At 37.9% G+C, this 42,763-nt stretch carries 39 protein-coding genes; 23 read left to right on the top strand and 16 right to left on the bottom strand.

Translation table 11 applies throughout. The features are described from left to right. The 12 genes from ACO1O5_RS08635 to ACO1O5_RS08580 all read right to left on the bottom strand — a co-directional run. Positions 1-234 (bottom strand): hypothetical protein (locus tag ACO1O5_RS08635; RefSeq protein ID WP_486269442.1); only part of this gene is annotated, 234 nt, incomplete at its 3' end. Next, positions 231-1,709, bottom strand: coding sequence for an iron-sulfur cluster repair di-iron protein (ric, locus tag ACO1O5_RS08630; protein WP_486269441.1), 1,479 nt, complete (start codon positions 1,707-1,709; stop codon positions 231-233). The genes ric and ACO1O5_RS08635, both read right to left, overlap by 4 nt. Positions 1,710-1,919: 210 nt before the next feature. Next, positions 1,920-4,502, bottom strand: coding sequence for a family 20 glycosylhydrolase (locus tag ACO1O5_RS08625; protein ID WP_486269440.1), 2,583 nt, complete (start codon positions 4,500-4,502; stop codon positions 1,920-1,922). A gap of 15 nt (positions 4,503-4,517) precedes the next feature. Continuing rightward, positions 4,518-5,927 (bottom strand): sialate O-acetylesterase, encoded by a 1,410-nt coding sequence (locus tag ACO1O5_RS08620; protein ID WP_486269439.1) that lies wholly within the window; start codon positions 5,925-5,927, stop codon positions 4,518-4,520. A gap of 64 nt (positions 5,928-5,991) precedes the next feature. Further along, complete coding sequence (locus ACO1O5_RS08615; protein ID WP_486269438.1) at positions 5,992-6,897, bottom strand: DMT family transporter; 906 nt, start codon at positions 6,895-6,897, stop codon at positions 5,992-5,994. Between the two features lie 14 nt (positions 6,898-6,911). Then, positions 6,912-8,096, bottom strand: coding sequence for an AGE family epimerase/isomerase (locus ACO1O5_RS08610; protein ID WP_486269437.1), 1,185 nt, complete (start codon positions 8,094-8,096; stop codon positions 6,912-6,914). Positions 8,097-8,122: 26 nt separating this feature from the next. Continuing rightward, complete coding sequence (locus ACO1O5_RS08605) at positions 8,123-9,286, bottom strand: sialidase family protein (protein WP_486269436.1); 1,164 nt, start codon at positions 9,284-9,286, stop codon at positions 8,123-8,125. Between the two features lie 74 nt (positions 9,287-9,360). Further along, on the bottom strand, positions 9,361-10,593 hold the full coding sequence (locus tag ACO1O5_RS08600) for an MFS transporter (protein ID WP_486269435.1): 1,233 nt from the start codon (positions 10,591-10,593) through the stop codon (positions 9,361-9,363). A gap of 96 nt (positions 10,594-10,689) precedes the next feature. Next, positions 10,690-11,856: a hypothetical protein gene (locus ACO1O5_RS08595; RefSeq protein WP_486269434.1), complete on the bottom strand. Its 1,167-nt coding sequence runs from the start codon at positions 11,854-11,856 to the stop codon at positions 10,690-10,692. Positions 11,857-11,862: 6 nt separating this feature from the next. Further along, positions 11,863-12,804: a dihydrodipicolinate synthase family protein gene (locus tag ACO1O5_RS08590; protein WP_486269433.1), complete on the bottom strand. Its 942-nt coding sequence runs from the start codon at positions 12,802-12,804 to the stop codon at positions 11,863-11,865. A gap of 87 nt (positions 12,805-12,891) precedes the next feature. Further along, positions 12,892-14,442 carry a RagB/SusD family nutrient uptake outer membrane protein gene (locus ACO1O5_RS08585; RefSeq protein ID WP_486269432.1) on the bottom strand — a complete coding sequence of 517 codons (1,551 nt, stop codon included), beginning with the start codon at positions 14,440-14,442 and terminating at the stop codon, positions 12,892-12,894. Between the two features lie 39 nt (positions 14,443-14,481). Then, positions 14,482-17,838, bottom strand: coding sequence for a SusC/RagA family TonB-linked outer membrane protein (locus ACO1O5_RS08580; RefSeq protein WP_486269431.1), 3,357 nt, complete (start codon positions 17,836-17,838; stop codon positions 14,482-14,484). 104 nt (positions 17,839-17,942) lie between these two features. Between ACO1O5_RS08580 and ACO1O5_RS08575 the strand changes: the two genes are divergently transcribed. Beyond that, entirely contained in the window at positions 17,943-18,713 is a 771-nt protein-coding gene (locus ACO1O5_RS08575; RefSeq protein ID WP_486269430.1) for a FadR/GntR family transcriptional regulator, read from the top strand. A gap of 25 nt (positions 18,714-18,738) precedes the next feature. Here ACO1O5_RS08575 and ACO1O5_RS08570 read toward each other — a convergent pair whose 3' ends face one another. The 4 genes from ACO1O5_RS08570 to ACO1O5_RS08555 form a co-directional block, all read right to left on the bottom strand. Then, positions 18,739-20,082 (bottom strand): glutamate synthase-related protein, encoded by a 1,344-nt coding sequence (locus tag ACO1O5_RS08570; RefSeq protein WP_486269429.1) that lies wholly within the window; start codon positions 20,080-20,082, stop codon positions 18,739-18,741. Between the two features lie 35 nt (positions 20,083-20,117). Continuing rightward, positions 20,118-20,420: an HPF/RaiA family ribosome-associated protein gene (locus tag ACO1O5_RS08565; RefSeq protein WP_486269428.1), complete on the bottom strand. Its 303-nt coding sequence runs from the start codon at positions 20,418-20,420 to the stop codon at positions 20,118-20,120. 123 nt (positions 20,421-20,543) lie between these two features. Continuing rightward, positions 20,544-21,935 (bottom strand): ATP-binding protein, encoded by a 1,392-nt coding sequence (locus ACO1O5_RS08560; protein ID WP_486269427.1) that lies wholly within the window; start codon positions 21,933-21,935, stop codon positions 20,544-20,546. Next, positions 21,935-22,621 carry a response regulator transcription factor gene (locus tag ACO1O5_RS08555; protein WP_486269426.1) on the bottom strand — a complete coding sequence of 229 codons (687 nt, stop codon included), beginning with the start codon at positions 22,619-22,621 and terminating at the stop codon, positions 21,935-21,937. The genes ACO1O5_RS08560 and ACO1O5_RS08555 overlap by 1 nt, the downstream gene beginning before the upstream one ends. Before the next feature lie 180 nt (positions 22,622-22,801). Between ACO1O5_RS08555 and ACO1O5_RS08550 the strand changes: the two genes are divergently transcribed. From ACO1O5_RS08550 to ACO1O5_RS08445, 22 genes are all read left to right on the top strand, one after another. Then, on the top strand, positions 22,802-23,323 hold the full coding sequence (locus ACO1O5_RS08550) for a hypothetical protein (RefSeq protein ID WP_486269425.1): 522 nt from the start codon (positions 22,802-22,804) through the stop codon (positions 23,321-23,323). Between the two features lie 569 nt (positions 23,324-23,892). Next, positions 23,893-24,597, top strand: coding sequence for a hemerythrin domain-containing protein (locus tag ACO1O5_RS08545; protein ID WP_486269424.1), 705 nt, complete (start codon positions 23,893-23,895; stop codon positions 24,595-24,597). Positions 24,598-24,626: 29 nt separating this feature from the next. Then, positions 24,627-25,727: a transaldolase gene (gene tal, locus ACO1O5_RS08540; protein ID WP_486269423.1), complete on the top strand. Its 1,101-nt coding sequence runs from the start codon at positions 24,627-24,629 to the stop codon at positions 25,725-25,727. Continuing rightward, positions 25,721-26,158, top strand: coding sequence for a hypothetical protein (locus ACO1O5_RS08535; protein ID WP_486269422.1), 438 nt, complete (start codon positions 25,721-25,723; stop codon positions 26,156-26,158). The genes tal and ACO1O5_RS08535 overlap by 7 nt, the downstream gene beginning before the upstream one ends. 148 nt (positions 26,159-26,306) lie before the next feature. Next, entirely contained in the window at positions 26,307-28,706 is a 2,400-nt protein-coding gene (locus tag ACO1O5_RS08530) for a glycoside hydrolase family 15 protein (RefSeq protein WP_486269421.1), read from the top strand. A 133-nt stretch (positions 28,707-28,839) separates the two neighbouring features. After that, on the top strand, positions 28,840-30,849 hold the full coding sequence (gene tkt / locus ACO1O5_RS08525) for a transketolase (RefSeq protein WP_486269420.1): 2,010 nt from the start codon (positions 28,840-28,842) through the stop codon (positions 30,847-30,849). 221 nt (positions 30,850-31,070) lie between these two features. After that, positions 31,071-32,744: a molybdopterin-dependent oxidoreductase gene (locus tag ACO1O5_RS08520; protein WP_486269419.1), complete on the top strand. Its 1,674-nt coding sequence runs from the start codon at positions 31,071-31,073 to the stop codon at positions 32,742-32,744. A gap of 194 nt (positions 32,745-32,938) precedes the next feature. Continuing rightward, on the top strand, positions 32,939-33,478 hold the full coding sequence (locus ACO1O5_RS08515; RefSeq protein ID WP_486269418.1) for a DUF4142 domain-containing protein: 540 nt from the start codon (positions 32,939-32,941) through the stop codon (positions 33,476-33,478). Further along, entirely contained in the window at positions 33,475-33,822 is a 348-nt protein-coding gene (locus ACO1O5_RS08510) for a cupredoxin domain-containing protein (RefSeq protein WP_486269417.1), read from the top strand. Before ACO1O5_RS08515 ends, ACO1O5_RS08510 begins: the two co-directional genes overlap by 4 nt. Positions 33,823-33,903: 81 nt before the next feature. Beyond that, positions 33,904-34,893, top strand: coding sequence for a type I glyceraldehyde-3-phosphate dehydrogenase (gap, locus tag ACO1O5_RS08505; protein WP_486269416.1), 990 nt, complete (start codon positions 33,904-33,906; stop codon positions 34,891-34,893). A gap of 15 nt (positions 34,894-34,908) precedes the next feature. After that, positions 34,909-35,289: a DUF488 domain-containing protein gene (locus ACO1O5_RS08500; RefSeq protein ID WP_486269415.1), complete on the top strand. Its 381-nt coding sequence runs from the start codon at positions 34,909-34,911 to the stop codon at positions 35,287-35,289. Further along, a complete protein-coding gene (locus ACO1O5_RS08495) occupies positions 35,264-35,740 on the top strand; it encodes a universal stress protein (RefSeq protein ID WP_486269414.1) in 477 nt (158 codons plus the stop codon). The genes ACO1O5_RS08500 and ACO1O5_RS08495 overlap by 26 nt, the downstream gene beginning before the upstream one ends. Before the next feature lie 98 nt (positions 35,741-35,838). Beyond that, positions 35,839-36,111, top strand: coding sequence for a ferredoxin reductase domain-containing protein (locus tag ACO1O5_RS08490; RefSeq protein ID WP_486269413.1), 273 nt, complete (start codon positions 35,839-35,841; stop codon positions 36,109-36,111). Between the two features lie 15 nt (positions 36,112-36,126). After that, positions 36,127-36,525 carry a ferredoxin reductase domain-containing protein gene (locus ACO1O5_RS08485; RefSeq protein WP_486269412.1) on the top strand — a complete coding sequence of 133 codons (399 nt, stop codon included), beginning with the start codon at positions 36,127-36,129 and terminating at the stop codon, positions 36,523-36,525. A 50-nt stretch (positions 36,526-36,575) separates the two neighbouring features. After that, the gene (gene acnA / locus ACO1O5_RS08480) at positions 36,576-39,353 is read left to right on the top strand and encodes an aconitate hydratase AcnA (RefSeq protein WP_486269411.1); all 2,778 of its coding nucleotides are present in this window, start codon (positions 36,576-36,578) and stop codon (positions 39,351-39,353) included. Between the two features lie 22 nt (positions 39,354-39,375). Beyond that, on the top strand, positions 39,376-39,708 hold the full coding sequence (locus ACO1O5_RS08475; RefSeq protein WP_486269410.1) for a carboxymuconolactone decarboxylase family protein: 333 nt from the start codon (positions 39,376-39,378) through the stop codon (positions 39,706-39,708). A gap of 31 nt (positions 39,709-39,739) precedes the next feature. Continuing rightward, a complete protein-coding gene (locus tag ACO1O5_RS08470) occupies positions 39,740-40,192 on the top strand; it encodes a carboxymuconolactone decarboxylase family protein (RefSeq protein ID WP_486269409.1) in 453 nt (150 codons plus the stop codon). A 28-nt stretch (positions 40,193-40,220) separates the two neighbouring features. Next, positions 40,221-40,934 carry an SDR family oxidoreductase gene (locus ACO1O5_RS08465; RefSeq protein WP_486269408.1) on the top strand — a complete coding sequence of 238 codons (714 nt, stop codon included), beginning with the start codon at positions 40,221-40,223 and terminating at the stop codon, positions 40,932-40,934. A 110-nt stretch (positions 40,935-41,044) separates the two neighbouring features. After that, positions 41,045-41,491 (top strand): nucleoside deaminase, encoded by a 447-nt coding sequence (locus ACO1O5_RS08460; RefSeq protein ID WP_486269407.1) that lies wholly within the window; start codon positions 41,045-41,047, stop codon positions 41,489-41,491. Next, positions 41,488-42,024 carry a DUF488 domain-containing protein gene (locus tag ACO1O5_RS08455; protein WP_486269406.1) on the top strand — a complete coding sequence of 179 codons (537 nt, stop codon included), beginning with the start codon at positions 41,488-41,490 and terminating at the stop codon, positions 42,022-42,024. Before ACO1O5_RS08460 ends, ACO1O5_RS08455 begins: the two co-directional genes overlap by 4 nt. A 26-nt stretch (positions 42,025-42,050) precedes the next feature. Beyond that, a complete protein-coding gene (locus ACO1O5_RS08450; protein ID WP_486269405.1) occupies positions 42,051-42,626 on the top strand; it encodes a uracil-DNA glycosylase family protein in 576 nt (191 codons plus the stop codon). A gap of 37 nt (positions 42,627-42,663) precedes the next feature. Further along, positions 42,664-42,763 (top strand): HVA1 family protein (locus tag ACO1O5_RS08445; protein WP_486269443.1); only part of this gene is annotated, 100 nt, incomplete at its 3' end.

Raw genomic sequence — 42,763 nt, 5'->3', positions numbered from 1 at the left:
TTTTCTTAAGCTATCACTTTCCGGTAGTTTACAAAAAAGTAATTGTTCTTCATCTTTAAAATGCTTTTCAAGATCTGCCTTAAAAAAGTAAACTACATATTTACTGATTCGTTCTGCATTGACGGCTTTTTCCAGGCCTTGCCTTACCTTCCATACCAGTAACAAACCAAAATGATGATCTTTGGAAAATGAAACAATGGCCTGGTGCCTTTTTATGGGTGTCTGGTCTTTCATTTCTGTAATTGTTTTTCTATCTCCAATGCTTTTGGAAATAGAATATTGTTTTCAAGATGAACATGTATGTGTAAATCATTTTCAAATTCATCCAATGTTTTAAATAAGTAAGAATAGCTGGCGCAGGCATCCTCGGGCAGCGAGTAATTTTTACTCAGTGTCCTTATCTGGTCCAGTTTATTCCCCACTATCTCATGCTCATGCTCCATCATATTGATTGGATTTTGAACGGTACCAAAATGCGCAGCATGCAACGGCTGAGCAGCATTCTTTGCAGTAACCAATTCTTTGATATAAGGGAATAAGACTTTTTCTTCTTTTATCATGTGTGATAACAATTCCTCGCACACTTCATCTGTTAATTGACTGATTGCAAATAATTCAGGATGACGATTTCCATGCACACTTGCCACCTTCGATGAATAAGACCTTAGATCAGGAATTGTTTTCTTTACATAACTATGATGGGTATTCGCAATGTAGTCTGCCAGGAAATCAAGACTCCATTCATTGTATAGCAATGGCCGGGATCCGGTTACATTATTGTCGGCGGTTTGCAATTCCTGCTCTACTATTGTAACATCCAATCCTTTTTCCGCACAGGCTTCTTTCACTGTTTTCTTACCTCCGCAACAAAAATCCAACCCATATTTTTTAAATACTTCAGCTTTGCGTAAATCCTTTGCAGCAATCTCTCCCAGGGTTTCATCGGCTTCTCCCGCTATTTTTTTACTGATCTTTACCCTCCACAATTGTGGCCCCTGTTCAAGATATTCCCAGTTGAAAATATTTCCTCTTTCACCCAATAGCTGGTAATACAATGGTTTGGGATCATGATCATTGTGTATGGTCAAACTCTCTCCAGGCTTTAATTCATCAAACCGAACAAAAATGGTGGGATGTTTTAGTCTAGGTTCTATTTCGGTTACAATAAGAATGTTTTCTTTTTCCGTAGATTCCACTATTTTCTCGCCGGCTGCAGCAATTTTATTTCTTGAGATCTTTATTCTAAACAAATCGGGGCCTTGCTCAAGATAGTCCCACGTGAAAATATTTCCCCTGGTATTCTCTAGTTGAAAACGGAGCGGAATAGGATCATGATCATTGTGCAAAATCAGGAATTCACCCGGTTGCATGGCGTCAAACCGTGAAAAAATGGTGGCATGCTTTACCCCTGGATTCAATAAAGTAGCATCTAAAATATTTACATCGTCTTTTTCCAGAGATGCCTTATTCTTTTTAGTAATTTTCACTTTCCATAATTCCGGCCCCTGTTCAAGATATTCCCAGGTAAAAATCTCTCCTCTTTCTGCCGCCAATTCATAATAAAGAGGCTTTGGGTCATGGTCATTGAGTAAGGTTAAACTTTCGCCGGGAATCAATTCATCAAACCGCACAAAAATGGTTGGATGTTTTAGCTTTGGTTCCAGTAAGGTTACATTAAGAATATTGTCTTGGTCTAATAAAGTTTCCATAAATAAAATGATTTATAAGTTAATTGAACACGAAGATAGCTATTTTTACTTAATAAAAGTATAAAAGTACTTTTATTCTTATATTTATTTTACCCTCTTTTTCCCCAGGATATTGAAAACATAAAAGTTTAGGAAGAGATACTTTATTTCAGCGCCATAAAAAGATACCTCGGTTTAATGCGGCTATCTTAACAAACAAAAAATGTGCACTTAGTAACTGCACACCGGCGCAAAAGTATATTCCCATTTTACCGGGTTTTGCCAATCCTTGCCTTTAAAGCTTCCCATTGGCGCCTTTATTAAAACTATATTCCATCCTTTATGAAGTAAAATTTTGGTTGGTTCCCTGTATTCGTAACCTTCATCGACTAAAGGAATTTCAGCATTTCCTTTTTGGCCTGGGTGTTTCCAATCAGGCGCAGGTATCTCATTCCCATTCACCCAGATTTTGCTTTGTAAATTATTCCAGGTTCCTGGGCCGGGTGAATCTGTTGCCGGCGAACGGGATAAATTATTAAAGCCAATCCAAAAGTCTCGCAACCCTTCATCATTACTCCATATTTTCGTGTATGCATACCAGGTAGTGTTTTCTTTTGGATTATTCAGAACACCTTTAACAAGCGGAGCCCACCAGTGTCTTAGTACGATAGTTCCGCCGGCGACAATTTTTGAGGGCTTTGAATCTGGATCATTTAATTTGCCTTTTTCCGGTTCAAATTGTTTTGAAAGCTCTCCATTATTTTCATAAGGGCCATACAGTTTCCAAACCAGCTGGCTTTGCTTTACATATGGAAATGGAACATCCTTAAAATATAATCTCTTATGATCTAACAAACGATTTTCAAACAATGCAAATTTATTGGCTTCGGAAGAACCCGGGGCGCCAATAGTTGCTGTCCACCCCTTTCGTCCTCCACCGCGCCAACATCTTTCTGCAAAGGTCAGGATACCAGGATAAACCGGGTTCATTCTTAAAATATCATTTTCATTTCCTACTTTCCTGTCGGGCCAAACGCAAAGCGTACCCCCTTTTATATTGTCATCTTCGTGCGTGGTATCGCCTATTTGCCGGTTAAAAATAGTAACCACTGCTTCCAAAGGATCCATGTGATTAATGTATAAATGTCTTGAATCAATAAATTTCAATGTTGAAATATTTCTTTCACCATTATCACTCATCCAAAGCTGGCGGATAGTTTTATTATCAAGTGGTGCACCAGGGCTCCAGGAAATAGTTTTCTTTCCAAAGCTTTCCACGTATCTCAATATTTGAGGCATAAAATTTTTATTGGAAATATGCACTTCATCACCGCCAACATGAAAATAAGGAAGGCCTTTGAACATGGTAAAAAACTCTTTTAAAATATTTTTCAAAATTACAATACCTGAATCTGATTGCATATCAACACCCATCGCCCGCTTAAATGCTGCGCTGTGGCCTGGCATATCAATTTCAGGAACAAGGGTGATGTATCTCTCCTTGCAATAAAGAATTAATTCTTTCAGGTCGTTTGCTGTATAATACATGCCTTTGTTTCGAAGCATATTTTCCGGGGCTGTAAGTTGTGGATACATTTTACTTTGCAAACGCCAGGCAATATCTTCCGTAAAATGAAAATGAAAAATATTGAGCTTGTATTTGCTCATTACATCAATCTGTTGTTTCAATAAGAGCATTGATTGAAAGTTCCTGCCAACATCCACCATATAACCACGCCATGAAAACGCAGGCCAGTCAACGATTTCGCAGGTAGTAGCCAGCGAACCATCACGCATTAGTTGCCGCAATGTCTGTATACCATTAAAAATTCCATGGGAAGTATTTGCGGTTATGCGTATTCTATTTGGTGTAACACTGAGACGATAAGCTTCCTCTTCCAACATCGGGGCATTTACTTTGCCAATGTCTAATACAATGACCGGCTCGCCTTTATCCGAGTCTGTATCTATGTTTATGATTAGACCCTTCTCTTTCAATTGTTGTTTGAAATTTTCAGCTTCCTTCAATAAAACGGGATTTTCAGCAACAATTTTTTTACAGGCAAAAAGGGGGAAGTAATCAGTTGTAAAACTTACTTGCTGCGGCAACGGAATAAGTGAAGGATATCTTTCCAGGTTATATACATAAGGATATAAAATGTGCTTCCATATAAGGTAAGCTTCGCCTTTTAAATGCAAACCGTCGTTGGAAAGGTTAGCCTTTAGTTTTCCATTTTCATCAGCAAATGAGGAATATAAATCAATATACGTATAAGCGTGGCTGTTAGCACTGTCTTTTAATAGCGCATTTATAATTTTTATCTGTTGCCCTTTATTGGTGTGTGTATTGAATTTGCCATACACATTATTTACGGGCAATATGCTTTGTACGTATAATTTTGTTGATGGCGATTCCTGGTGAATATAATCTGCTATTAACAAAATATTTTTTACAATGCTGTCTGTGCCGGTATTTCCCGCAAGGTCATTTATACCTATCAATAAAAAAACCTTTGTCGGTTTGCGGTTTGTTACTTCATCCAGCCGATGAATAATACCAGCGGTTATATCTCCGCTGATGCCACGGTTTTTAACATGAAGATCATTGAATAATTCAGTCCATTCAGCATCATCCGTAATGCTGTTGCCCAGAAATATTATATCACCGGTTGTTTGAGGTAATGTTTGAAAATGTGAAACCCGCTGCTGATAGTAAGTTGAAAATATAGAGTCAGGATAAGAAGGCAGAACAACCTGTGAAAAGATCGAATGTTGTAATAAAAAACAAATTATAGCGAGTAAAGCTTTTTTCATTTTTTCAAAAGTCTTTTAGTCAACTTTTATTTTAAATGTCGATGCCGGTAAGTTTTCACTGTTTACAAGATTTGCGTCAGTAAATGGCTTCCATGCATAATAAACGTAACGCGGCTTTTGCTTTGACATGACATTTACTTCATTGTCTTTAATCATAGCATCTACATCGGTAGTTGCATCAACAGAGAATCCCCTTAATATTTTTCCATCTGATGTTTTTAAACCTACGCCTGTGTATTGGAATGTGATGATTACCTTTCCATTTTTATATTTTGCATATATAGGTAGTGGTCCGGATGGAATAATATTTTCGCCATAAGTTTTATTTAAAGCCCACCTTGCCAATCTTTCACCAACCGTTTTTTTATCGGTGGGGTGCACAATATTTTTAAATCCTATATCGCTGCAGACAGCCATGCCCCCGTATTGTATCATATTCAAAAGTTTCCTTTGCTCATTCCTGAATTCCGGCCACAATTCGGATTTATAATGAACAGTATCAATTGATGATAATTGTACCCAGTAAAAAGGCATTTGTGGCTGATGCCATTCAGAACGGTAATCTGTTATCATTATTTTTTGTAAAGCATCATATTCGTTTACCCTTTCAATTTCCTGTGCATTACTTTCGCCCTGGTACCAGATAATGCCTTTTATGGGCAAATCAGTCATTGGCTTTATTCCCGTCTCAAAAGCAAACCCTGGTTTGTATCCATGATTGGGACCTGAGTCACCTGGTTCAATATTTCCAACATTTTGCATTCCTCTTTCTCTTACCCAAACAGGCAATGTATTGTTCGTCAGCCAGTTTCCATTTACTTTATCTGAAAATTTTTTGCTTTGTTTTAGAACATCCCTACTAATAAAGGTTTCAATGGGGCAGCCTCCAATCGCCATGTTAATTAAGCCGACTGGCACCTGTGCATTCTTTGCGATTTCTTTTCCAAAATAATAAGCAACAGCAGACATTTCTTTTACAGAATTGCTATCGCAGAACTCCCAGGTTACTTTGCTATAAAAATTGCCCGACGCTAATTGCTGATTCATCGAATCGGTAAATGCAGTCGCAAAAATATTTTTACCAATGTATGAAGGATTGTATAAACGAATTAAAGGCTGATTACTTTGTTTGATTTCATCTGCAAAATGCATTTCACTTTTCATTGGAAATTCCATGTTTGACTGGCCAATGCACAACCAGATATCGCCTATAAGTATATTTTTAAATTCAACAGTCTGCTTACCGCTTTTTACAATAATAGATTGTGGTTTCGTATTTACTATTTGTTTTTTAAGATAAATGCTCCACAATGAATCGGCATTTGCAATAACATTTTTTTGTGCGGCGGAAAATATTACTGAAACGTTGCTTCCCGGAATAGCTTTGCCCCAAATATGAATTGCTTTATCTCTTTGCAAAACCATATTGTCTGAAAAAATTTTAGCAACCTTTAACTGTGAAATACACGTCAATGGCAAAAGCAACAGGCTAATCAAAAACAACTTCATTTTTTGTAATATTGATTTTGGATAAAAATAATCCGGTAATTACAAGAAGCACCCCGGTAATGGTGTATAAGCTAATTTTATCCCCCATCCACCAATTAGCAAATACAAATCCAAATAAAGGACATAAGAACAACCAAAGACCTGCACGAACAGGGTTGACGCTCAATAGCCATAACCATAATTGAACAGCAATGATCGAGACAGGTATAACAAGCCATACGACAGGCAGCCAGAATGATTTAGTATAATGATTTTGCTCTCCTTTGTAAAAGAATAATGTCACGGGCAACAGGAATAACCCCCCAAAAAAAGTTTGCCAGCCATTGATGGTAAATAAAGAAAGACCATTCCATTTTTTTAACGAAAAATAAATTGCGGCCGCCGAATAACTAAGCATACTAACGAACAAGATGAGCAAACCTGTCGTTGTTACTGAAGCATCGCTAAACAAAGGCCATGCTGCACAAACAACTCCAAGCGTACAAATAATCAATGAAAGAATGACGGACATTGTTAGTTTCTTTTTCAAAAAGAAAACCGAAAGAAAACTAATGAACACAGGGTTAGTAGCTACGGATAAGGCCCCAATACCGGCCGTGATGGTTTGCATCGCAACTACATAACAACCTAAATAAATTGTAATATTCAACAACCCATATACTGCTATTTGTTTCCATTCTTTGCCGGCGGGGAAGCGATGGCGTTTTATTACGTGTGCAATGAATAACATTATGGCTGCGGCAAATGCAAATCTCACTACAGCAATAACCAATGGTTGAGCAACTGTCAGCGCGATTTTTGTTGCAGTAGAAGCAGAGGGCCAAATTGCGGCGAAAACCGATCCCGCTATCAGCCATTGATATTGTTTATTTAATTTAAAAGGCATATTTATGAGATAACTTATTGGTTCAAGTATTGATCCAATAATTGCATGCAATACCATTCCTGTCTTGGCAAATGAAAGGGACCTTTAAAAAGATTGCCTTTTGCGGTTTGCGCTATTGTTCCATCCCGATGAAGGTAACCAAACCATTCGCCCCTTTCCTTATCACGGAAATGACTATACGAATAATCATGTACCTGTTTGTGCCAATTGGCATATTTCTCGTTGCCGGTTAATGTATATGCCAATAAAGTAGCGATAATTGTTTCATTGTGTGGCCACCAAAATTTCATATCCTGCCAATATTCCTGCACGGGTTTGTTGTAAACATCCCGGAAATAAAACATTCCGCCAAATTCTTTATCCCAGCCGCGCTCCCACATGTAGTCGAGCATTCGGCAACCCAAATCAATCAGATGTTTATCATTGTTACGATGCGTTGCTTCATGTAAAATAAACCAGGCGCCTTCAATCGCATGGCCGGGCGTGAGTGTTCTTCCGTCAATATGATCTATAATACTGCCATCTGGAGATACTTGTTCCATTACACATTTAATATCATCTTTCACAAAATAGGTCTCTATCTCGTGGATCCATTTTGTTATCCACTCATCACACCGGTTGTCATCAATATTTTCTCTTAATTGCTGCCCGGTGTTCATCATAATCATTGGTACACCAATTCCCTTTGATGGGCGTGTACTTTCAAACTTTTCATTCAATTTTTTATTACCATTTGCATACGCGATGCAATCACCAAATACTCTTCCCGCATTTATGGCTGCTTCTTCATTGCCGCTTGCTTTTGCGTAAGCAGCTGCAGCAATAACATAAAAAGTTTCCGAGAAAAAATATCTTCTTTTACGAATTGGCTTTCCTTCACGTGTTACATGAAAAAACATTTTTCCATCGGTGTCAAAACAATATTTGTTTAAAAAATCGTATCCAAGTTTAGCTCCATTCAGCCACTCTTCTTTTTTTTCAACAGTATTATATAAAGTTGCCAAAAGCCACGTAGCCCTGCCTTGTATCCAGATGGCTTTATCATCGTCAATCAAGCTACCATCAGCATCACGCATCAATAAAAAGCCCCCATTCGCTAGATCATAAGATCGCGGAAACCAAAATGGAATGGTATCAGTTATGAGTTGATTTTTATAGAAATCCTTTAACTGAATTAAATCTTGTTTTGAATACGACACTATTGAATAATTAAATTTTTTTTAAATCACTTCCAGGTTAGCGTGGTAAATACGATTTCTTTATAGTTATCCTTTTCATACAACACACCAATTTTTTTCTTACTTAATTTTACCAGGTCAGAGTAAGCTGTGTAATCTTTTTGTGATCCGCTTTCACTTCTATCAATTTTGTATGTTCTTTTCCAGGTTTTCCCATCATCGTAACTAATCCGTATTGTAAGATTATTCCTGCTTCTCACATCTGCTGCATTGCAAAATGCAATGATATTTTTTCCACGTTTAGAACCAAGAGTTAATAAACTTCCCTCGTTAACGGGATCAATTAAAGTTTTATCAAAATAAGTAGTATCCCATGTTGCGCCACCATCGCTGCTTATTGAAACTATTCTTGCCCTTATATCTCCCCGTTGATTGCGGCTGTTCATCATTAAATTATTATGGCTCAATTCTGCGGCCGTTGATTCGTTACTTCCGGGTATACTAACGTTATCGGACAATCGAAATGTCTTACCACGGTCATCAGTATAGTAGCCGTTCGCGACATAGTCAGTAAAATCCTTTTTAGGGTCACCTTTTAAATGATTAGCAGCAATAAAAATTCTTCCCTTATACTTTCCATTTTGAAACTGCATAGCATGTCCAGGAGTATTCGCGAAACTTCTCCAGTCTTGCGTGAAATTGTAATCCGGGTTTATTTGTGGTTGCTTTGGGCGATGAACCTGGGTAGTTATATTAATTCCCGCGCTCCAGGTTAGACCGTTGTCAATTGACGATTTATACCATACTTGACGTAAACCATTTCCTTTTCTAACCTGCCCCTCATTATTGTTCCCGGTGTTATAAAACAGAAAAACCCTTCCCTGCGGATAGGCGGGATCGTTGGTATCAACTACAGGTGCGCAATTGCCTGCCTGCAAAGAATTTGCGTCCACAATAATTTGAAGCGCACTCCATGTTTTCCCATTATCGGTGCTCTTCTTCATTACTATATCAACGTTGCCAAAATCCGACGCTCCGTTAACTCTTCCCTCACAAAAAGCTAACAGATCTTTATTTGGCAAACCAATAATTGCAGGTATGCGATAGCTTTTATAACCTTCGGTTCCGGAAATAAAAACCGGGATGTTATCCTGGCAAAATGAATTAAAAAGTAATGAAAGAAAAAGTAAGGTCACGGTAATTTTTTTCATTTATTATTTGATTTTTTAGAAAGATTACTCATGTTTTTTATTATGAATTTTTTTTCTGAAATTTTCTATGCATGTCATGTAACCTGAACATTTGGTCGGAGAAAATACAATTGAACAGCAAGGGCCACCAAAACGACAGCCGACATCATAGCAAAACTTTTTCCCAGGTTTCCCGCATCTGATGACTCGCCCAGGAGGTCCGTAATTAGAGCACCCGCGAACACGCCCACCATGTTCATAATTCCATAAGCGGTGGCTCTTAATTTTTGCGAAACAAATTGGCAAAGTATGGGCATGTTATTGGCATCGAACATACCATAGCCTACACCAAAACAAAGCGCAGCGCCGACCACGTTAAAAAGCGAATGCCCGAACCCTAACAATAGCAGAGAGGGTATTGTCAAAGCGAGTCCAATAGCACTCGTATAAATTCTGCCACGAATATTTTTTTGCACCCATCTATCAGACAAAATTCCGCCAAATATTACACCTATAAATGAAGAGGCTGCAATAGTGATCGTTGATAAAGGCCCGGCCTGCGACATAGGAATATTAAGATTTTGCGCAAAGAGAGTAGGCAACCAATTTTTGGTCGCCCATCCTGGCAAGGATGGTATTGCAAAATAAAAAAGTATGATCCAAAAAGAAATGTTGGAAAATAATAAAGCCAATCCTTTTAGAACGGATGTTTTATCTGGGACAAGCATTTTGTTGTCCAAATTGATTTTTCCACGATCGTTTTTTTCTCTTAAAAAAACAATTAAGACCAAAGAATAAGCAATGCCTATCAGACCGAAAGAATGAAAAGTAAAGTGCCATGTATAAGCCGCAGCCATAGTGGCTCCAAAGCCGCCCAGCGCTTGCCCAAAGTACAACCCGGTCATGTGAATACCGATAGCAAGCGATCTTGTTTTATCATTGTGATAATCGGCAATCAATGATAATCCGGCTGGAATGTATAACGCTTCACTGATACCCATTACCGCTCTCAACCAATATACCTGGTGGAAACTATTGGCTAAGCCCATTCCATAAGTTACACCGGACCACACAAACAAACTCCCGACTATCAGCCATTTCCTGTTTACCTTGTCCGCGATAATACCTGATAAAGGACTCATAAAACCGTATATCCACAAAAATATGCCCATCAGGTAACCAAAGCTGGTAGCGGATTGCAGTTCGTGGATATCAATCTGCATAGAAGGGCGCATTGTCGAGAGCATTTGCCTGTCCATATAGTTGAGCAATGCCACTACCCATAGCAAGGCGACTACTATCCATTTATAATTTTTGCTTTCCTTCATGATGCATATTTTCCCATTAGAAACTGAGTTTCACAAAGAAAATTATTTGTGTTCTTCATATCTTTTCTGGTGATCATATAAAATTGGTGACAACTTTTATCTTACTACTCTTCCAATCATCACATTTGGAGTTCTTACGCCGGGTTTTATTTCTCCGTTTGAAATTATAATCTCATTTCCCCACATTACTGCAGTTGTCGTTACCTGTGCCGGAAACGGCAGATCGCCAATCTTCGTCCATACGTCACTGTTAGTATTATATAATAAAATGCTTTTATCAAATCCTTTATGGTGAATGCTTAAGTTATTTTTTTCTGCTGTAAGCTTTGCTTTTTCCTGGAGAGTTGTCGCTTTTTTTATTTGGGCAATATAGGTTTCTATCCGGTGGAAAACTTTTCCATTGTCGCCGCCGGTAATTATAATTTTATCTTTACCTAGAGCCACGCCGCAAGCGGCAGACAGGTTCGTAATATTTTTACCGTCAGAAATATCAGCGCACTCTCTCCATGTTTGTGTTTCAATATTAAAAGCATAAACAGTATGATGTAAATCACTGATACCGGAAGCCGTTTTTGATCTTCCTCCAATAATGAAAATGTTCTTTTCTTTTTTTACATACTGGGTGACGGCAATTGCATTTGCTAACCCAACGGGAAGATCAGGAAGCCTCTTCCATTGTTGCCGCACACTATCAAGATCAAGACTAAAAAAACCGCTTGATGAACTTTTTTCGTTATCCCCTCCCGCCGCATACAAAGTATTCCCGATATGAGTAAGTGCTATGCAAGTTAATGGGACAGGCAAATTGGGTAACGATTCTATATCGACTTCATTTGAATCATTATTCCATTTTAATAAATAGCACCTCTTTGAAATACCGTTTGCATTTTCGCCACCAACATATGCAATCCCTTTGTCCGTTGAAGTAGTGCCGCAATAGGCAATTGGTTCCGGCAGACGGCCCTTTGCTTTTTTGTTCCAGAAAAGACTTTTCCCCTCTTTTTGCAACACATGAACTTCACCCGAATAATATTTTGTCCCTCCGTCCCATGGCAAACCATTAGGGAAATTAGCTCCGCCTGCAACTATCAAAACATTATTGCTAACGCCATTAATAGCACCGGCAAACCCTAACGATTTTGACTCACCATTTGATGCCGGTAACAAAGCAGCCAGTTGCCACTTAAAAGAAGGCTTCGGTTTTTGGGCGGGAGCAGCCAATGTAGATAACATAATTATTAAAAAAGTTATTTGCCTGGTCATTATGCGTTAGGCTTTTACGCCGGATGGTTTTTGAGAACAAAAGCTATTAAAATTAATTTGTTCCACATCTTTTTTAAATAGCTCAAATTGCTGGCTATTCATATTTTTTACAGGCAGGCGAAATTCACCACAGTCCATACCTATCATTTTCATGTAGGCTTTACCGGTAGAGATGCCGCCATATTTTCCCAACAAAAAAATCATATCAATAGATTTTTGTTGCAAAGCCTGTGCCTTTTGCAAATCGTCATTATTAAATGCATTTATGAGGCCGTAGTACAAAGGTGCTGCATAGTTGAATGTGCTCCCCACGGCTCCTTTGGCGCCAACAGCTAATGCAGAAAGCATGCTTTCATCCCTGCCCCAAAGTAAATCATACTTTCCGTTTTGAAAATGCAGGCAAGACAGAAAATCCATAAAATCTTCGTGAGTATATTTAATGCCGGCAAAATTTGGAATCTTTCCTTCAATGCTTTTTAAAAGTTGTATCATTGGAAAATCAACGCCGTTTAAAACCGGAATGTGATAATAATAAAAGGGCATGCCCGGCACTTCATCTGCGATAGCTTTACAACATGCTGCAAGCGTTTCCACATCTGCAGGCTTAAAATAAAACGGGGCAGTAAATGAAACTGCGTATAAGCCTTCCTGTTGGGCATACTTTGATAATGCAATAGAGTCAGCAATGCATGTGCCCCCAACAAGCGCCATCACTTTAAAGCCGGGATCACCTTTTGTACAATCGGCCCAGGCTTTTATCACTTCTTTCTTTTCTTGTATACTAAGAGATACCCCCTCCCCCGTAGAGCCGCAAATAAATGCGCCGGTAACATCATTCGCTGCAAGCATTTTATAATACGACGGGATCAATGATGTATTGAGTGTACCATCATTTTTCATAGGTGTAAATGGTGCGGCAATTAAGCCTTGCAAATGTTGAATATTCATTTTTTAAAATATAAGTAACGTTGAGTAAAAGCCGGGGACAAGAATATCCCCGACGCAATTTATGTTTGCTTATGAGAAAAACTTTATTTAATAACCCTTCGTTTGTGTATATAAAGGATCGAGGTTTAACATCGAAACAGAAATTGGCAACTCCAGGGTGGGTCCTTTACCGGAATTAACGGTGGCCTCTGAAAGATAAGCCGGGTTTACATAATTATATACCCATTGATCACCACATCGTCTTAATGCCCACCAACGCTTACCTTCACCAATTTCTTCCCGCAATTGTTCTTCTAATGTTGCCTTAATATTATCATCTATACTCCCGTTTACATACGGCGTATACGTTGGACCGTATGCCCTTGAACGTAGACTGTCAATTTCCGGCGAAGGGTCTTGTCCTAGTTTGGACTTGGCTTCTGCCATTAGCAACAAAACATCAGCATAACGATAAATTGGAAAATCATTGGTAAAAACCTGGCTGGTGCCGGATGCGGTACCAACCCATTTGTTCAGTAGAACACCTCTTACCGCGTATGGAGCAGAGGTACTGTACATCACTTTAAAAGTACCTGCTATTCTTTGATCGGGAGGCCCACTGGTTAGCTTAGTGATCATGTCCTGGTTCATCCCCACTCTGTTTGATCCATTAACGTACGGATAAACATAAGATACTACTTTGGTAGGATCACCTGATTGCTCAAAAGTTAACGTATTCGCCTGTATGGAATTTACGGTAAACTCAGAGAACACAGCATTTTGCGCCTGGCTTAATTCATAGTTGAGCGCAAAAATAATTTCAGGATTATTTGATTTTTTAGTGGCATCAAAAATGTCGGAATATTTTGGATCCAACCCTAATGTTCCACCCTGCAAGCCTTCTACCTGCTGCAAAACCGTTTCCGCAGTAGTTAAATCAGCATTGCCTCCTCCTAATAAAGTTCCCGTCCATAAATTTACATCGGCCTTTAAAACCAACGATGCCACTGCATTCCAATAAACACGTTTACCGGCAGGGAAAGTATAATTATTATTAAATAAAGTGAGAGACTGTTCTATATCACTTTTTATTTGCATAAAAACAGAGTCAACAGGCGTACGTGCCGAATAAGTTTGAGCGGTACTGCTGATCGTTGACAAAGTTTTAGTAATTAAAGGAACGCTGCCCCATGTTTTCGCCATTGTATAATAAATGTAAGCCCGGATACCATACATCTCGGCTAAGTATTGGCTTTTTGTAGCGTCAGGCAAAACGTTGGTAGCGGTAAAATATTGAATGGCATTATTCACCTGGTACAGAAGGCTATAAAAATTACCCCAGTTGCCGTAAGGTACATTTAGCGCACTTATATTTTGATCATAAAGCTGTTGATATCCTCCGTCAACTGATTCTGTAAAAAGTCCATCTGTCCAAATTTCGGAACGCATCTCTCCAAGGCCAAAAAGCGTGCTATTGTAATTTCTGAGTTGGGCGTACACGCCGGTATATAACGTAACCAAAGCATTGGGGTTAGAAAGATCTGCCGCCGATAACACATCTTGCGGAACTGCCTTTTCCAATTGTTTTTTGCACGAGCCAATACTCATGATTAGTATCAAAACGGGCAGTAACTTAATCAATGATTTATATGTTTTCATTCTAAATTATTTTATGTTTTATTTTTTTGATTTAACAGATTACAGCGTAACGTTAACGCCTAAGGTGAGACGTCGTGGCAGCGGGAATTTTCCATTATCAACACCGCCTATTTCCGGGAAATTGCCGCTGTACTTCATGAAGTAAGCCAGGTTATTTCCTGTTATAAACAAACGGGCTCCTTTTATTCTGTTATGAAAGGATTGCTCCAATAAACTTCTTGTTACATCGTAACTTAAGGTTACTTCTCTTGCCATTAAATAATCTCCTTTCTCCCAGAAGTTGGCCGGAGGATTATTTCCCGAGGCATCTGTAGCATAATTTCTTCCCTGGTTGGCCCAATAAAATCTGGGCAACGTACCGGTTGTATTATCCGGCGACCATGTTTTTAAAACATCAACAGTTGAATTTTGCGAACCCTGTACCTGGCTTAAGCCCCTCAGTCTTTCATTGTTAAGAATTACAAAGCCTAAAGCAAAATCAAATTGAGCATATACACTAAATCCTTTATAACTTATTGCTCCCGAAAATCCACCTGATAATTGAGGAGTTGTTCTGCCCACATAAACAAACTGTCTGGAATCAATAGTATCATTTGGATTTACCTGGTGCCAGCGGGCATCACCTAGCTGTTTTAATGTTTTATGTGTATACGGCAAATAAGAATTATAAACGCTAGCATCTTTATCAATGGCCCCCTGAGATGTATAAATGCCATCATATCTGGGCGCATAAACTGCGTCCAACCCTACGCGTTTACTTTCCTGTAACCCGCCAACCTGTATAAGCTGAGTTGGATTTTTAGGATCCCAAACCTGTATGGTTCCCTGCCTGTTTCCGGGAAGTCCGTTGAATGGCAGTTTCACCACATAACTCTTAACCTTGAAAAGATTTGCGCTAACATCAACGCTTAAGCCGTCAACTTTTACGGGCTGAATAACCCGTGCTCTTACATCTAACTCAAAACCTTTGTTTTGCAATTGCCCGTTGTTGTAGTATTGAATGCTTGAGAAACCGGATGTAACATCTAAAGGCAAGCCGGATATTTTGTTGAATATATTTTTAATGAAGTAATCACCGATAATAGTTACCCTGCTGTTAAACAAACCTATGTCAGCGCCAAGGTTGGTAGTGGTGGAAGTTTCCCACTTTAGATTTGTATTGATGTAATTAGGATAGTAGGTGCCTCCAAGGCCATTATAAACCGATGTAGAAGGATAGGTTTGATCCGCAGCATAATAATTTTGTGAACCATCAGAATTGGTTAGCGATGCAAGGTTACCTACCTGCCCCCAACTGACACGCGGCTTAAATACACTTACATATTTACTTACAGGACTGTTTTTGAAGAACTTCTCATTTTGCATATTCCAGCCACCGGAAATACCAGAAAATAGTCCATATTGATTGTTGGCAAGCCTTGAAGTACCATCGTAGCGGATATTGCCTGTTATGAAATATTTGCTTTTATAACTGTAGTTTATCCTGCCAATAACAGACGCCAGTCTCTCCCATGCATTGAAACTTGAATAAGCTCTCTGCGGGTTTGTAATAGTTCCATTTACCACTGCGGGTGGCACTGAGGCAGATAACCATGGGAACAAATCTGTTGGCGCTCCGGATGCAGATCCTGTAAAAGTATGTTCTTTAAAATCATAAAATTCACCGCCACCCAAAACAGTAATGTTATGTACTTTATTAATTGTTTTATCAAACTGTAAAAATGCATTATAGGTATAAGACACATCGTTATAATTATTAAATGAAGCAGCTCTCGTTGTATTAATAGCGCCGTTGTTACCTTGCTGGTACGATGTATTGAAATTATTTGCATTTTGATAGAGCAGGTAGCCGGAACCGGTAGCTAAGAATTTAAGCCACGGTAGTATTGTATAATCAACATGCAGGCTTCCCATTAAACGTTGCTGGCCGGTATTGTTTTGAGGTATCTTGCTCCAATAAAGCGGGTTTCCTAATGTATTGTCATTTGGCCCCGGCAATATAGCGCCGGAGGTATCATTATAATATCTAACGGTGGGGGCTACCCCAACAAATCTTTGCATCAAGCCACCGGCCGCGCCGCCAGCGGGGTCAACATAAGGAAGCTTTTGATTTAATGTGTAACCGGATATTGTAGTGGTTACTTTTAAATTTTTACCTACATTCAAACCTCCATTAAAATTCAGGCTCAGTCTTTTAAGCTGAGATCCTATTACCATCCCATTGTCATTGAGAACACCGAGGCCCAAAGCAAACCCACCCTGGTCATTTGCGCCCGAAAAGTTCAGATAATGTTCCTGGGTAGTATTTTGTTGTAAGATCATATTCTCGCGGGTTCTTACATCTATTTCATGATATAGAATTGTGTCCATTTGTCCTGATATAAATGGATTAGGATCTATAAACGTATTCCATCCGGATTTGCCGATAAAGCGTCTGTTGGCGTCACTTAATATTTGGGTAGTATATAAACCCGTTGGTGAAGTAAATCCATTGTTTAACCCCCAACCCCATGAACCAACATTCTGACCTTTATCCGTGTTGGCGGCATTTGTGTTTCCATCGGCAACATCAGCCTGCCAGCGGCTCTGAATGCCGATCCTGTTCCAATGTATATACTGTGCAGCGGTTAGGTATTGTGCAGAATTGTAACGGATGTAGTTGGTCGTATTTCTATAACTATAATTAATTTGTGTCCTCCCCTTTTTGCCTTTTTTAGTAGTGATCAATAATACTCCGTTAGCCGCTCTTGCCCCGTAGATAGCCAGTGAACCGGCATCTTTTAAGAGATCAACACTCGCTACATCATCCATGTTAATACCATACAAAGTTGACAACACTATGCCATCTACAATAATCAATGGTGAACCCGTGCCATTGAAATTAGAGCCTCCCCGGAAGGAAATGCTGGGAGTGGTACCGGGTTGGCCGGTGGATTGCTGAACCCTGAGCCCGGGCAATGTGCCCTGTAGCGCAGTACCAAGATTCGAGTTGGGAGAAGACTTTAATACATTCTGATCCAAACTTGCGACCGAACCAGTCAAGGTTCTTCTTGTCTGCGTTCCATATCCTACCACCACCACTTCATCCAGCTTGCCATTGGCAACTTTCAAAGCCACATCAATAGTGGAAGAATTTCCCACCTTCACAATTTTTGATGAAAAGCCAATCGAAGAAAAATTCAACGCATCACCAGGTGATGCATCAAGAGTATAGTTTCCGTCAGCGTCTGTTTGCGTGCCTTCTGTTTTTCCAGTTACTACAATACTCACACCCGAAAGCGGATTATTGCTTTCATCGGTAACTTTTCCGGAAATTTTTTTTACCTGCGCCCAGCCCGATGCAGCAATAAAAATTAATGTTGTTGAGAGCAGCAGTTTTAAACCAGTAAATTTCATAATTATCTATTTAAAAAGTATATTTGTATTATGTATGACATAATAAAATTAGAATCATTTTTTCAATTCACCAAAAAAATATAAAAAATATATAAAAATATTCTTTGTCATACATTTACCGGAGTGATAAATTACCTGTTGGTTCTGAACAATTGAATAAGATTAATATGAATATAGAAGCAATAAAAAATAATTTAAGGACGGTGGATACCAGTTCCCTCGTTGATAAAGTAGAAGCCAAACTTGTAGAATTGCTGCAAAAAAGAAAGTTGAAGGTAGGTGATACCATTCCTAAAGAACTTGAGCTGGCCGAAACATTAGGCGTAAGCCGCACCGTTATACGCGAAGCTTTATTACGTCTTCGTATGATGGGTTTAATAGAATCAAAGAAGAAAAAAGGTTCAGTGATCACCAGCCCCGATTTGTTTGGTATGATGAGCAAAAGCATGAACCCGCATGTACTTGACCAGGAAACACTAAAGGAGATTTTTGAAATAAGACTTGTATTGGAGATAGGAATGGCTGATCTTCTTTTTAAAAGAGTAACCAAAGAAGATATTGCAGAACTCAAAGAAATAGTAAGAAATGAACCGCCGGCTGCCCAATATCATTTATTTAACATAGATCATGAGATCGCCTTTCATGGAAAACTTTACGAAATAACAGGAAATGAAACTTTGAAGAAGTTTCAAAAAATGCTGCTCCCGGTATTTGATTACGTGCACAAAAGTGGTTTATTAAAAAAGCAGCCCTTACTCAAAACTTTTACCTCTCATAAAACGCTTGTAAATATTCTTGAAACCGGCACTCCTGAGGAATTTAGAAATGGAATGAGAAATCATTTAGAAAATCATTTCGTAAGGATCTTCCAATAACAAATCAACTATCAATGCCGCTTTTTTAATTAAATGAAATTGCTGAATTTTTATTATGCTCAGTGTAGGTATTTTTTATGATTCGAAATGATTTTTCCTGATCGGCATTTTTGAAATGCTGGTTATCTATATCAATATTCGCCGGTTGAAAATTATTTAGCTTGTGTAAAAGAGAAGACAATGTTATTTCTTTAAGATGTATATATCCGAAAGAATTCATCAAGTCAATAGTGCTTCTCAATATTTCATTCCGCAGTTGATAATAATGACCCGAAAAGGCTGTTGCCTGAATATTAGTAATTTTTTTATTTTTTTTATCAGTTAAAAAATTATTCTGCATCATAATGGCATCTGCCCCTAAGGCAACGAGCTTTAGTACATCTAACGGGGCGCCAATTTTAGTGGCAGCAATAATTTTAACTCCCTTTGTCAATCCGTATATTTCCAAAGTTTTTGATGCAAATAATAAAGCATCATAAAATGGCATGCACAAATTATTTTCAACAGAACAATCTTCAATAACAATATAATCAGGTATTATTTCCGTTTTACGAAAGGCATAACAGATTTCATGAAATTCCTTCTTATTAGTAATGCAAAGCCTTATGCCAACCGGCTTTTTACCGGACAGTTGCCGTAATGTATCTAAAAATATTGCCATGCTTTCAGCATTGCTGAATGCAGTATGTTTAGTAATTGGTTTTAAAATTATGCCTGGATATTTGGTGTTGGTGACAGCTTCCGTGTACCTATTTCTTTGTTTCGAAATAGTATGTCTTCTCACAGGCCCGGATAATTTCAATTCAATCATTTTTACACCCGGGTCACTTGCATTCAATCTAAATAATTCAGGATTAAAATTAAGATTATGATCCCTGCAACCAGCATAGCCAGGGCAAATTTTCAGTATTACTTCTTTCCTGGATTCATCAGTCCCGTCAATATCTTCATGGAAATGCTTCGAAAGATTATTACCATTGAGGGAAGTAGTATCATTGTGACTAAAAGCAGCGGCCTGATTTGTGCTGAACGTATCAATGCAAATCAGGCTGGAAAGATATGGCTGAGCGCAATGGCTGTTGCCAAATAATACGTTTAATTCATTGCCTTTGGCCTTGCAGGAAAGAATTACATTATCGCCCTTATTTAAGCCTCCCCCATTACCGTTTATTTTTGTATCCTTAGCCTCCTTTTTTGAAACTATTTTCTTATAATAAATCGCAAACGCGAATGAAGGAAGTGAAAAGAGCAATGCCCAATAAAAATCCCGGTTATATAAATAAGCAGTTTTTATAATTAAAACATTTATTAAAATAACCATTAAAAGAAATGCACTGCTAAACGAAAAAATTTTTTGCTTTTGAAACATGTTGACTCATTTTAAAATTTAAAAACGGGAAGAACTTATCTCCTTGTAAGCTGCCTTGTTTTGTTTCTTCTTAAAATTTCCTGCAGAACATCTACCGATTGGGAAACAGATCTGCGGTAACCTATGCTGCTTTTTTTTACATAATGATCGTAGCCCGGTACCACTAATCTTATTTCACATAATTTATTTTGTGGATTTTTACTGCTTCCCTTTCTTAGAATTACATTCGCCCGGATGATGCTATTACATTGCCTAAACAATTTTTTTACTTTCCCCCTTACAAATGTTTCCAAATTTTTGCCTGCCTTAAAATCTATTGATTTAATAATAATGTTCATAAAATTTATTTATTTTATAATAAGTGAATACTCTGTTCGTGAAAATCTCCAATGGACTATTTCGTCAAAACTAAGCCGCCCATATTAGAGGGAGATTAAGAACAAATTAGAAAGCAATTAAAATTATTTGGGCCGCACATTTTCGGCAATGGGGAGTCGTATTGAAACGGTAGTTCCTTTTCCAACAGTGGAACTAACTTTTATCTGGCCCTTGTGTAAGTTTATTATGCGATAAACTAAGGGCAAGCCAACACCAAAACCAGTAATCGATTTGCTATCTTCAGTCCTGTAAAAAGGCTGAAAAATATTCTTCAAATCAGTTTCAGAAATGCCTTTGCCATCGTCTTCGACAGAAATGACTATTTCCTTTGTCTCAACCGTTAATTTTATTTTAGCAAGATGGCTGGCTGAATATTTACAGGCATTTGAGACAACATTTTTTATGGCTGTGAGTAATAATTCGGCATTGCCAAATACCAATAATCTTTCTTCGTTTTCAGGCAATTGATCAAACTGAAGTTTTACTGAGTACTCCTTGTTCATTTTGGTAACTTCACCGGGAAGCTGCATTAGTATTTCATCCACTCTTATTGAATTAATTTCAATTCCCCCTTTAATACCGGACGCAGTTGCAAACTCTAATAGCGTTTGCGTTAATCTGCTCAACTGACGTACATCCTGGTAAACAGACTGCATTACTCCCTGGTATTCTTTGGCGTCCCGGGTTCTTTGAAGTGCCACCTCTAATTGGCTGGAAATAGAAGTTAACGGGGTGGATAATTCATGCGAGGCCGAGGAAATAAAACGGCGTTGCATTTCAAAACTTTGTTGCAAGCGGTCTAACAATTCATTCAAGGTTTCAGTAAGGTAGTTCCATTCATCATTCGCATTTCCTGATTTAATTCTATGCGCCAGGTTTTGTGCAGAAATATCTTTTACATCATCAGCAATCTTCCTGATAGGATTCAATAATATTTTAGAGAAAATATACCCTGAAGTAAATGCAATTAAATTGCCACAGATAAAACTTATCAGTAAAATAATTCTAAGACGATTAAGATTTCTTTTTCCTTCTTCATCAAAGGCAGCAGCCAGGATCACCGTCCCGTTACTATTTTTATTACGGTACAAGGCAACCACTTCCCTGTTGCCATTTGTGAAAAAATAAATCTTTTTCACTCTTGCCTTATCTAACATTTCGCCTGTAACATGTAAAGTATCGGACGGCTCATCATTATAGGCATATATTTTTTGATTAAGGTTGTTATACGCCTGAATAGCTTTGTGTTTCATAGGTATGATGGTGATCGAATCGATTTTATTCACCAGCCCCGGATCAAATATGTCAGGCTCGTCAAGCATGTTGGCAGTTGATATAGCATAATTGCTTAAATGCGCCCTGGTATTTGCTAACCTGTTGTTATAAAAAAAATAATAAATAAACCCACAAAATAATGTAAGCAGTAAAGACATTATAAGAGCAAAAAGCAAGGTAATCTTAATTCTTACATGCATTAGCGATCCTTTAATATATATCCCATACCTATCTGGGTCTGAATTAATTTGTGCTCAAAATGCTTGTCCACTTTGTTGCGCAGATAACTTATATAAACGTCAATAACATTGGTGTTAGTTTCAAAATCCACATCCCATACATTAATCGCGATGTCGACTCTTGAAACCAACCTGTTTTTATTGCGAAGCAGGTATTCAAGCAATTGGAATTCTTTCGCAGTAAGATTAATTATTCTATCATCTCTTTTAACCTCTTTGCTATCAAGATTCATTTCAAGGTCTGCTGCTTTCAAAACATTTCCAACCGGTAAGCTTTGGTTCGTTGTACGCTTAAGCAGTACCCTTATTTTCAGGAGCAGTTCTTTAAATTCAAATGGCTTCACCATATAATCATCAGCGCCTGATTCATAGCCTTCAATTTTATCATTAAGAGCACTCATCGAAGTGAGCATAAGAACTGGAATATGCTGATTTTGTGAACGAATCGCTTTGCACAGATCGTAACCATTCATGCCAGGAAGATTGATGTCAAGAATAACAAGATCAAAATCTTTGGCACAAAATAAATGATAGCCTAGTTTGCCATCGTAAGCAACTTCGATGTTAAAGCCAATTTCATCGAGCCCAAACTTAAGCGTATCCGCAATTTTTTTTTCGTCTTCAACAATTAATATTCTCCTCTCCATAAATGTAGAATAGCCTTTAGATGAAGCAATTTACTTCTTATCACTTTAGATTAGAAAAAATCAGGCATTTCTAATCACATTCTAATGTTGCCTTAATGCCAAACTAATAACGGGCATATAATTTTGCCTAACCCAAGAAAGTTATTTATTTAATCTGTTATTTAATTAATTATATCAATCATGTATACGATAATTATTGCTGCAATATTCGTTATAAGCACGATTGGCATCTTTACCATTTTTGCTTCCATAAGTAAGAAAAATGCAAGGAAAAACAAGAAAATGCTTCTTAAACGGCTTAGTATATCGGGGTCTGAACATGGACTTGCCTTTTCAAGCCAGGAAATATTGAAGAACAAAATAATTGGTCTTGATGGGCTAAATCAAACCCTGTTAATTCTTGAATTTGAAAATGCCGATAACATTATTTGTATTAAAATGCAGGAGGTAAAAAATTGCACAGTCGAGAAAAAATATGATAGCATCGTTATAGGTAATGAGAGGAAAGCAAAACCTGAACCTCACCTAAGAAGCATCAGTATTAACTTTTCTTTTAAAAATAGCCGCGAACCTATTTCAGTATCCATTTACGATAGCTGCATAAACAGCATTTATGAAATGCAGGAACTGGAAGCAAAAGCAAGGAATTGGGAAAAAACACTTTCAGGAATGATTTCGGGGGAGCTCGAAGTAAGAGCATAATTAAACTTTTTGGATAACTTAAATCAGAAATATTTTTTAGCCGGTTAAATGATCGCATCAATATTGTTATTGTAAAAAAAAATAAACAAACCAGAAATCTTAATGAAGAAAAGAGGCATATCAGTGAATTATTTTAATTGGCATTTTTGAACTTTTAGTTTTTTTATTTCATGTCATAAATTAGTATACTTTATAACGACCTTATTTAATAAAGTCAATAATATAAAATAATTAATCCTGAATTTGACAGGATTACATGTTTGTATAAGTGAATTGCCCGCCTGAAACCTAGGTTGAAGTAAATTATACAGATAAAGATACCTTATGACAACAGCCATAAGGCATGATACAAATGTAGTCAGGCAATTTATTTCATTATCGTTTTATATAAGATAAAGCAATCTTTTCTAATCACATTCTAATGTTGCCTTAATGCCAAACTAATAACCCGTATATAATTTTGGGAAGTGAAATTAATTATCATTAGGATTAAAATCACAGATAATAAATACATAAAGACGGGTAATTAATTAAGAGCATTTAAAGAGCCCAAAGCTAAAAAGTTTGATATGAATATGATACCATTTACTGAAACAGAAGGCGCCGTTGCTAATGAAAGACACTATGACCTGAAAATTTTAAAAGACAAAGGGATTGATCTCAGTCAAATTAAAACTGAAATCACCGTGGAAAACAGCAATGGATCTGTAAAGAGTGTGCTTCAGCCTTTTAAAGTCTTTAAGCCAATTTCAGGGAATGGCTTTGGCAAAGGGCAAACAGATTTCCTTGTTGATTACATTATTAAAACACATCACGAGTTTGCTAAAAAAAACGCTGCTGTTATTTATAACTTAGCTCAAAAAGTTACGTACCGGCATTGTGATAATCATCCCGAATTGCTAACACTCAATAAAATTATCTTTTTGTTCCTGCACGATTTATTAAATCATATGAAAGAAGAGCAGCAATTCATCTTTCCCTGCATCAGGCAAAAGGCAAACGCTATCAAATATTCCGAAATAAATGATACTTGCATTTCGCAATCGTTAGAGAGGAAAATAAAAGTGATGCAAAATGAACATGCAAAGTCATTTACGTATCTGAAAGCGCTTCGCCAGCTCACTAATAATTTTGGCATACCTTCTGATGCATGTAATTCTTATAAGGTCTTGTTTGAAAAAATAAAAGAGCTTGAAGATGATCTGTACATTCATTTTCATCTCGAAGATGATATTCTTTTCTCAAACGCATTGATTCTTACAAAGTATGATTGATTTATTAGATTAATTAACGATTAGATATTATGAAACAGAGTAGAGTAAAAAATATCCACGACTTTGGTCAGAGCATCTGGCTTGATTTTTTTGACCGGAAAATTATGGACTCGGGTGAATTAAAAAAATTAATTGATAATGACGGCATAAGTGGAGTAACTTCTAACCCTTCCATTTTTGAAAACGCAATCAGCAGCAGTTTAGATTATGATGATGATATTGCATCTCTTTCCCAAAAAAAAATCAGCGCCGAAGAAATATTCTTCGCACTTGCCGTTAAAGACATACAACGTGCCGATGGTTTTTTTAAACCCATCTACGAGAAAACAAAAGGGAACGACGGTTTCGTTAGCCTTGAGGTTTCTCCTCTTCTTGCCCACGATACAGATGGAACAATAAAGCAAGCCAGGGAATTATGGGGTGCTGTTAACCGAAAAAATGTTATGATCAAAATTCCGGCTACAGCAGAAGGGTTGCCTGCCATCAGACAATGTACCAGCGAAGGAATAAATATTAATATAACCCTGCTTTTTGGTTTGCCAAGGTATAAGCAGGTTACTGATGCCTATATATCCGGATTGGAAGACAGGATTAAAGTCAATCAACCCATTGACAAAATTACTTCAGTAGCAAGTTTTTTCCTCAGCCGGATTGATGTTTTGACTGATCCGCTTCTTGATGGAAGGCATTTGAATAATTTGAAGGGACAAGTGGCAATAGCTTCAGCAAAAAAGGCATACGAAATGTACAAGAATATTTTTGGTAGTGAGCGCTTCAAGACACTTGAAGCAAAAGGGGCAAAACGGCAACATGTTTTATGGGCAAGCACCGGTAGCAAAGATGCTTCTTACAGCGATGTGAAATATGTGGAGGCTTTAATAGGAAATGAAACTATAAATACGCTTCCGCTTAAAACCATTAACGCTTTTAATGATCATGGCCATGCAACAAACAGTCTGGAAAACGACCTCGATAAAGCAACAAGTGTACTGGCGCAGTTGAATAACAGCGGGCTCGACATAAATATCATTACACAAAAACTGGAAGATGAAGGAATAGAAAAATTTAATAAAGCATATAAGGTGTTGTTAAAAACAATTGAAAACAAAACAATGCAAGTTGTATGGTAAAACAATTTGAAAAATTAACAGAAGAAGAACGACAGCTTTTATATAAAGCACCCGTATTATTATCTGTGCTGGCTTCGTGCACTAATAGCAAACTTGACAAAGTTCAAAAAGCGGATGCAATTAAATTAGCACATTTAAAAACTTTTACAGCCCTACCGTTACTGCTTCCATATTACGCCGAAGTAGAGAAAGGTTTTAAAGAGCGGTTCGAATGTGCGGAAAAAAAATATTTTCCGTTTAATGACAATAAGCGCAACGAAATAAAAAAAGAATTGCATAGAATCAATTTTATTATCAGCAAACTGGATAAAGATTATTCTTTTACATTGCATGCCGGCCTGGATAAATTTGCTACACATGTAAAGAAAGCCCGGCATAGTATTCTACAGGATTTTATCTTTCCGCTACCAATGCAAGGATTATCATATTAGCGTTTTAAAATTTGATGCATGCCGAAATAAAAATAAAAGGAATCCTTTGCAGTGTTAACGACGATTGCAAAAGTATGCAGAAGCGCGGATTAGTATAGTAGCATTCAAATGGGCATGGAGGACTGGTGGTAAAATAAAATATGAATTTATGGTTAATCATTCACTAATGCCACCGGGCAAACCTGGCATTCCTGCACGCTGGACATCAAGCGCAAAATCCGGAATCGGTAAGGCGTTAAATTCACTATCGCAGGTTAGTTTTACAATAAGTCATGGAATTATTAATGAAGTCTATTTTCCAAGAGAAGATGTGGCGTGTACAAGGGACATGGAATTGATTGTAACTGATGGGAAAGATTTTTTTTCTGAAGAAAAAAGAGACACAAAACATTTCACTGAAACGATGGGCGATGGAATACCTGCGTATAAAATCACAAACGAATGCTTACAAAAAAAATATAAAATCATAAAAGAAATCATAACAGATCCTTTGCGAAATACGCTATTGCAGAAAATTGAATTTCTGCCAACAGGCGACGCGAAAAATCATTATCATTTATATGTGTTACTTGCTCCGCATTTATCTAATAGTGGTGGCGGAAACACAGCGTGGATAGGAGATTACAAAGGGGTTCCTATGATTTTTGCTAAGCGAAATGGGCTTGTATTGGCTTTGGCAAGTTCTCAAAACTGGTTAAAACGCTCAGTAGGGTTTGTGGGTGTTTCCGATGGATACGGAGATATTGAACAACATAAGCACATGACCTGCGAATACCAGCGTGCGGAAAATGGTAATGTGGCAATGATTGCTGAAATAGATTTAGCAGGAACAGATAATCCCTTTGTTCTCGCCGTGGGATTTGGATACGATGCTACTGAGGCAGGGCACCATGCATGGGCAAGCATTATAGATGGATTCGACTATGCCAAAAAACGTTATATCAGTGAATGGATGGAATGGCAAAAATCACTAACTCCGCAAGAAAAATCACAAGATAGCTCCGGAAAACTTTCGCGCATTAGCGCAGCGGTACTGCGCATACACGAATCCAAATCTTTTGTCGGCGGCACTATAGCAAGCATGTCTATCCCCTGGGGATTTTCGAAAGGAGATGATGATATTGGGGGTTATCATTTAGTATGGCCACGCGACCTGGTACAAATTGCCGGCGGGTTTCTATCCATGCATTCAAACGATGATGCTTTCCGGGTAATAAACTACCTGATGGTAACGCAGGAATCAGATGGACACTGGCCACAAAATATGTGGTTGTCCGGCAGGCGAAACATGATGGGAATTCAAATAGACCAGGTAGCATTACCAATTCTGTTAATTAATTTATGCAGCACAAATGGCGCTTTAGATTCACACATGATTCACACCTACTGGAAGATCGTAAAAAAAGCAGTTTCTTATATTATTAAGAATGGACCGGCGACAAGCCAGGACCGGTGGGAAGAAGAAAATGGAATATCCATATATACTTTAGCTGCAGAGATATCGGCATTACTGGCAGCCGCCGACTTTGCAGAAAAAAATAATGAATCAGTTGTAGCTGCATACTGCCGTGAAACGGCTGACTATTGGAACAATAATATTGAACATTGGACTTATGTAACAAATACATCACTGGCTCAGGAAGCAGGTGTAGAAGGTTATTATATACGCATTAATCCTGCAGGTATAGCAGCAAAGGATCTGGATGGAAAAACTATAAGACTTAAAAACCATTCTGATGATAATAGTTTGATGCCAATAAATGAATTGGTTAGTATTGATGCATTGGCATTAGTAAGATTTGGGCTACGTGCAGCGCACGATCCAAAAATACTCAATACCATTAAAGTAATAGACTCGACACTAAAAGTCGAAACACCTTATGGACCTTGCTGGCATCGTTATAATAATGATGGATATGGAGAGCATGAAGATGGGAGCCCGTATAATGGAACAGGTATTGGCCGAGCATGGCCGCTGCTTACCGGAGAAAGGGCTCATTACGAAATTGCAGCCGGTAATTATGAAAAAGCAGAAGCACTATTAACAACAATGGAAGCATTTGCAAATCATGGATTGTTCCCTGAGCAAATTTGGGATACAGAAGACATCCCCGAACAGAGTCTTTTTCTTGGAAAACACACAGGCTCCGCCTTACCTCTGGTATGGACACATGCAGAATATATCAAGTTGTGCTGGTCGCTAAAGCATAAAAAAGTTTTTGATTTACCGCTGCACACACAGGAACGGTATATTCAAAATAAACCGGAAACAGATTGGGAAGTTTGGCGTTATGAATACCCATGCAATACCATATCAAAAACAAAATATTTGCGGATAGAAGTTTTAACGCCCGCAATAGTTCGCTGGAGTATTGATGGCTGGGCAACAAAGAATGAAACAAATACGCATGATACAACCCTGGGAATACATTTAGTAACCCTGCCTGCAAAAACTTTTAATGAAGGAGAAATATTATTTACTTTCTACTGGTTAAATTCACAACGTTGGGAGAATAATGATTTCAAGGTAACTATCATTAACGATTGATAACAAATTGCTGAAGCGTAAGTTTGATACATTGAACAATTTTGAAAAGCCACGCTATGGTAACCTGGTGAAGCCCTCTTTATGGAAAACAAACACATCTCTTAAATTAATTAAAAGCCTTTAGGTCTTAATCATGAATAAGATAACACAAACTATAGAACAAACAGCAATCAATACAGTCAGAATATTAGCCGCCGATGCTGTACAAAAAGCAAACTCCGGTCATCCGGGAACGCCTATGGGGCTTGCACCCATGGGCCACGTGTTGTGGACGGAAAGTATGAACTACAATCCGCAAAATCCTCAATGGGCTAATCGGGATCGTTTCATATTATCCTGTGGCCATGCATGCATGTTGCAATACAGTTATTTGTATTTAACCGGCTATGACATCACCATGGAGGATATAAAAAATTTTCGGCAATTACATAGTAAAACAGCCGGTCATCCTGAATATGGCTTATTGGATGGCATTGAAGTAACTACCGGTCCGCTTGGACAAGGTTTTGCAAACGGAGTAGGCATGGGCATTGCGCAGCAATATCTTGCTTCACGATATAATAAACCGGATTATAAATTATTTGATTATAAAATTTACGCTATTTGCAGCGATGGTGATATGATGGAAGGTGTAACTGCGGAAGCCGCTTCGCTTGCGGGCCATTTACAATTAGGCAACCTTATTTATTTATATGATGATAACCAGATTACCATTGAAGGAGCAACTTCACTCGCCTTTAATGAAGATGTAGTGGAGCGTTTCCGTGCGTATGGATGGCATGTGCAATCTGTGGCAGATGGCAACGATATAGAAGCCATTGCTACTGCCGTTGAAAATGCAAAGAATGAAACGCATCGCCCTTCATTGATAAAAGTGCGCACCCACATTGGTTTTGGAAGCCCTAACAAAGAAGATACTGCAGCAGCGCATGGCTCTCCTTTAGGAAAGGATGAAGTAAAATTGGTAAAAGAAAATTTTGGATTCGACCCTGATAAAAGTTTTGTAGTACCGCATGATGTATTAAATTATTACAGGGAAAAAGGCAACGCAGGCATACAAAAAGAAGATGAATGGAATAATTTATATAAAAAATACAAAGAAAAATACGCTGATGAAACTGCTGAATATGAATTATTTAAAAGTGGAAAATTACCCGAAGGATGGAAAGAAAATCTGCCTGTTTTTAAACCCGATGCAAAGGGAATTGCAACTAGAAAAGCTTCTGGTAAAATGCTGAATGCTATTGCTGCAAAATTACCAATGCTCATTGGCGGCTCTGCTGATTTATCTCCCTCTACTGATACAACTTTAAATGATTTTGAATCGTTCACCAGTGAAAACCATAGTGGAAGAAACCTTCACTTCGGCATTCGTGAACATGCTATGGGCGCGGTTTTAAACGGCATAGCTGTCACCAAAGGCATTATTCCCTATGGCGCTACCTTTCTTATTTTTTCAGATTATATGCGGCCACCTGTTCGGCTGGCAGCTATCATGAAAATTCGCCCCATATTTATTTATACCCATGATAGCATTGGCCTGGGTGAAGATGGAACTACGCATCAGCCGGTAGAGCAATTAATTGGATTAAGATCCGTGCCCAATGTAATGGTTATACGCCCGGCAGATGCTAATGAAACGGTGCAGGCTTGGCGTGTAGCGCTTGAACATTCAGGCGGGCCTGTTGTATTAATATTAACCCGGCAGGAATTACCAATTATTGACCAGGATAAATATGCGAAAGCATCAGGGCTTGAAAAGGGAGCGTATATTTTGTCAGATTGTGATGGCGAGCCCCAGCTTATTTTAATGGGCACAGGGAGTGAAGTACATTTGTTATTGGAAGCACAGAAAAAATTAAAAACAGCATCCATCCAGGCTCGTGTAGTTAGTTTCCCAAGTTGGGAATTATTTGAAAAACAAAGCGAAGGATATAAACAAAAAATTTTCCCAAAAAATATTCGCAGAAGGTTAGCTGTGGAAGCCGGCTCGCCAATAGGCTGGTGCAAATATGTAACAGATGAAGGAGACATAATTGGAATTACAAAATTTGGAGAATCAGCGCCGGGCGACGAGGTTATGAAAGAGTATGGGTTTTCTGTAGAAAACGTTGTTGAAAGGGCAAGGGCATTATTGAAGTAAACTAGATCGGGTTTGAAGCAATTGAATATGCTATTATTTCACAAGTCACAATTTGAAAGATGTGTAATAAATGGATATAGAATTTGTGGTGATGAAGTTTCTGATGAATTGATCAAACAATTGAAAGAATGCAAGAATTACCATGGTTATAACCTGGCTATTATTGAGCCTGCGAATCCAATACATAATCCTGTCTGTTAAAATCATAAAATGAAATTTCAATGATTCCTCATTTTACGGCGGCAGAAAAGGCAATGCATTATCCGGCAGACAGAAACTTTTATGTAAGGCTGAAACCTTACATGCTATTTATAATTGGAATGGTTCTTTTAGGTTCCATTGCAATTGCATGGATGCAATATTTATTTTTCGGCTTGCCGCCGGATCCGTCTTTATCTTTTTCGTCGGTAGTTGTGACCAATCAACCCTCAGGATTTCCAATGTGGGTCAATATCAGTCATTGGGTGAATTTCTTTTTTTTGATTTTAATTATAAGAAGCGGACTCTCTATTTTAGTGGATCATCCGAGGTTGTACTGGAACAACGGCTGTGGCCCGGAAACAGAATGGATTAAGTTTACACCGAAAAAAATTCAAAAAGATGAAGTCTGGACTGCAAAGCAGGATTCACGGTATATCAGTCCTGTAGTGGGTTTGCCAGGTTATCGCCACACGGTGGGGACTGCAAGGTCCTGGCATTTTATTACCGTTCCGTTTTTTATCTTAAATGGAGCTGTGTTTATTTTCCTTTTACTTTATACCGATCAGTGGAAGCGTTTGGTGCCTGCTTCATGGCAGATAATTCCTGATAGCTGGAATGTTTTTGTTCACTATGCCACCTTCAACATGCCAATTGAACCAAACGGGTTTTATTATTTTAATGCCTTGCAGCAGCTTTCTTACTTCGCGGTTGTATTTATAATGGCGCCGTTGGCTATGCTCACAGGATTAGCTATGTCACCGGCTATTGACAGCCGCTTTCATTGGTATCAGAAACTGTTTTTTAACCGGCAAACAGCACGTTCTTTTCATTTCCTCATCATGTTTGCTTATGTAATTTTTGTAATCGTTCATGTATCACTCGTAGCCCTGACCGGCCTTCGTAAAAACATGAATCATATTATACTCAATAAAAATAATGACTCTTCATCAACAGGTTTGTGGGTAGGGATTATCATCGTTGTATTTGTGATAGGATTTAATATGCTGGCGCATTGGCTGTCGTGGCGAAAGCCGCGGGTGCTTCAGTTTTTGCAAAAAAACATTAACGAGTCGCTATGGCGCAAGAGCATTGACAAATTTAAGCCGAGGGACTATTATACCAAAAAGGATATCTCCCCTTATTTCTGGCCTAACGGAAGAATGCCTGATTCTAAAGAATGGAAATATCTTGTAGAAAATAATTTTAAAGATTATAAACTTAAAATTTATGGCTTGGTTGAAAACCCTGGTGAACTTTCATTAGAGGATTTAAAAAAAATGCGCAGAGAAGAAACAATTGAAATGCATAGTTGCATACAGGGCTGGACTGGCATTGCAGAATGGGCAGGAGTGCCAATGAAGGAAATAATAGATTTGGTGAAACCTCATGCTAATGCAACTACTGTAGCTTTTTATTCTTTTGGAGAAGGTTTGTATAACGGATTTTATTATGAAACGCACACCCTTGACAATTGCCTTAAACCCAAGTCTATCCTGGCCTGGGAAATGAATTATGAAATGATTCCTATCGAGCACGGAGCGCCCATAAGGCTGCGTGTAGAAAACCAGTTGGGGTATAAAATGGTAAAATGGATAAGCGCTATTGAATTTATAGAAAGCCATAAAACTATTGGAAAAGGTTTTGGAGGCAAAAATGAAGACGATGAATACTTTGACTTACTGGCGAATACATAAATTATAACCAGCCCGATGCAGCTTTTACTCTTTGTCGGGGGAGAATGATATTGATTATACAGTTACCCGGCACACGATATGACGCACAAATAAATTTTCTAACCTCTTTCTAATTTCTATTTAACCTGCTGCTAACACGTGGACTGTAACTTGCACCTGTTATTAATTACGAATAATTTATAAACAAAAATAAAATGAAAATCAAACAATCCGTGCTAACCACATTTGCAATAGTGTGCGGAGCCTTGCTTTGCATGCCGGCTATTAGCCAAACTAATACTAAACTTACAGATCCTGAAATTGCTTCCGTTGCTGTAACCGCTAACCAAATTGATATTGCATATGCAAAAATTGCAATTGAAAAATCAAAGAATGCTGATGTTTTAAAATTTGCAGAACCCATGGTAAAAGACCACCAGGCTGTAATTGAACAGGCAGTGGCATTGGCAAAGAAGTTGGGAGTAACTCCAAAGGATAATGCCACTACAAAATCTTTTATAGTAGGTGCATTAAAAACAAAATCTATGCTTAGGTCAAAGAAAGGAAGTGAATTCGATAAAGCTTACATAGACAATGAAGTAGCCTATCACAAAGCAGCCATCAACGAAGTTGAAAATGTATTAATTCCGGATGCAACAAACAGCGAACTGAAGAGCTTATTGCAATCTGCAGTACCAGTTTTTAAAACACATCTTGCACACGCGGAAATGGTGCAAAAAGAATTCAATAAATGATGGCTAACACATACTCAATACTAAAAAACAGTGCCTATTTATTATGCCTTATTTTTCTTTTAAACAGTTGCACATCAATTCCTGAAAAAGCGGCATATAAGGTTTATAAAGTTGAGATTAAGCAAATGCAATTTCAGCCTGCTGAGCTCACATTGCAAAAAGGAGATACGGTAGTTTGGACAAACCATGATATTGTAACACATGATGTAACAGAAGAAACAGGTAAGCTTTGGACTTCAGGACCACTTGCTCCGGGGGAATCCTGGAGTTTAGTGGTTACTAAAAGTGCTGATTATTATTGCAGCATTCATCTGGTAATGAAAGGGAAATTGATTATGCAATAATTTTTGACAGATGTTTTTGAGAGCATTTATAACATTGGTTGAGTACAAACTAATTTTTATACCATATAATCGTAGACGAAAATGAAAAGGATAGCAATTAATGGATTTGGCAGAATTGGAAGAGCAGCGCTAAAAGTAATAATAGATACTCCAGGGCTGGAAGTTGTGGCTATAAATGATTTAATGAACATTGATAATGCAGCGTATTTATTAAATTACGACAGTGTCTATGGCAAATATGAAAACGAGGTAAATGTTCAGGATAATAATTTGCGCATCGGCGATAGAAAAATTTTATTTCTTTCTGAAAAAGATCCTGCAAAACTTCCATGGAAAAAGCTGGATATTGATGTTGTGATAGAGAGTACCGGCTTATTTACAAACAGGGAAGACGCTGAAAAACATATTCATGCAGGAGCACAAAACGTGGTAATATCTGCGCCAACAAAAAGCGCTGATGTGCCTACAATAATCCACGGAGTAAACACAGCGGATGGAAAGACATCTATATTTTCATGCGCAAGCTGTACCACCAATAACATTGCACCGGTTATAGAAATTTTAGACAGAAGGATAGGTATAAAAAAAGCGATATTAAATACAGTGCATGCTTATACCGCCTCTCAATCGCTTGTGGATGCGTCGTCAAAAAAGAGAATCAGGATGGGGCGTGCTGCAGCAATAAATTTAGTGCCAGCTATCACCGGTGCGGCAAAAGCAACAATAAAAGCACTGCCAAAGTTTGAAGGAAAATTTGATGGAATTGCAATTCGAACACCCGTAACCGTTGGTTCTATTTCAGACATCACTTTCGTTGCTTCAAAAAATACTTCGGCAGAAGAAATTAATAACATCCTTACCGAGGAATCAAAAACGAAAAGGTATCAGTTTATTTTATCTGTTTCAAATGAACCATTGGTTTCTTCGGATATTATCACAAATTCTTTCGCTGCCATCATTGACCTGGAAATGACCCGTGTGGTGGATGGCGATTTAGTGAAAATTTTGGCGTGGTACGATAATGAATGGGGATTTACTAATCAAATGATTCGCCAGATTTTAGAAATATGAAATTAGAATCATACAATGAAAGTTAAAATTAAAAGAGTGTATGAAAGACCGTCTAAAGCTGATGGAATACGCATTTTGGTGGATAGGCTTTGGCCACGCGGACTCACAAAAGAAAAGGCAGGTGTTGATTTGTGGTTGAAAGATATAGCTCCAAGTACAGAACTTAGAAAATGGTTTGCTCATGATCCAAAAAAATGGAATGAATTCAGAAAGAAATATTTGAAGGAACTTAAAAACAATGAAGAACAGGTTTCCAATTTAAAAAAGCATGTAAAGAACGGTGCAGTTACATTAGTGTACGGTGCAAGAGATCAGGAAAATAATGAAGCTCATGTTCTCGAAGAGTTGCTTAACCTAAATCGCACAAAAAATGAAAAAGATATTAATCGCACTTGACCATAATGCCGGCGCTCAAAAAGTTGCTGAAGCCGGTTATGAATTAGCGGAGTCTTTGCATGCGCATACTATTTTGTTGCATGTAACTTCTCACGCAACTTACTTTTCTTCTCTTAACTATTCGCCGATATTGGGGTTTGATAGTTTTAGTAATTTAGATGTAGTTCAAACAAATACTGTTGAGGAATTAAAAAGAACAGCGGAAGATTACCTTGATAATTTGAAACTAAGCCTAAGTGACGAAACAATTGAAACAGTTGTACAAGAAGGAGACTACGCGGAAAATATTCTGCAAACGGCAAAAGAAATGAATGCAGATTTAATAGTGATGGGAACCCACAGCCGCAAAGGGCTGGATAAGGTATTACTGGGAAGCGTAGCCGAAAATGTTTTGCATCACACAACAATACCGCTGTTTATTATTCCGGTAAAACCTGGTAAAGGAGATTAATTAGAACTTCAATTAAAACGATTAGGCATAAATTATGTGAAAACGATTATGTTATTTGGCTTTTATAAAACAATAAATAAAATTTAAAAATTTCTATCATGAACGAATATCCGGATGAAGAACATGTTGTAAAAATCCTCAAAACTGAATATGTAACGCACAATGTAAAACGATTCACATTAAGCAAGCCAGACTCTTATAAATTTAAACCCGGACAGGCTACAGATATCGTCATCAATCTTCCCGATTGGAAAGAAGAGCGGAGACCTTTTACATTTACTGGTCTTAACGAGTGGGACACACTGGAATTCACCATTAAAATTTATGATGATCATAATGGAGTAACCAACCAATTAGGAAAACTTCACTGAGGTGATGAATTGATTTTGCACGATGTATTTGGAGCCATTAATTACATGGGCGAAGGCACTTTTATTGCAGGCGGCGCAGGTGTTACGCCTTTTATTGCCATTTTCAGGCAATTGCAAAAAGATGGAAAGCTTGGAAATAATAAATTGATTTTCTCCAACAGAACAACAAAGGATATTATTCTTAAAGACGAGTTTGAAAAAATGCTTGGCAAAAATTTTATCAATACAATTACTAACGAGAAAACAGAGAAGTATGATAGTCGAAAAATGGACGAGCGTTATCTCACGGAAAAAATAAAAGATCTGTCTCAATATTTCTATATCTGCGGCCCGGATGCAATGATAGAAAGCATTAAAGAAATTCTTTTGCATTTAGGTGCTGATAAGAATAAAATTGTGACAGAAGAATTTTAAATTGGGTTTGAAAATAAATTCACCCGAAGTAAAATTAAAATTGTATAACTATGTCCAAAGATCCTTATCAAATAAAAAAATTATTAACTACAAAAAATAATACGTTCACTTATTATAGTCTTGCAGAACTTGAAAAGCTGGGACACGGCATTAGCAAGTTGCCTTTCTCTATCCGCATATTATTGGAAAATGCATTTCGCAATTTTGATGATTTTGCTATCACCAAAGAAAATATTGAAACCATTTTAAATTGGAAACCTACAAGTTCAGACAAAGATATTCCATTTAAACCTGCCCGTGTTCTTATGCAGGATTTCACAGGTGTACCTGCTGTTGTAGATATTGCTTCATTACGTGCTGAAATAGCAAGGAAAGGGAAAAATCCTGATGAAATAAATCCCTTAATTCCTGTTGACCTTATCATTGACCATTCCGTACAGGTTGATTATTTTGGAACAGAATATTCTTATGCCCGCAATATGGACGAAGAATATAAACGCAATAAAGAACGCTACCAGTTTTTAAAATGGGCGCAAAAATCATTTAATAATTTCAGCGTGGTTCCTCCCGGCATGGGCATTTGTCACCAGGTTAATTTAGAATATTTATCCAAAGGCGTAATAGAAAGAAACGGAGAAATTTTTCCTGATACATTGGTAGGAACAGATAGCCATACACCAATGGTAAATGGTATCGGTGTGGTAGCGTGGGGCGTTGGTGGCATTGAAGCCGAAGCTGCTTTATTGGATCAACCTATTTATTTTATAATGCCCGAAGTGATAGGGTTGAAATTGACAGGCAAACTTCCGCTGGGCTCTACTGCTACTGATTTAGTATTAACCATTGCAGAACTTTTAAGAAAATATGGAGTAGTTGGAAAATTTGTTGAAGTTTTTGGTTCAGGCATTGATAATCTCTCTGTGCCGGATCGTGCAACTATAGGTAATATGTCTCCTGAATTTGGATGCACAATAACTTATTTCCCCATTGATAACAAGACGCTGGAATATATGCGTAAGAGCAATCGTACGGAAGAACAAATACAATTGGTGGAAGATTATTGCAAAACAAATATGCTCTGGAGAACAGGTGATGAAACGATTCAATATACTGATATTATTGAGTTAGATATTTCAACAGTCGAACCTACAGTAGCCGGACCAAAACGTCCACAGGATAAAATTCTATTAAAGAATTTTAAATCAAAATTTATAAACCTGTTGGATGAAACCTATGGCCGCAAATACACAGAAGAAAAACAATTAAGCCGGTGGATGGCTGAAGGCGGCAGCCAGCCTGCAACACAACGCAAACCTGAATTAACTCCCGAGCCGGAAATTGAAGAAACAGTTGTAAATGGAATGAAAAATGTTTGGGTAACTATTGGCGAAGAAAGTTTTATGCTCGCTGATGGAGCTGTTGCTATCGCAGCGATTACATCGTGTACCAATACCTCTAATCCTTTTGTAATGGTGGGTGCAGGTTTGGTTGCAAGAAAGGCAAGGGAACATGGATTGAAAACGAAACCCTGGGTGAAAACTTCTTTGGCTCCTGGTTCTAAAGTGGTAACAGATTATCTTGAAAAAGCAGATTTGTTAGATGACCTCGAAGCCATGCAATTTCATACGGTGGGTTATGGCTGCACTTCCTGCATTGGCAACTCTGGCCCGTTACCAACTTTTGTTGCAAAGGCTGTTGATGAGCATGATATTGTCGTGGCTTCTGTTCTCTCAGGCAATCGAAATTTTGAAGCAAGAATTCATCCGCAGGTAAGAATGAATTTTTTAATGTCGCCAATGCTGGTAGTAGCGTATGCCATTGCAGGCAGGGTTGATATAGACCTTATCAATGAACCCATCAGTTTTGACCCCAATCAACAGCCTGTTTATTTAAAAGATATCTGGCCTTCTGATGATGAGATAAATGATGTGATGAGCAAAGTGCTTTCGCCAAAAGACTTTGCAAAAAATTATGCGGAAATATTTGAAGGCAATGAAACCTGGAGAAACCTTATCATTCCGGATGATACTTTGTATGAATGGGATGAAAGTTCGACATACATAGTAGAAGCGCCTTTCTTTTATAATATTTCTGATAACGCAGAACCTTTAAAAGACATCGTTAACGCAAGAGCATTGTTGGTATTGGGCGATAGCATTACTACCGATCACATCTCTCCTGCCGGTCAGTTTAATGAGTTCTCGGCAGCAGGAAAATATTTAATAAGCCGTGGTGTAAAAAAAGAAAACTTTAACTCTTATGGCTCGCGAAGGGGAAATGATGAAGTAATGGTTCGTGGCACTTTTGCCAATGTACGTATTAAAAATAAGCTGGCGCAGAAAGAAGGCGGCTATACGCAGTATTTGCCTACAGGTGAAGAGATGTCGGTGTATGATGCTTCAATAAAATATAAAGAAAATCAAACACCGTTAGTAGTGTTGGCAGGCAAAGAATATGGAAGTGGTTCATCAAGAGACTGGGCTGCGAAAGGTGCATTCCTGTTGGGTATTAAAGCAATAATTGCTGAAAGTTACGAACGGATTCACAGAAGTAATTTAGTAGGAATGGGTGTTTTACCACTTCAATATTTGGTTGGCGACAGTGCAGAAAAATTAGGACTTACCGGAAATGAAAGTTTTACAATAACTGGTATTGCACAAGATATTAAGCCTTTGAAAAAAGTGCAGCTCACTGCCAAAAAAGAAGATGGAACAGAAATTAAATTTGATGCCATTGCCCGCATGGATTCAAATATTGAAATAGAATATTACAGGCACGGCGGAATTTTGCAGTATGTGTTGAGACATTTTTTAGAAAAAAACAATTAATAAAACAGCAAAAAAATATATCATGGAAAACGATACTTTATATCCAATAACAACCAAAGAGCTGGCTGATAAAAAGGCTGCCTTGGCGCCTAAAAATTTAGACGCATGGCGAAACTTTAGCAAAACTGTATTTGAGGCAGGAGCACTTGATGAAAAAACAAAACAATTGATTGCAGTAGCCGTGGCGCATGTAACGCAATGTCCTTATTGCATCAGGTCGCATTCAAAATACGCTATGCGAAAGGGGGCCAGCAAAGAAGAAATTATGGAAGCTATTTGGGTAGCTGCTGAAATGCGTGCAGGTGCAGCTTATGCGCACGCAACCATTGCAATGGATGAAATGGAAAAACACTAAATAATAATTGAATTATGATAAACCTAAAATGATGGAAGAAAGATTAAACTATGCAAGAGTTTCTCCCGATGCTTTAAAAGCGATGCAGGAACTTGAAAAATATGTAGCCGCTTCAGGGCTTGAGCGGCCCTTATATGAACTCGTTAAAACCAGGGCTTCTCAAATAAATGGCTGTGCCTATTGCCTTGATATGCACACTAAAGATGCCCGTAAAGCCGGTGAAACCGAACAACGCCTGTACGCTTTAAACGCCTGGCGGGAAACGCCTTTTTATACCGACCGTGAACGTGCCGCTTTAGAATGGACCGAAGCCCTCACCCTGATTTCGGAAAATGATGTGCCTGATTCTTTATATGATGGCGTTCATAAACATTTTGATGAAAAAGAAATGGTTGCGTTAACTATGGCGATAGTTGCTATAAACGGATGGAATCGTTTAGCAATTGGATTTCGAACTGTTCCGGGAAGCTATAAACCGCAATAAAATGATTGAAAATTTTAAATGTGTATAAATGGATATTGAAGGAAAGATAGCGGTGATAACCGGAGCCAGTAGCGGATTAGGAGCTTCATTGGCTGATGCATTAATAACGAAAGGAGCCACTGTTTACGGACTCGCCCGCAACGCAGACAAACTCCGGGCTATTGAAAATAGATTGAGAGAAAATTTTATTTCCGTTAGTATAGATATTACTAACCAGAAAGATATTTCATCATGGGTACAAGATACCTTTTCCAATTCCCATATTCCTGATATGCTTATCAACAATGCAGGAGCGGGTTATTTTACAAAGATTGATGAGCTTTCGCTTGAACGATGGCATGAAATGATCAATACTAATTTAAACGGAGCATTCTACATTACATCCTCCATTGTTCCTTTCATGAAGAAGAATACAAACACTTCTCATATCATCAACATTGGCTCAATACTTGGAAAAACAACGAGAGCTGAAAGCGCTGCTTATTCTGCCACAAAATATGGTATGCAGGGCTTTAGCGAAGCCTTGTTCAAAGAGCTTCGTTCTTATAAAATAAAAGTTACTTGCGTAAACCCCGGTAGCATTGACACAGCCTTTTTTGAAGATTCAGGAATACAACCACACAAAAATATGTTGCAGCCAAAAGATATTGCACAATTACTCGTTCATATTTTAGAAACACCTGATAATTTTTTGGTAGATGAGATTACTGTGAGACCATTAATTCCCAATCCTCCCGCATAATTTTTATAAAACTCAGCTTAGAGATAACGAAGCAAAATGTTTGAAGATTCAACGATTTAAAGTATTAAAATAATGACAGATATAAACTGATTTGAACAGAAGTTTTGAAAATGAAAAATGATGTTTATTATATTAAACTTTGTGAGCTATTAGCTGAAGAAGCCGCTGCAAAAGGAGATGTGCCAGTTGGTTCTATCATTACCAAAGGTGATGAAATTATCGCTGAGGCAATCGAAGCATCAAAAAATAAAAATGATATTACCTGCCATGCAGAATTAGAAGCCATCAGGCTTGCGGTAAAAAATTTAAAAACGAACGATCTGTCAGATTGTGTTATCTATTCAACACACGAGCCTTGTATTATATGCTCTTATGCTATTCTATTTTATAAAATAAAAAAAGTAGTGTATCAACATGCGGTAAATTATTTAGGCGGGAACTCTTCTTCAATGCCCTTGCTGACTAGTAAAGAAGTTCCACCGCATTGGGCAGAAGTTCCTATTATCGTTCATTTAAAACTTTTATATAAGGACACAATTTTGAATTGCAAAAATTGAAAGAAATAAATAAAACGATCTGGACAATCGGGCATTCTACCCGTACTTTGGAAGAGTTTGTAACGATACTGCACTCATTCAACATTGAACTAATTGCAGACATCAGGAGCTTTCCCGGTTCGCGAAAGTTTCCTCAATTCAATAAAGACGCCCTGGAGCTTTCGTTGCCTCAAAACCACATTCAATATATCCATATAAAAGAACTTGGAGGGAGAAGAAAAGCAAATCCCGATTCCAAAAATACAGCCTGGCGGCATGTTGCTTTTAGAAGTTATGCTGATTATATGGAAACAACTTCTTTTAAAGATGGCATAAAACAACTTGAACAAAATGCATTGAAACAAAGAACGGCTTATATGTGTTCGGAAGCAGTGTGGTGGCGTTGTCACCGTTCTATGGTTTCTGATTATTTAAAGTTGCACGGTTGGAAAGTAATGCACATAATGGGCATATCAAAAGAACAAGAACATCCTTATACTGCGCCGGCAAGAATTGTGAATAACGAATTGAATTATGAAAAAGAAACAGAATGAAATAAACGTGTTTTGATTTTTTTACCATGAATACACTTTTAAATAAAATACAGCAATGTGAGGTTTGTAAAGAACATTTACCGTTAGCTCCAAGACCTGTGATCCAGTTAAACGCATACTCGAAAATTCTTATTATAAGCCAGGCTCCCGGCAGGCGTGTACACGAAACCGGAATCCCGTGGAATGATGCGAGTGGAAATAAAATAAAGGCATGGATGAAGGTAAGCGATGAAATATTTTATAACCCTGCATGCTTTTCTATTTTGCCAATGGGCTTTTGTTATCCCGGCAAAGCAATCTCAGGTGATCTGCCACCAAGGCCTGAATGCGCTCCCTTATGGCATCCACAGATTTTAAAAAATTTTAAAAGCAAACCGCTTATTTTATTAATAGGGCAATATGCACAGCGCTATTATTTAAAGAATAGTTTCAAAGTAAATCTTACAGAAACGGTGAAAAGTTATCGTGAATATTTGCCAACCTATTTTCCATTGCCGCATCCTTCTCCCCGAAATCAAAACTGGGTGAAGATCAATCCATGGTTTATGGAAGAAGTGGTTCCAGAATTACAAAAGAGAATACAGTTAGCATTCATTGGGTAAATTGATTGTTGCATTTCTTAATTAAAAAACTACAACCTTGAAACAGAAATTTAAAATCGGTGACCATGTAACCTGGAATTCAGAAGCTGGTCATGTGTCGGGTACTATAGTGAAAATACACAAGAGAAATTTTGATT

Source organism: Ginsengibacter sp., from assembly GCF_057362405.1.
The sequence above is the reverse complement of the archived record's forward strand: the minus strand, read 5'-3'. Positions and strand labels throughout refer to the sequence as shown.

Coding starts and splice junctions, on each gene's coding strand:
- ric (WP_486269441.1), bottom strand. CDS start 1,709: ATGGAAACTTTATTAGACCAAGACAATATTCTTAATGTAACCTTACTG.
- ACO1O5_RS08625 (WP_486269440.1), bottom strand. CDS start 4,502: ATGAAAAAAGCTTTACTCGCTATAATTTGTTTTTTATTACAACATTCG.
- ACO1O5_RS08620 (WP_486269439.1), bottom strand. CDS start 5,927: ATGGTTTTGCAAAGAGATAAAGCAATTCATATTTGGGGCAAAGCTATT.
- ACO1O5_RS08615 (WP_486269438.1), bottom strand. CDS start 6,897: ATGCCTTTTAAATTAAATAAACAATATCAATGGCTGATAGCGGGATCG.
- ACO1O5_RS08605 (WP_486269436.1), bottom strand. CDS start 9,286: ATGAAAAAAATTACCGTGACCTTACTTTTTCTTTCATTACTTTTTAAT.
- ACO1O5_RS08600 (WP_486269435.1), bottom strand. CDS start 10,593: ATGAAGGAAAGCAAAAATTATAAATGGATAGTAGTCGCCTTGCTATGG.
- ACO1O5_RS08595 (WP_486269434.1), bottom strand. CDS start 11,856: ATGACCAGGCAAATAACTTTTTTAATAATTATGTTATCTACATTGGCT.
- ACO1O5_RS08590 (WP_486269433.1), bottom strand. CDS start 12,804: ATGAATATTCAACATTTGCAAGGCTTAATTGCCGCACCATTTACACCT.
- ACO1O5_RS08585 (WP_486269432.1), bottom strand. CDS start 14,442: ATGAAAACATATAAATCATTGATTAAGTTACTGCCCGTTTTGATACTA.
- ACO1O5_RS08580 (WP_486269431.1), bottom strand. CDS start 17,838: ATGAAATTTACTGGTTTAAAACTGCTGCTCTCAACAACATTAATTTTT.
- ACO1O5_RS08570 (WP_486269429.1), bottom strand. CDS start 20,082: ATGTTTCAAAAGCAAAAAATTTTTTCGTTTAGCAGTGCATTTCTTTTA.
- ACO1O5_RS08565 (WP_486269428.1), bottom strand. CDS start 20,420: ATGAACATTATTATTAAATCAATAGATTTTAAGGCAGGCAAAAATTTG.
- ACO1O5_RS08560 (WP_486269427.1), bottom strand. CDS start 21,935: ATGCATGTAAGAATTAAGATTACCTTGCTTTTTGCTCTTATAATGTCT.
- ACO1O5_RS08555 (WP_486269426.1), bottom strand. CDS start 22,621: ATGGAGAGGAGAATATTAATTGTTGAAGACGAAAAAAAAATTGCGGAT.
- ACO1O5_RS08550 (WP_486269425.1), top strand. CDS start 22,802: ATGTATACGATAATTATTGCTGCAATATTCGTTATAAGCACGATTGGC.
- ACO1O5_RS08545 (WP_486269424.1), top strand. CDS start 23,893: ATGAATATGATACCATTTACTGAAACAGAAGGCGCCGTTGCTAATGAA.
- tal (WP_486269423.1), top strand. CDS start 24,627: ATGAAACAGAGTAGAGTAAAAAATATCCACGACTTTGGTCAGAGCATC.
- ACO1O5_RS08535 (WP_486269422.1), top strand. CDS start 25,721: ATGGTAAAACAATTTGAAAAATTAACAGAAGAAGAACGACAGCTTTTA.
- ACO1O5_RS08530 (WP_486269421.1), top strand. CDS start 26,307: ATGGTTAATCATTCACTAATGCCACCGGGCAAACCTGGCATTCCTGCA.
- tkt (WP_486269420.1), top strand. CDS start 28,840: ATGAATAAGATAACACAAACTATAGAACAAACAGCAATCAATACAGTC.
- ACO1O5_RS08520 (WP_486269419.1), top strand. CDS start 31,071: ATGATTCCTCATTTTACGGCGGCAGAAAAGGCAATGCATTATCCGGCA.
- ACO1O5_RS08515 (WP_486269418.1), top strand. CDS start 32,939: ATGAAAATCAAACAATCCGTGCTAACCACATTTGCAATAGTGTGCGGA.
- ACO1O5_RS08510 (WP_486269417.1), top strand. CDS start 33,475: ATGATGGCTAACACATACTCAATACTAAAAAACAGTGCCTATTTATTA.
- gap (WP_486269416.1), top strand. CDS start 33,904: ATGAAAAGGATAGCAATTAATGGATTTGGCAGAATTGGAAGAGCAGCG.
- ACO1O5_RS08500 (WP_486269415.1), top strand. CDS start 34,909: ATGAAAGTTAAAATTAAAAGAGTGTATGAAAGACCGTCTAAAGCTGAT.
- ACO1O5_RS08495 (WP_486269414.1), top strand. CDS start 35,264: ATGAAAAAGATATTAATCGCACTTGACCATAATGCCGGCGCTCAAAAA.
- ACO1O5_RS08490 (WP_486269413.1), top strand. CDS start 35,839: ATGAACGAATATCCGGATGAAGAACATGTTGTAAAAATCCTCAAAACT.
- acnA (WP_486269411.1), top strand. CDS start 36,576: ATGTCCAAAGATCCTTATCAAATAAAAAAATTATTAACTACAAAAAAT.
- ACO1O5_RS08475 (WP_486269410.1), top strand. CDS start 39,376: ATGGAAAACGATACTTTATATCCAATAACAACCAAAGAGCTGGCTGAT.
- ACO1O5_RS08470 (WP_486269409.1), top strand. CDS start 39,740: ATGGAAGAAAGATTAAACTATGCAAGAGTTTCTCCCGATGCTTTAAAA.
- ACO1O5_RS08465 (WP_486269408.1), top strand. CDS start 40,221: ATGGATATTGAAGGAAAGATAGCGGTGATAACCGGAGCCAGTAGCGGA.
- ACO1O5_RS08460 (WP_486269407.1), top strand. CDS start 41,045: ATGAAAAATGATGTTTATTATATTAAACTTTGTGAGCTATTAGCTGAA.
- ACO1O5_RS08450 (WP_486269405.1), top strand. CDS start 42,051: ATGAATACACTTTTAAATAAAATACAGCAATGTGAGGTTTGTAAAGAA.